The organism is Pseudomonas sp. W22_MBD1_FP4, from assembly GCF_052113765.1.
GTDB lineage: Bacteria > Pseudomonadota > Gammaproteobacteria > Pseudomonadales > Pseudomonadaceae > Aquipseudomonas > Aquipseudomonas sivasensis.
In genome coordinates, this window is record NZ_JBGQOI010000008.1 from 1 (window position 1) to 57036 (window position 57036).

Consider the following 57036-nt stretch of genomic DNA (forward strand, 5'->3'; position numbering starts at 1 on the left):
CGGGAGCCGGATTTGAACCGACGACCTTCGGGTTATGAGCCCGACGAGCTACCAGACTGCTCCATCCCGCGTCTGTGGGCGGCATTCTACAGCCAAGCGGCGAGGTGTCAACCGTTAATCAACCGATGGTGCAAATAAGTGTGAATTAACCGCCCGTGCAACCTAAGTTCTCGATTGAGAAGGCTTTTTGTGGTGAGCAGGCTTGCTCCGCGTTGGGCGCGAAGCGTTCGTAATGAAGTGCACGCGATCCAGGTTTGAAAAACACACGCGCACAAAAAAGGCCACTCTTTCGAGTAGCCTTTTTTGATGTTTGGTTGCGGGAGCCGGATTTGAACCGACGACCTTCGGGTTATGAGCCCGACGAGCTACCAGACTGCTCCATCCCGCGTCTGTGTGTCGGCATTCTACAGAGGATCACGAGTGTGTCAACCTGTGAGTTGAAGAAAAGCGCTTGTGCTTCAATCGGTTAGCTCTCCAGAAAGCCTTGTAGGGGCCGCGCGAGCCAGGCGGGCCAAGGGTTTCGGCTCTATCGGGATGCTGTTTTCGATTGAAAAAATAAATCCATTTGTGAAATTTCCTACCGCTTAGGCAGAAGATTCAAACTACTGGTGCTATATACAGGTGCGAGTGCGATACTGCCCACCCGTAGGATTTCACCCCTCTATATATGACGCAGCGCAAAATCATCCACGTCGACTGTGATTGCTTCTACGCCGCTATCGAGATGCGCGATAACCCGAGCCTGGCGCAAAAGCCTCTGGCTGTGGGTGGCTCGGCGGACCGAAGGGGCGTGATCGCTACGTGCAATTACGAAGCGCGGGCGTACGGGGTGCGCTCAGCCATGTCGTCGCGCCATGCCTTGAAGCTTTGCCCGGACCTGACCATCGTCAAGCCGCGCATGGATGCTTATAAAGAAGCGTCGAAGGAAATTCAGACGATCTTTCGCGACTACACCGACTTGATTGAGCCATTGTCCTTGGATGAAGCCTACTTGGACGTCTCGGACAGCCCGCATTTTGGCGGCAGTGCCACGCGTATTGCCCAAGACATTCGTCGGCGGGTCTCCAACCAATTGCACATCACCGTATCCGCCGGCGTGGCCCCGAATAAATTCCTGGCCAAGATCGCCAGCGACTGGAAAAAGCCCAACGGCCTGTTTGTGATCACCCCGGACCAGGTCGAAGACTTTGTCTCGCAGTTACGCGTGAGCAAGTTGCACGGCGTCGGCAAGGTCACGGCCGACAAGCTGGCTCGTTTGGGTATTGAAGACTGCCTGCAACTGCGCGAGTGGAGCAAACTGGCGTTGGTACGGGAATTCGGTAGTTTTGGCGAGCGACTCTGGAACCTGGCTCGTGGGATCGATGAACGCGCAGTGCAGAACGACAACCGTCGGCAATCGATCAGTGTGGAAAATACCTACGACGTGGACCTGCCGGATCTCTCAAGCTGCCTGGAAAAACTCCCTGAACTGATGGAGACGCTGGCCGGGCGCATGGCGCGCATCGACAGCAGTTACCGTGCGGGCAAACCGTTCGTTAAGGTGAAGTTTCACGACTTTACCCAGACCACCTTGGAGCAGGCGGGGGCAGGGCGGGATCTGGAGAGTTATCAACAGCTGATGACCCAGGCGTTTAATCGTGGTGATAAACCGGTGCGATTGTTGGGTATTGGCGTGCGGTTGCTGGACCTAAGCGGCGGCCACGAACAGTTAGAGTTCTCTTGGTAGAAACCGGGAAACAAAATGTGGGAGGGGGCTTGCTCCCGATAGCGGTGGGTCAGCTACGTATAAGCTGACTGATGCACCGCAATCGGGAGCAAGCCCCCTCCCACATTTGGATCTACAGTGTTTTCGAAGTCTCAGCGTGCTCCGGGATCTGCGACTAACCGCCCCGCGTCTTTGGTCAGCGCCTGCAGGAATTCCTGCTGTAGCTCCGGATCATTTCGGGTCAGCTCAATCAGGCTTTGTTCCAGTTCACTGGCTTCTTCTTCCAAGCCCAGCTCCGACAGACGCTTGACCCGGTGCACCCATTGGCTGACTTCGTCGTCTTCCAGGTCGTCGTAGATCAGGCCGTGGGCTTCCAGCAACTTGCCGCGCAAGGTACTGCTGATTGCCAGGGTCGAGTCCGAATGTACGTCGTCCTGGCCATCTTCCACGCTGATCTTCAGCGTCGTGATGCGATTCAGGTCTTGCTCGGCAAACGGGCTGTCCAACAGGTTCAGGCGCAGGACGCCGTTGCGGTCGGTGGTCAGCTCGTGGATCTTTTTGCCGGCGGTGACCTGCACCGGTCGTTCGCTCCAGGGCAGGCTTGAATACTCCACGCGCTTGTCACGCTGGACTTCATCGATACCTGCCAGATTCTGTTGCGCCCGGCCGTGGGATTGCACGTTCATGAACGGGTTGAGACCGTCCACGCCGTAAGTCAGCCAGTCGTGGGTCATGCTGGTAGGCAGGTTGCCGAGGGCGAAGATATTCGCCACGTTGGCACCCGCGCCCGCCACCAATGCCACCGCACCCAGGGGCAACTCATAGAGTTTGCGCCAGGGCTGGTAAGGCGTGTAACGGTCGTAGCGACGGGTGACTTCGAATTCGGTGACCTCGAAAGTCTTCTGCTCGTGAATGCGAACCCGGCGTTGCGGCAGTTCCAGCACTTTGGGATCGCCTACATCGATCTGCAGACTGTGGTCGAGCAACTTACGCTCGACCCGCTCCTCGTGCTCACTGCGTTGCGACATCTGGTTGGCGCAGCCGCTGACCAGCAGGGCGCCGCACAAGGCGGCACCCCCCAGGGCTCTGGTGTTTCGCTTGAACATGACTTCTCTTGATCTGGTTTTCAGCGACGAATACGCGCCTGAAGGAAAGACAGCACGTCAGCCACCGGCAATGGTTGGGCTTCGGCTTCGGTCCGGCTCTTGTATTCCAGATTGCCATCGGCCAGGCCGCGGTCGCTGACCACGATCCGGTGCGGGATGCCAATCAGTTCCATGTCGGCGAACTTGATGCCCGGGCTGGTTTTCTTGTCCCGGTCATCGAGCAGCACTTCAAAACCGGCGGCCGTCAGTTCGGCATACAGTTTGTCGGTGGCTTCGCGTACTTGCTCGGTTTCGTAACGCAGCGGTACCAGGGCGATCTGGAACGGCGCCAGTGTGTCGCTCCAGATGATGCCTTTCTCATCGTTGTTCTGCTCGATGGCAGCAGCAACCACGCGGGATACGCCAATGCCGTAGCAACCCATGTCCAGGGTGATCGGCTTGCCGTTCTCGCCCAGCACTTCGCACTTCATCGCCTTGCTGTACTTGTTGCCCAGCTGGAAGATGTGCCCGACTTCGATGCCGCGCTTGATTTCCAGGGTGCCCTTGCCATCCGGGCTTGGGTCGCCGGCGACGACGTTGCGCAGGTCCGCTACGGTCGGAACTGGCAGGTCACGTTCCCAGTTCACGCCGAAATAGTGCTTATCGTCGATGTTCGCGCCGATACCGAAGTCGCTCATCAACTCTACCGAACGGTCGATGATGATCGGCAGTGGCAGGTTCAGTGGGCCGAGGGAACCGGCGCCGGCGCCAATGGCGTTGCGCAGTTCGTCGTCGGTGGCCATGACCAGCGGGCTGGCCACGCCAGGCTGTTGGGCAGCCTTGATTTCGTTGAGTTCGTGGTCGCCACGGATCACCAGGGCGATCAGCTTGCCTTCTTCCTCGGCGCGCACGATCAGGGTCTTGATGGTCTTTTCAATCGGCAGATTGAATTTTTCCACCAGGGCCGCGATGGTCTTGGTTTCTGGCGTGTCCACCAAGCGCAGTTCTTCAGCCGGCGCTGGGCGCGAGGTTTCGCGCGGTACGGCTTCGGCTTTCTCGATGTTGGCCGCGTAGTCGGAACCGTTGCTGAACGCGATATCGTCTTCGCCGGATTCAGCCAGTACGTGGAACTCGTGGGAACCGGCACCGCCGATGGAGCCATTGTCCGCTTCAACTGCCCGGAACTTCAGGCCCAAGCGCGTGAACACATTGCAGTAAGCCTGGTGCATACGATCGTAGGTGACCTGAAGCGATGCCTGGTCAGCGTGGAACGAATAGGCGTCCTTCATGATGAATTCGCGGCCGCGCATCAAACCGAAGCGTGGGCGGATTTCATCACGGAATTTGGTCTGGATCTGATACAGGTTCAGCGGCAGCTGCTTATAGCTGCTCAGCTCGTTGCGCATCAGGTCGGTGATCACTTCTTCGTGGGTCGGGCCAGCGCAGAAGTCGCGGCCATGACGGTCTTTGAAGCGCAGCAACTCAGGGCCGTACTCTTCCCAGCGCCCGGATTCCTGCCACAACTCAGCCGGTTGGGTGCTCGGCATCAACACTTCGAGAGAGCCGGCGGCGTTCATTTCTTCACGAACGATGGCTTCGACCTTGCGCATCACCTTCAAGCCCATGGGCAGCCAGGTGTACAGGCCGGAGGCCAGTTTGCGGATCATGCCGGCGCGCAGCATCAGCTGATGGCTGATCACGACCGCGTCGGAAGGCGTTTCTTTCTGTGTGGCGAGCAAATATTGACTGGTACGCATGGTAGGCCGTTGTCGGTTGCTTGGACTTGAAATGACTTGGGATTGTACGGGCGCAAACTGCCGCCGTACAGGCATCAGAATATAGGGCTGTTTGTAGGAGCGAGGGGGACGCCTAGTTCTTGCTCGCGATGGTGGCGCCGCAGTCTGGCTTTTAAAGGGCCCCCAAAATCAGTCTTATGCCGGCGGATTCAACCGAATCCGCCGATTCTCCTGAAACCAGTGCAACGCAATCAGCAGCAGCGTCGGCACCCCCAGCATGCAGGTGATCAGGAAGAAGTTGTGATATCCGAACTTCTCCACCATCACCCCCGAATACCCACCGATCAGGCGCGGCAGCAGGAGCATGATCGAACTGAGCAAGGCATATTGAGTGGCGGAAAACTTGAGGTTGGTAAGGCTCGACAGGTAAGCCACAAATGCCGAGGTGGCCAGGCCGGAGCTGAAGTTGTCCAGGGAGATGGTGAAGATCAGCATCTGCAGGTCGGGGCCCATGTCTGCGAGCATCACGAATAGCAGGTTGGTGCCGGCCGACAGGACACCGCCGATAAACAGGATCGGCAGGATGCCGAACCGCACAATCAGCAAACCACCCATGCCGGCGCCGAGCAGGGTCATGATCAGGCCGAAGATCTTGCTGACCCCGGCGATCTGATCCTTGGTAAAGCCCTGGTCGATGTAGAACACGTTGGCCATCACGCCCATCACGGTGTCGGACATGCGATAGGTGGCGATTAGCCCGAGCAGCAGCAGTGCCTGCCAGCGGTAGCGCAGGATAAAGTCGTTGACCGGTGTCAGCACCGGCGCCAGGCCGCGACGGCCCATGGTCGAGAGGCACAGGGCGGTGAGGATGATATAGAGAATGGCGCGCAGGAACGCGCGGTCCTCCATCAGCAGGTCCCACACGCTGGTGTCGTGGAACACCACGCTTCCGAAGTCGGTGTTGTACAACTGGGTAAACATGGCGGGCACTGACACCAGCAGAACGATCAGCACAAACACCGACATCAGTTGGTGCATGAAACTGTAGCGCCCAGCCTGCAACTGGGTGCGCAATGGCACATTGGGTTCGCGCATGAACAGGGTGGTCAGCAGCGCCGGGATCATCAGCACGCCGAACAGCACATAGGTGCCGGTCCACGCCGAGTGTTTATAGTTGAAACCGGTGGAGCCGAAGCCTTCGGCAAAGAACAGTGCACCCGCCGTGGCCAGCAGGGCGGCTATGCGGTAGCCGGACATATAGCTGGCGGCCAGCGCGGCCTGGCGGCTGTCGTCGGCGATTTCCAGGCGATAGGCATCGACCGCGATGTCTTGGGTGGCGGACGCGAAGGCGACGACGACGGCAATAGCGATCAGCCAGGACAAATGTTTCTGCGGGTCGCAGAAACCCATGCCGATCAATCCAAGGATCACCAGCGACTGGGCCAATACCAGCCAGGAACGACGCCGTCCAAGTTTGCCGAGCAGCGGCAGGCGCCATTGGTCGAGCAGTGGTGACCAGACCCATTTGAAGGCGTACGCCAGACCGATCAGGCTCGCATAGCCGATGGTCTCGCGGGCCACACCGGCCTCGCGCAGCCACACCGAAAGCGTCGAGAACACCAACATGTAAGGCATGCCGGCGGCAAAGCCGAGCAACAACAGCACTAACGTCGAGGGGCTGGCATAGGCGGCGAGCGCGGCGCGCCAGGTTTTACGGGGCATGGGCTGGAGTCTGCCTCAGGTTTGCGGAAACAAAGCGCGCACTCTAACCGCTGTGCTCTACCGGGCGCCAGCCATGGCGCTGAATATCCACGCGATTATTACGGACAGTGACGCCTTCATCGCGCAAACGCGCGCGCTGCTCGTCGCCCGAGGCGCTGCCCACCGGCAGGCTTATCCGACCGCCGGCACCCAGCACGCGATGCCAGGGCAATGTGGTGCCTTCTGGGAGTTGGCTCAAGGTGCGCCCCACCCAGCGTGCAGCGCGGCCCAGCCCGGCCAGTTGCGCCAGCTCGCCGTAACTCACCACGCAGCCGGCGGGGACTTGCGCCAATGTCAGGTACAACGCGGTACGGCGCATCTCGGCCGCGTTTTGCGGGGTGTTGGCAGATTGATTCACTGAGGTGCTATCCGTTGAAAATGTCGGCATATCTGTAAGAAATATGCTGTAAGCAGGGTGTTGAGAATTGAACTCAATACAGATCCTTGAGTCAGTCCTTGCTAACACGTCATCTAAGACGATAATGCCCTCTTTTCGCCAAAACCGAGCCTCGAATCCGCATATGTTGTCCAGAACCCTGCTGTGCCTTGCTGTTTTCAGCGCCTCAACACCTTTGCTCGCCGATACCGTCTGGTTGAAGAACGGTGACCGCCTGACCGGCAAGATCAAGGTATTTGACGGTGGCAAGCTGCTGATCCAGACCGACTACGCGGGTGCAATCCCGGTGGACTGGAAGCAGGTTAAAACCCTGGAGAGCGACCAGGAGTTGTTGGTCAAGCAGGACGCCTACACTGGCGAGAAGGCTAAATCCCTCAAGGCTGCGGATGATGGCAAAGTGGTGCTGGCCAATGGCGAAGCGCCCAAGACTGTAGAACTGGCCAGCATCCAGCAGATCATCAAGCCCAAGCCTGTGATCGAAGACCTGGTGTGGAAGGGCAACGTCGACATGGCGCTGGACTACAAACGCGCCGAGAACGACACCAACGACTACGATATCGACTTCAAAACCACTGCCCGCCATGGTCAGTGGCGGCATACCGGTCAAGGTGAGTACAACCGCGAATTCCAGGACGACGTGACCACCACCGACAACTGGGCTTTGGAATACGACCTGGACCGGTTCATCACCGAGCATTGGTTCTGGCAAGGGCGTTTGACCTACAAGCGCGACAAAGTGGAAGATCTTGCGCGTCAACGCACGGTCGGTACCGGTCCGGGCTACCAGTTCTGGGACGACGAATTGGGTGCGTTCTCCCTGGGGTCGCTGGTCAACCGCACCGATTACGAATATGCCGATGGCGGTAAGGACAACTTCTATTCCCTGGCTATGAAGTGGAACTACAACCGCTATCTGGTGGGCAAGACCGTCGAGTTCTTCACCACTGGCGAACTGGGCAAGCCTATCGATGCGCCCGCGGATTACTCTCTGGATGCGGAAGTCGGCCTGCGCTACAAGGTCACCGAGTGGGCTTCCCTCAATCTCAAGGCCGAGCGCGACGTTATCAGTGGCGACTCGGAAAGCAGTTTGAGCAAGACCCGCTACACCGCAGGCTTCGGCGTGGCCTGGTAATAAGGCTGCATAAAACCTGCTTGGCAACCTGCGCGGATATTGATTACCTTGTGTTGCGATCCATTCCCATATGGGTTGGGCGGCTGAATACCCGAGGAGTCACACGTTGAGCGCGCACGTTGCCAAGAACGCCCGAGAGCTATTGCTCAAGGAATACCGTGGGGCTCTCGCCACACAGTCAAAAGCCATGCCGGGTTTTCCCTTTGGTTCGGTCGTGCCGTACTGCCTGGACGAACAGGGTCGCCCGCTGATCCTGATCAGCCGTATCGCCCAGCACACCCACAATCTGCAAAAAGACCCCAAGTGCTCGCTGCTGGTGGGCGAACGTGAGGCCGACGATGTGCAAGCCGTTGGGCGTCTGACCTACCTGGGTGAAGCCGAGAAGTTGGAGGAGGGCGCCGCCATTGAGGCTGCCGCCGAGCGCTATTACCGCTACTTCCCCGATTCCGCCAACTACCATAAAGCTCACGATTTCGACTTTTGGGTGCTCAAGCCGGTGCGCCACCGTTACATCGGCGGCTTTGGCGCGATTCACTGGGTCGACCAGTTGACCCTCGCCAACCCGTTCGCGGGCAAGGCTGAGCGCAGCATGATCGAGCACATGAACAGCGATCACACCAAGGCCATCGCCCATTACGTTCAGCTTGCCGGCCTGCCTGCCGTGGAGCCCGCGCAATTGGCCGGCATCGACAGCGAAGGCATGCACCTGCGTATCGGCCAAGCCCTGTACTGGCTGCCGTTTGCCGAGCCTTGCAACACGCCGACACAAGTACGCGAAGCCCTGGTTTCATTGGCCCACGCTCAAGCCTGGCCGAAAAAAGCCGCGGCTGACGCTTGAATTCACGAAACGGCGACGTCATCTAAGGTGGACTGGCAAGGCATTCTTGCGTTGAGGAACCATTTGATGCGCCCTTTTTTATTGCTCTTTCTGCTGTTCCCGGTGTTGGAGCTGTTCGTATTCGTTCAAGTCAGCAGTGCGATCGGGTTTTTCCCGGCCCTGTTGCTGATCATTCTCGGCTCGATGCTTGGCGTTCTGGTGCTGCGCGTCGCCGGCCTGGCAACGGCACTGCGTGCCCGTGAAAGCCTGAACCGTGGCGAACTACCGGCCCAGACCATGCTTGAAGGTCTGATGATGGCCCTGGCGGGTGGCCTGTTGATCCTGCCGGGTTTCGTCAGCGATGTTGTCGGGCTGTTCCTGCTGCTGCCGTTCACTCGCAAACTTCTGGCGGGCAAGATGCGCCAGCGCGCCGAAGAGGCGGCGATTCGCCAGCGTGCGTTCGCAGACGACCTGCAACCCCGTGGTGGCCCGGCTCCGCGCCAGCCTTTGGGGCGTGAAGGCGATGTGATCGAAGGTGAGTTCGAACACCGCGACAGCAAATAACCGCTTTATTGACACGGCACCTGCGGGTGCCGTGTTGCTTTTATCGCTCGGCAACTGCAAAAAAATTCCGCCGATCGCCCTTGTAATAAGCTTATGCGCCCTTATGTAACGGTCACCGCAAGGTTTCTGGTGGCGACACCAGACAGACTTCCGCGTCTTGCTTGGCGAGGCGCGACCGGCACAGCCGGATAACAACCTGCCGGTACTGACACCGGCCGATGAAAAACACAATTAGGAGAGATCGACAATGAGCAAGCTTCGTCCTCTGCACGACCGCGTCGTAATCCGTCGCAGCGAAGAAGAAAAGAAAACCGCTGGCGGTATCGTTCTGCCAGGTTCGGCTGCTGAAAAAGCCAACCACGGTGTGATCGTCGCTGCAGGCCCAGGCAAGACTCTGGAAAACGGTGACGTACGTGCGCTGGCCGTTAAAGTCGGTGACAAGGTTGTTTTTGGCCCTTACTCCGGCAGCAACACTGTGAAAGTCGACGGCGAAGACCTGCTGGTTATGGCTGAGAACGAGATTCTCGCTGTTCTGGAAGACTGATTTCCCCGCTCATTTTCCCGTTACTACAAAGTATTTAAGGAATATCGATCATGGCTGCTAAAGAAGTTAAATTCGGCGATTCCGCCCGTAAAAAAATGCTCACCGGTGTCAACATCCTGGCTGACGCAGTAAAAGCTACCCTGGGCCCGAAAGGTCGTAACGTGATCATCGAGAAGAGCTTCGGCGCTCCGACCATCACCAAGGACGGCGTTTCTGTAGCAAAAGAAATCGAACTGGAAGACCGTTTCGAAAACATGGGCGCGCAGCTGGTCAAAGACGTTGCCTCCCGTGCCAACGATGACGCAGGCGACGGTACTACCACCGCCACCGTTCTGGCTCAGTCGATCGTCAACGAAGGCCTGAAAGCCGTCGCTGCCGGCATGAACCCGATGGACCTCAAGCGCGGTATCGACAAGGCCACCATCGCCGTTGTTGCCGAGCTGAAAAACCTGTCCAAGCCATGCGCTGACACCAAGGCTATCGCTCAGGTAGGTACCATCTCCGCCAACTCCGACAGCTCCATCGGCGACATCATTGCCGAAGCCATGGAAAAAGTCGGTAAAGAAGGCGTGATCACCGTTGAAGAAGGCACTGGCCTGGAAAACGAACTGTCGGTTGTAGAAGGCATGCAGTTCGACCGTGGCTACCTGTCCCCGTACTTCGTCAACAAGCCAGAAACCATGGTTGCCGAGCTGGAAAGCCCGCTGATCCTGCTGGTCGACAAAAAGATCTCCAACATCCGCGAAATGCTGCCAGTGCTGGAAGCCGTTGCCAAAGCCGGCCGCCCACTGCTGATCGTTTCCGAAGACGTTGAAGGCGAAGCCCTGGCGACTCTGGTTGTGAACAACATGCGTGGCATCGTCAAGGTTGCAGCCGTCAAGGCTCCAGGCTTCGGCGACCGTCGCAAGGCCATGCTGCAGGACATCGCTGTTCTGACCGGCGGTACCGTAATCTCCGAAGAGATCGGCCTGAGCCTGGAAAGCGCCACCCTGGAAAACCTGGGTAGTGCCAAGCGCGTGACCATCTCCAAAGAAAACACCATCATCGTTGACGGTGCTGGCGTTGATGGCGACATCCAGTCCCGCATCAATCAGATCCGCGCCCAGGTTGCCGAGACTTCCTCGGACTACGACCGTGAAAAACTGCAAGAGCGTCTGGCCAAGCTGTCCGGCGGCGTTGCAGTGATCAAGGTTGGCGCCGGTTCCGAAGTCGAAATGAAAGAGAAGAAAGCCCGCGTTGAAGACGCCCTGCACGCAACCCGTGCAGCCGTTGAAGAAGGCGTGGTACCTGGCGGTGGCGTTGCGCTGATCCGTGCTCTGGAAGCCTTGGTTGACCTGAAAGGCGATAACGCTGACCAGAACGTCGGTATCGCTGTTCTGCGTCGCGCCGTTGAATCCCCACTGCGCCAGATCGCTTCCAACAGCGGCGACGAGCCAAGTGTTGTGGTCAACGAAGTGAAGAACGGTAAAGGTAACTACGGTTACAACGCTGCAACCAGCGAATACGGCGACATGGTTGAAATGGGTATCCTGGACCCAACCAAAGTCACCCGTTCGGCACTGCAAGCTGCCGCTTCGATTGCCGGTCTGCTGCTGACTACCGAAGTTGCCATTGCTGACAAGCCGAAGGCTGAAGGCGCTGGCGGTGGCGGTATGCCAGACATGGGCGGCATGGGTGGCATGGGCGGCATGATGTAAGCCAGCCTTACCCCTGTACTGAAAAAGCCCCGCCTGCAGTGATGCAGGCGGGGCTTTTTTGTGGGCGTTGCTTTGGGTTCAGGTGTGCGTTGCGCGCTTGGATGGCCGGTACAGCAATAGACAATACAGCCCCAGGCAGATCAGCCAGCAGAAAATCGCCGTCCACACGTTATGGGAAAAGAAGTGTGCGCCTTGCATCATACGGCTGACGGAAAAGACGCTGCCCAAGCCGACGGCGAAGATGAATGCGTAGCGAGCCATGCGCGGCTGCCTGTCCCGCAGTGCAAAAAACAGCGCGAACAAGGCGAATCCGGTGGCGGCATGACCGCCTGGCCAGCAGCGCCCGGGTTTATCGGTGGGCGGGCGAGGGCTCAGCAGTTTGCTGTAGGTTTCCTGACCGCCGAACTCCTGGACACTCCATGGACACTGGACGCCGGTGATGGTTTTCAGCGGAGAGACAAACGCCGTCGCCAGCCCGAGTGAGAGCACCAGGCAGCCCAGTTCGCGGCGATAGGGTTTGAGCCGTTGGAGGACAAACGTGCCGACAAATCCCAGGATCGCCAAGACCGAGAACAGGATGACCAACTCTTTGGCGCGGTCATGCAGGATGTCTTCGAGGAAGAAGCTGTAACGCCCGATGAAACCGCCCTCCGCGCCGTTGTAGAACAGCTTGGCGAGGTCCATGTCCAGCGAGGTTAGCTCCAGCAACAGCAATAGGAGCGCAGCGCCGCCAGGGATGCCGAGGCATAGCCATAAGTTGAGAGGTTTGGAAGCCGGTACGGCGGGGGTGGTTCGCATGGTGAACCCTGGTGAAACAGTCCCGTACTGACCTGTACGGGACGTTTTGGTTAGCGCGTGCTCAATGCCGGGGCCTCTTCCTTGGGCGCCCTCCAGCTCAGCAACTGTTGTTTGAAACCATAACTGGCAGCCTGGTAGTAGCTGATCGCCCGCTGGATCAACGGATCATCGCTGCCGACGCGCAGCTCTTTGCTTTCACCTAGGGCTTGGTCGTGGCGGCGTAGGCCCAGGCGCGGGCTGAGAATGGCCAGGTCCTTGCCGTCGAACAATCCCAGGTGCTGGTAGTTACCGACCACGACCCGAGGTGGCAGTGGGTTTTCCTGCAGCAGGTTACGGCCAAAGAACGTTGATTCGTAGCTCAGGTTGAGCAGGCCCAGCAGCGTAGGCGCCAAGTCGATCTGGCTGGCCAGTTGCGCGCTTTCTCGTGGGTCGATCAGCTTGGGCGCATAGATGAAGAGCGGAATCTGGTAGTTGGTGATGGGCAGATCTTCTTTACCTGCGCTGCCGGCGGTGTGGTCGGCGACGAAGATGAAGATCGTGTTATCGAACCAGGGTTTTTGACGGGCGGCTTCCAGGAATTGGCCGATGGCATGGTCGGTGTACTTCACGGCGCCGTCGCGGCCATTCCCTGATTTGATGTCGATACGCCCATCCGGGTAGGTGTAGGGGCGGTGGTTGGAAGTGGTCATCAACTGCAGCAAAAATGGCTGCTGCTTGGCGTAGTCGGTGTCGGCCAGTTTCAGGGTTTGTTTGTACAGGTCCTCGTCAGCCATACCCCAGGCGTTCTTGAACGAGATTTCCGACTCGGGCACGCTGCTCTGGTCCACGACGCGATAACCGTTACCGCTGAAAAACGCGTTCATGTTATCGAAGTACCCGCGCCCGCCGTACACAAACACGCTGTCGTAACCGACGGCCGTGAGTTGCTGCCCCAGGCTGGCGAAGCCGCTTTCACGACCAATGCGCTTGACGATCGAGCGCCCGGGCGTAGGGGGGATCGCCAGGGTAATTGCTTCCAGGCCACGGTCGGTGCGGGTGCCGGTGGCATAGAAGTTATTGAAATACAGGCTCTGTTTGCGCAGCGCATCGAGGTAAGGCGTGAGGTTGCGTTCGTCGCCGTTGCTGCCCATGTATTTGGCGCTGAAACTTTCGATAGTCACCAGCACGATATTGGGTTTGCGCGGCGTCCCCGGGTTGGTGATGGCGCGGCGAATATCCAGCGGGTCCTGACCGATAAAGCGGGCGTTGGGCTCGCTGAGTTCGGTGCGCATTTGCTGGGCAACGACGTCCGTTGGCAGGGTTTTGTAGAACTGCGGGTAATCCAACTCATTATTACGGAAGGCGGCAAAGAACTGATACGGGCCATTGCTGGCCAGTTCGTTCTTGTAAGCGTTACCGCCCTGGGCGCGTGGGCTGTCTTGGCTGATCAGTTGCAGGCTCAACCCGGTGACGATCAACAGGCCCAAGGCATTCGCCAGCCGGCCACGCATTGTCGGCAGCGGGGCGCTCATCGCCGCGTTGAACGGCTTGCGCAAGGCCAGGCTCAGCACAATGGCCAGCATGGCTAGCAGGCTCAGCAGTTTGCCGATCGGATAGGACTCCAACAGGTTGTTCAACACCTCATCGGAATACACCAGATAGTCAACGGCAATAAAGTTGAAGCGAACGCCGAACTCATCCCAGAACAGCCACTCGGCCACCGAGGTAAACAGCATGGCGAACAGGCTGACGGTGAGCACCGCCTGCAGGAACCAGCGGTGACCGCGACGGCGCCACAGCGCGGGTGGGCATAGCAGCAAATACAGCCCCAGCGGCAGTGCTGCATAGGCCAGGAAACCCAGGTCGTACAGCAGGCCCACGCCAAACACCGGCAGCAGGTTGCCGCCGACTTCATCCAGGTGGGTGATGAGCAGTACGCTGCGAGTGAGCAGGAAAATAACCAGCCAGGCACCGGTTACCAACAGCAAATAGCGCATTGGCGCCATTTTGAGAAAACCCATGTCAATGTTCCTTATATCAATGGGGGGCGATCTTCTGCCTGACACTGTAGTCAGTTTGTGAAGCTATAGTGAAAAACTTGTTCAACTCCTTACAAGGTTGAAAACCTTTATCGTCGTACCTCTCAGCTCTATCCCTTAGCCACACTTGGCCTTAAGCTGCGCGAGCCAACACGGCCGTTACCGCGTACGGAGACACTGCCCATGCGAATTCTATTGGTTGAAGACAACCGCGATATTCTGGCCAACCTGGCCGACTACCTGGGGCTAAAAGGCTACACCGTGGACTGTGCGCAGGACGGTTTGTCGGGCTTGCACCTGGCCGCAACCGAGCATTACGACTTGATCGTGCTCGACATCATGCTGCCTGGCATCGATGGCTACACCTTGTGCAAACGCCTGCGTGAAGACGCCCGCCGCGACACACCGGTGATCATGCTCACCGCTCGCGACCAGTTGGATGACCGGTTGCAGGGCTTCAAGTCCGGCGCCGACGATTATTTGCTCAAACCGTTTGCCCTGTCGGAATTGGCCGCGCGTATCGAAGCCGTGCTGCGCCGTGCCCAAGGTGGCGGCCGTCGCGCCCTGCAAGTGGCCGATCTTAATTACGACCTCGATACCCTGGAAGTTACCCGCGAAGGGCGCCTGCTCAAACTCAACCCGGTCGGCCTGAAGCTGCTCGCGGTCTTAATGCAGAAAAGTCCCCACGTACTGCGTCGGGAAGTCCTTGAAGAGGCGCTGTGGGGCGATGACTGCCCGGACAGCGACAGCCTGCGCAGCCATGTGCACCAGTTGCGGCAAGTGATCGATAAGCCGTTCGCCAAACCGCTGCTGCAAACGGTGCATGGTGTGGGTTACCGCTTGGCCGAGGGCCGTGATGGAGTTTAAGCAAAGCCTTGCCCAGCGGATCATCATCGCCTTTGCCTTGATGAGTGCGTTGGTGGCGGGCGCCTTCGCCATGGGCATCGTCGCGACCGTGCACCTGGTGGAAGAGAAGTTGATCTCGGCAGGCTTGGGCGGTGACTTGCAGCGCCTGCTGCTGATGGACACCGTTGAGGACTGGCGGCACCGGCCCGAGCCCGATCAGCTGTTTTACTTCAGCGGTGGCCCCGGCGATTTTGAATTGCCCAAGGACCTGCGCCATCTGGAGCCAGGGTTTCATGAGGTGTTTCGGGAGGCGCTGTCGTACCACGCTATGGTCGAAGTAGTCGACGGTCGGCGCTATGTGCTGCTGCAAGATCAAAGCGATTTCGAAGAGCGAGAGCGCGTGCTGTTTGCCGTGGTGTTGGTGGGCTTCGTGCTCAGCCTGGCGCTGGCGGTGTTCCTCGGCTGGGTGCTGGCCCGTAAGGTAATGGCGCCGGTAGTGCGACTGGCTCGTCAGGTGCGCCACCGTGACCAGTTGCTTGGCCTGGCGCCGCCCCTGGCGCCCGACTATGCCGCCGACGAAGTGGGGGAGTTGGCCGTGGCCTTCGACGCCACGCTGGGGCGCCTGCGTCAGGCATTGTCACGCGAGCAGTTGTTTACCAGCGATGTCAGCCACGAACTGCGCACGCCCCTGATGGTGCTGGCCAGTTCCTGCGAGCTGCTACTGGAAAACCCCGCGATCGATCAGCGTGGGCGTAACCAGGTCGAGCGAATCGCCCGTGCCTGTGAAGAAATGCGTGAACTGGTCCAAACCTTCCTGATGCTCGCCCGTGCCCAACATGACGATGGCAGCATGTCGCCCAAGGTCAACCTGTCGCAGGTGGCTGATGATCTGCTTGGCATTTGGCGCGAGCCCATTGAGCACAAGGGCCTGGAGTTGATCTACCAGCCGGGCAACCCTTTGGATACCCGCTACAACGCGACCTTCCTGCATGCCGTGATGGGCAACCTGTTGCGCAATGCGCTGCATTACACCGAACGCGGTTTTATCCGGCTGACCCTGGAGCCTACCGGGTTTGTGGTGGAAGACAGCGGCGTCGGCATTCCCGAAGATAAGCGCGAAGCGATGTTCGAGCCGTTTGTCCGCGGCAGTGAGAAGCGCGGTGAGGGCCTCGGATTGGGTTTGTCACTGGTCCAGCGCATCTGCGAGAACCAGGGCTGGAGCGTTACCCTCAGCACTATGGAACCCAATGGCTGTCGCTTTCATGTTCAGTTGAGTCAGGTCAACGCCTGACCGTTTCCCCTGCCGTTATCCTGCCAGAGATCGCCGTAATTCGGCGAAGATGGCCCCATGATATTGTTTGTATCTGTAAAGTCTTGAAATATATGAGATTGGACAGGACAAGTTTTTCACAATGGGTTGACCTGTTGATCACAGGACGCTGCTTAAGGTTGTAGGCATCAGCAACAGGAGATCCGTTGATGCCTACCCCGATCAAACTCGAATTTTCCGACAAGTACGACGACGAACACGCCCACGAATATTTGCTCAAGCATCAGGACAATTTGGCCCGCCGCTTGTCCCACAAGCGCGACGAGCAATTGGCCCGTGGTGCGTTGGCGATGGCGGGTGAGCCTAGCCTGGTGCTGGACTTGCCGTGTGGTGCGGGGCGCTTCTGGCCGTTGCTGGCGGAAAAACCCAACCGTGTGATTATTGGCGCCGACAATTCCGCGTCGATGTTGAAGGTCGCAACCGCCGCCCAACCGGCGGATGTGGTGAAACGGGTACGACCTTTGCAGACATCTGCCTTTGATATCGATTTGCCGGATAACTCGGTCGATAGCATTTTCTGTATGCGCCTGTTGCACCACATTGGTGATCCGGCGCACCGACTGGCGATATTGCGGGAGTTTCAGCGTGTTACCCGCGACAGCGTGATCATTTCGCTGTGGGTCGATGGCAATTTCAAAGCCTGGAAACGCAAACGCCTTGAAGGGCAGCGACGCAAGAACGGTGAGCAAGAAGGTTACCAAAACAGATTTGTGTTACCAGCTGCTACTGTTGAAGCAGAATTTGAGCAAGCGGGTTTCCGTGTTCAGGATTCTCTGGATTTCATCCCGCTGTACGCCATGTGGCGAGTGTATGTATTGCGCAAGAGGTAAGAGCATGGCAGTTGAGTGCGTAGCAGGCAGTCACGTAGCTCCCGAAGAAAGATTTGATTATTTCTGGCGCCAACAAGGCGAGTGGGTCGAAGAGCCCAATCGTCGTCGCGGCGGTGAAAGTGGTGTGCAGCGAGTGATGAGCGCCAATGGGCGTCTGCTCTACAGCAAGCGCCAGACTGGCCACATCTACCGCAGTTGGCTGCACCCCTTTGGGCGCCCCACGGTGCTGCGCGAGCGTGATGCCCTCAAGGGGCTGCGCTTGCTGGATGTGCGGGTGCCGGAGTTGGTGTTCTGCGAGGCGCGCCGCGATGCTGAGCACCAGTGGCAGGCGTTGCTGGTCACCGCGTCCCTAGACGGTTTTGACGAAATTGAAAACTGGTACTCCGCGGGTGGCCGTGAACGCTACGGCGAATTGGTCCACGAGCGCGTACTCAAGGAATTGGCCTGCACCCTGGCACGTATGCACAAGGGGCGTTGGCAGCACGGTTGCCTGTACATCAAGCATATCTTTGTAAGGGTGACGGGCGAGGGCGACGCGGCCAACGTGGAAGTGGCACTGCTGGATTTTGAGAAGTGCCGCCAGCGCATTACCGCTCATAAGGCAGCGTCCCACGACATGCTGCAACTGCGCCGCCATTCGTCGTGGAACGATAGCGACTGGGCAAAACTCAGCTACTTTTACGAGACGGCGTTTGGCAGCGCTATCAAGGGTTTAACCAAATGAAGCTAGAAATAGCACGAGGTGTGTTTCTGGTAGGGGCGTTAGGCGTTGCAGCCTTGGCCCTGGCCGCGTGGGAACAGCCTCGCACACAGGTACTCAGTGCGACGCAGGACGGGGCGCAATGCCTGTTGCCGCGCGTCGTCAAGGCGAGTGTGGCGGCCAAGCCTGATCACGAGTTGCTCCTGTTCATGTTTGGAATGTCTCAAGGGATGAGGCCGCAGAGTTGAAACGATTTAAACCACCCCGAAAGGGCCTTGCGATGCGAGGCCCTTTTTTTTGCTTCAAGCCTTATCCGGTTTGGCCAGGAGGATATAAACGCAGGGCAGTACAAACAGCGTAAACAACGTACCGATCGACATCCCCGTCGCAATCACCATCCCGATATCAAACCGGCTGACGGCACCTGCCCCGGTTGCGAAAATCAGCGGCACCATGCCGAACACCATGGCGGCTGTGGTCATCAGCACTGGTCGCAGGCGAATCGATGCGGCTTCCTCCACGGCTTGTCGGGGCGTGAGGCCCTTGTCCTTACGCAACTGGTTGGCAAATTCCACGATCAGAATGCCGTGCTTGCTGATCAAGCCGATCAGCGTTACCAACCCCACCTGGGTGTAGATGTTCATGCTCGACCAGCCCAGGAACAGCGGAATCAGCGCCCCACAGATCGACAACGGCACCGTCACCAGGATCACCAGCGGGTCACGGAAGCTTTCGAACTGCGCCGCCAACACCAGGAAGATAATCGCCAGGGCCAGGCCAAAGGTTACCCACAGCGCCGAGCCTTCCTGAATAAATTGTCGGGACGCACCGCTGTAGTCGAACGCATAGCCGGGCGGGGTTTCTTCAATGGCGATCTGGCGCACGGTGTCGATGGCCTCGCCCATGCTCACGATCGGAAAGCCTGATATCAGCGCCGAGTTGAGTTGCTGGAACTGATTCAACTGGCGCGGTCGGGCGCGGTCGGTGAGTGTGATCAGGGTCGACAGCGGCAACAATTCACCCTGGGTGTTTTTCACGTAGTAGTTGTTCAGCCAGTCGGGGTTATCGCGGTAGGCGCGTTCTACCTGAGCGATCACCTTGTAACTGCGCCCATCAAGGGTGAACCGGTTGATCTCCGCCTCCGCCAGCAGGGTTGCCAGGGTGCCGCCGAGGTCTTGCATCGACACACCCATCTGCGCCGCCTTGGCGCGGTCGATATCCACCACCACTTCGGGTTTGTCGAAGGCCAGGTCGATGTCGACAAAGGCAAACTTGCCCGACTCCATCGCGCGCTTTTTCACGCGGTTGGCCACTTCCAGCAACGACTCATAGTCATTGGCGGTGTTGATCACAAAGCCAAACGGCAGGCCCTCACCCGTGCCGGGCAGGGACGGCAGGTTGAAGCCGAACACTTGCAGGCCGGGAATCTGCTCGAGGCGATGCTGCACCTCGGGGAGGATTTGCATCTGGGTCCGGTCACGCTCGTTCCACGGCTTGAGCAGGAAACCGCCGATGCCCGATTGCACGCCGTTGAAGCCATTGATCTGGAACGACGAGTAGTACTCCGGAAACTCCTTGAAGATGTTGATGAACTCGTCGGTGTAGGTGTTGAGGTAGTCCAGGTTGGTGGGCTGCGGCGCGCTGGCAATCATGAAGATGATGCCCTGGTCTTCGTCCGGGGCCAGTTGCGACTGGGTGAACTTGAGGAACACCGGGATCAGGCACAGCACGATCAGCGCAAACACGATCACCACCGGCCGCGTATTCAGGGTGCCGTGGAGCATGCGTTGATAGCGCCGCTTGAGTCTGTCAAAAATCCGGTCGAGGCGATGAGCCAGGCCGCTCGGGTTTTCATCGTGGCGCAACAGCAGGGCGCACATCATCGGTGACAGGGTCAGGGCGACAATGCCGGAAATGATCACCGCCCCGGCCAGGGTCAGGGCGAACTCCTTGAACAGCGCCCCGGTGAGCCCTTCGAGAAAACCAATGGGCGCATACACCGCGGCCAACGTGATGGTCATGGACACCACCGGCAGGGCAATTTCCCGAGCGCCTTCCAGCGCCGCATCCAATGGCGTCTTGCCTTCCTCGATATGCCGGTGGATGTTTTCTACGACCACGATGGCATCGTCCACCACCAGGCCGATGGCCAATACCATCGCCAGCAGCGTCAGCAAGTTGATCGAATAGCCCATCAATTGCATGAAAAACAGCACGCCGATCATCGACAGCGGGATGGTGATCACCGGGATCACCACCGAGCGCAACGCGCCGAGGAACAGGAACACCACCACGATGACGATCAGTACCGCCTCAAACAGGGTCTTGACCACTTCGTTGATGGAGGCCTGGATAAATAGCGTGGCGTCGTAGGCAATTTCTGCCTTGAGGGTAGGCGGCAGCTGGGCTTCCAGCTCTGGCATGATCTTGCGCACTTCCTTGATCACCTCCAGCGGGTTGGCGCTGGGGGTAGCCTTGATGCCGATGTACACCGAGGGCGTGCCGCCAAACGAGCTGATGGCGTTGTAGTTTTCCGCGCCCATTTCTACGCGGGCCACGTCCCGCAGCAGCACACGGCTGTCACCGTCGGTTTTAACGGCGATGGCGCCAAAGGCTTCAGAGGACTTGAGGTCGGTGTTGGCGTTGATGCTGGTCACCACGAACTCACCCTTCACCTCGCCGGCGGCGGACAGGAAGTTGTAACGGCGCACGGCGTCGGTGATGTCGCTGGCGCTGAGGCCGAAACCGGCGAGCTTGACCGGGTCCAGCCAGATACGCATGGCGAACACCTGATTGCCGAGGATCTCCGCTTCTGCCATGCCCGGCAGGGTGGCGAGCTTGGGCTGGATGACGCGAGACAAGTAGTCGGTGATCTGCGGGTTGCTCAATTGCTGGCTGGAGAAACTGATGTACATCAGCGCCGAAGCGTCGGCCGCCTCTTTGCTCAACACCGGGTCTTCGGCGTCTTGTGGCAGTTTGTTTTTTACCTCATTGGCTTTGGCCAGTAACTCGGTAAACAAGCGGTCACTGTTGGCGCCGATGCGCGCGTAGATGGAAATCACCGAAAAGTTCTGGCGACTCACCGACGTCATGTAGTCGATGCCCTCAGCGCTGGCCAGGCTTTGCTGCAACGGCTGAGTGATATAGCCCTGGATGGTTTCGGCGTTTGCACCGGGGTAGGCGGTGGTCACCGTTATCAGGGCGTTTTCCATGGTCGGGTATTGGCGCAGCGGTAACTTGCTGTAGGCCTGCAAACCCAGCAGCACGATGAGCAGGCTGACCACCATGGCCAGCACCGGACGGCGGATAAAGGCATCTGTGAACTTCATGGCTCAGTGCCCTGCCGGCAGGTTTTTGTCCGGACTGATGGCGATGGGCGTGCCGTTATCCAGCTTGAGCTGACCGGCGCTGACCACCTGCTCTCCGGCGCTCAGGCCCTTGCTCACCAGCACCAGGCCGCCGCGTCGTTCGCCGGTCTCGACAAAGCGTCGCTCGGCGATCAGCAGCGGTTGGCCATTGGCGTCCTTTTCCAGCGCGCCGCTCTCGTTCTTCTTCTCGGCCACGGCGTACACCGAGTTGCCGTAGAGGGTGTAGGTAATTGCGCTTTCCGGCACCACGATCTGTGCGGTGGGGTTGGGCAGCAAGACGTCGAGGCTGGTGAACATGCCGGGCAGCAGTGTGTTGTCCGGGTTGGCCAGGGTGGCGCGCACCAGGACATTGCGTGTGCTGTCCTCGACCTTGGGGTTGATTGCGCTGATGCGACCGGGGAATTGCTGCCCGGGGTAGGCTGAGACCTGCACCTGCACGGTTTGGCCGATGGCGACCTTGGGCACCGCGTGCTCGGGGATATAGAAGTCGACATACAGGCTGCTGATGTCCTGCAAGGTGGCGATCACCGTGCCGCTGGCCAGGTAGTCGCCCACGTCCACCTGGCGAATGCCGATGGTGCCGCTGAACGGCGCGACAATATGCTTCTTCGCCAGCGAGGCCTTGAGCTGGTTGACCGTGGCTTTGTTCTTTTGCAGTTGCGCGGACAGGCGGTCGAACTCGCCTTTGGAAATCGCCTGGCTGCCCACCAACTGGCTGCCGCGTCCGTAGTCCAGCTGGGCCAGGCCCAAGTCGGCCTGGGCAGTTTCCAGCAGCGCGCTTTCTACGGCGCTGTCCAGTTGCACCAGGGGTTGCCCGGCCTTGACCTTCTGCCCGGATTCGAACTGCACGTCTTTGACCGTTCCCGCAATTTCCAGGCTCAGGTTGACGCCTTGCAAAGCCTTGAGCGTGCCCACCGACGGTAGGCGTTGCTGCCATGGCTGCTCGACAGCGGTGGCGACGGCGACACTCACGGGCGGCTTGGGTTTGGAAAAGACCTGGATCTGCTGATAGATGGAAAAGGCTTTATAGCCCGCCAGCAGCAGGACGATTAACAGGACGACACCCAACATGATCAGCATGCGACGGCGCAGCATATTCCGGTTCCTTGGAAAAACTGAGACAGACGAAAACAGACAAGCTCGAAACATTACTCCGAGTGTAGTGGGGATTCCAGACGGTATTTTTGACAGGTCAACGGCCCTGTAATAGCCCGACTTGCCGGCGATGGCGCCTTCAAGCCCTGCGGCGATTTGAAGTACACCATCGCCGGCAAATCGGGCGACTACAGGGGGATGTCAGATCAGGTGGAGATGGTTGTCCCAGAGCCCTGCTGGTAATTCCAGCGGTTTGGCGACCAACTGTTTCTGGCGGCAATCGTAGTAGCGGCAACGGCCTTGGCCGGAGGTGACGACAAACCCATCCTCTACTGCACCGACCCCTGCGCAATCGGGTAACGGACCATCAAGACGCAGTTCGCCGCTGTCCATGTCCCAGATAAAGAAGCGATTGCCACGTGGCGCCGTCAATGCCACCAGGCGCAACTCGCTGTGCACCGCGACGCTGGCGGTGTAATGCCCCATGGCCTGCAATTGCTCGTCTGCCACTGGAAACGCCACGAACGGTTGCCCCGGACGCTTGATCGCCAGCAACTCGGAACGCTCCTGGGACGGCCCCATGAACTGCTGCCCGGTAAGGATGGTGCCATCGCTGGCGATGCCCATATGGCGCACGCTGTTCATCTGCTGGGCCAGGGTTTCCTTGCTGATGAGCGTGCCATCGCGCTGCATCAACACCAGGCTCGGCTCCATGGCATTGAGGTTCATCTCCACGCGGCTTTCGGCTTCGGTGCGAATGCCGCCATTGGCCACGATCAACGTCTCGCCGTCGGGCATCCACGACACCTGGTGCGGGCCAATGCCGTGGGTGGAAAGTTCGCCGCTGTGCACCAGCCGCTCGCCTTCGAACTTATACACACCGAGCAAGCCACGGCCGGGGTCGGATGTATCGTTCTCGGTGGCGTACAGCCAGTCGCCGCTATTGTGAATCACCGCATGGCCGTAGAAGTGGCGATTGGTGTTCGAGGTGATGGTTTGCAGCAGCGCGCCATCACGCAGGTCGATCAGGTAACTTTCGGTGCCCGGGCGACGGGCGACGTACAGCGCAATCGGCAGTGTCGGGTGGTTGATGATGTCGTGGCAGCGCTGGCCGACCTGAGTTGCAAACACTTGCTTGCCGTCCAAGTGATAGCCCACGGCGTAGTGCTTGCCGTCTGCATCATCGCGCGCCGACAGCAGCAGCGGACCCTTGTCTTTCTGCTTGAACAACGTCCAACCACCCAGTGTGAGTGCGCTGAGCAGTACGCTGCCAACCGCCAAAGCCTGTCGCCTGAGCATCATCAGTCACCGTCGTTGGCGTTAAAGCCCAGTTGGATGCCCAGCGCCTTGGCCAGTTCGCCTTCGTGCAGGCGGTGGACGACGTTGAGGCTGTCATAGATGTCGTTGAGTTGCTGGCGACCGGCGTCATCGTTCAACAGTTCGTTGAGGGTGCGCTGGTTGCTGGCGAACAGTTTCAGGGACGCGGCGTAGGCGGCGTCGATTTTGTCGGCCAATGGTTTCTGATCCGACGGCAGCAGGCCACGCAGGCCTTTGTTGTCGACGCCGACCCATACGGTCTGGGCGGCAGCAAGGCTGGCCTCCAGGCTTTGCAGGGACGACTGGCTGCGCCAAGCGTCGGCCTGGAACGGCTGCGGGATGCCCTTGGTCTGGCGGCCCATGGGCGTGCCGAGTTTTTTCTTCAGGCTGTCCAGGGCGGTCACTTGGACGCGCAGCAGGTCGGCGATGGCTTCGTGGGAATCGGCGTAGCGCTGGTTCGGAAACTTGGTCATCTGCGCGAGCATGCCATCGGTGCTGTTCCAGCTGGCTAGGATCTCTTCGGCCAGGGTTTTCTGACGCTCGCCGATGGCCACCAACAGTGGGCAATAACGGGCTTTGTTCGCATCGTCGGCGATGTCGGTCTTGGCGTCGTAGAGGATGTATTCGTAGGCCGACAGGCCTTGCACGACTACGCTGGACTTGGCCAGGGCGGCGCCGTCGATCTGCGGCTGGCTGGTGACCAATTGCTCGACCTGGCGCCCGACCAGGTTTTTCTTGTCCGGCCAGAACTGTATTTGCCATGCACGGTTGCCCTCGGCCAGCGGGCCGATCAGCAGCGGTTGCAACTCGGCCCAGGCTTTTTGCGCATGGATGAAGTCGGCGCGGGCGGTGTCCAGGCTTTCCTTGCCCTGGCAGTAGGCGAGGGCGCTGACGGCCAACTGACGGTCGGCTTCGACCCAGCGGCTGTAGGTCGGCAGGATCACTTGTTTGGCGATCGCTGCAGAGGTCACAGCTTGCGGGTCTTGTGGCGAGCAGGCGCCCAGGGCGAGGGCGGCCAGGCTGGTGAACAACAACTTGGGACGGAACATGTCGAGCTCCCTTCTGTAAGTGGGGCGAAGCTTATAAAGAATTCAGGAACGCCAGCAACGCAGCGCGCTGTTCGGCATTAAAGGACAACACATGCTGCTGCGCCGCTTGTGCCTCACCGCCGTGCCAGAGCACGGCTTCCAGCAGGTTGCGGGCGCGACCGTCATGCAGAAACTGGGTATGGCCACTTACGGTGTGTGTCAGGCCAATGCCCCACAACGGCGGCGTGCGCCAGTCGCGGCCACCGGCCTTGAATTCGCTGCGGTTGTCGGCCAGGCCATCGCCCATGTCGTGCAGCAGCAAATCGCTATAGGGACGGATCACTTGGTTGGCCAATTCAGGCTCGGCGGCATTGGCTGAGGTGGTGAACGTCGGCTTGTGGCACCCCTGGCAACCGGCCTGGAAGAACAGGTTTTTCCCGGCCAGGACTTGCGGATCGTTGACCTGGCGGCGCACGGGCACGGCAAGGTTACGGGTGTAGAACAGCACCAGGCGCAGAATGTTATCGCTGACTTCCGGCTCGCCATCGGCGCCATTGCCGTTGGGCGCCTGTTTGCAGGCCACTTGGGCGTCGGTGCAGTCATCGAAGGGTCTCAGGGACGTAGTGAGGCCCATATCACCAGAAAACGCGTGAACATTTTGTTGATTGAGGTTGGGTTGTCCGGCTTTCCAGCCAAAACGCCCGAGCACGGTTTTTTGCTGGGCGTCATCCCACACCTGATTGGCCCGGCCGACGATGGCTTCTTTATCGGCGGTTTTGGGGTCGGTATTGCGCAGGATGTCCGCGTCGCTGATGGCTTCAAGCAGGCCAAGGCCGATCATCGGCGGGGCGATGCGCGCCGAAAAACGGGTGTCGGGGTGCATTGGGCCATAGCCGAGTTGGGTGATCTGCAGGTCCGGCTTGCGCAGCTCGACGACGGTGCCGTCCTTGAAGGTGACGTTGACCGGTGTGTAGTCGACCCGCACCTTGCCTTCCGGGGTGACGCCGGGCACGGCCATGTCCTGCAATTGCCCGCCGTATATCGGCTCTGGCACCACGCCTGCTTGCTCGATGAGTTTGGCGTAGGGTTGCTGATCCTGAGTTGGCAGGGCGATCGACAGGCGCACCAGCATCGAGACCGCATTGGCTGCGTCGGGCAACGGCGGGTGGCCACGGCCGTCCTTGATGTGGCAGTTCTGGCAAGCGTTGGTGTTGAACAACGGGCCCAGGCCATCACGGGCGGTGGTGGTGGACGGCGCGATCACCCAAGGACTGCGAAAGAAACTGTTGCCGACGCTGAAGTCCAAGCGGCGCGTCGGCGACAAGTTGGCCGACGGCAGGGAAAACGCGTTCTGGTCGCGCTTATTCACCGTCGTCGCGCCGCCTGCCCGCGATTCACCCGGCTCGGCCTTGGTGAACCTGGGGGCGTCATCGCACGCAGTCAGGCCCAAGGCCATGCATACGACGGACAGACGAAGAAGCGAACGGAACATCGAGTTTCCTGAACGAGCGTGAAAAATATGGTCGCAAAGTCTAACAGGGCCGGGGGGAATGAATAAGAGCAATTATCGTTTGGTGGTCGCCGGTTTATTCCCGCTAGAATGACCGCACATTTTTTCTGGAGGTGGCCAATGCAGGCTCTCGACGCTTTGCTCAACCGTGTTTCCGTGCCGCGTTTGCTGGAGCCGGCACCGACCCAGGAGCAGCGCGACGTGCTGTTCGCCGCTGCCATGCGTGCACCCGACCACGGTCAATTGCGCCCTTGGCGTTTCCTCACCGTAGAAGGCGCCGCCCGTGAGCAGATGGGGACGCTGCTGGCCGAGGCTGCACGCCTGCAAGACGCCGACGCCCCGCAAGCCGCCATCGACAAGGCCCAGAACGGCCCATTGCGCGCACCGTTGGTGGTGGTGGTGATCGCCCGTTTGCAGGAGCACTTCAAGGTACCCAAGTCTGAGCAACTGCTGGCGGCGGCCTGTGCGGCCCACGGCATTCTGTTGGCGGCCTATGCCCAAGGGATTGGTGCGGTGTGGCGTACGGGTGAGTTGTCCTACTCGGCCCACGTTGCCAAAGGCCTGGGGCTGACGGCGGATGAGGAAGTGATTGGCTTCCTCTATTTGGGTACCCCGCAGAACCCGCCGCGTACGGCGCCGAAGGAAGATGTGGCGGCGTTTGTGCAGGCTTGGACGGGTCTCTAAGCAGTACGCGATCAAAATGTGGGAGGGGGCTTGCCCCCGATAGCGGTGTCTCAGTCAATGAATCTGCTGACTGACACACTGCTATCGGGGGCAAGCGCCCTCCCACATTTCACCTGTGGTGTTTCTTAAACCTTGAACTGATCCATGAGTTTCATCTGCTGGCTGGCCAACGCATTGAGTTGGCTGCTGATAGCCGCCGATTCGGTGGCCTGGCCGGTGAGGGTTTCGGTCACGGTGCGGATCGCCGAGACGTTACGGTTGACCTCTTCGGCCACCGCGCTCTGTTGTTCGGCGGCGCTGGCGATTTGCAGGTTCATGTCGCTGATCACCGTCACGGCGTCGCTGATCTTGCCCAAGGCCTGCACGGCCTGATGGATCTGCCCGGCATTGCTCTGGGCCTGGCTTTGGCTTGAGTGCATCGTCGCGACCACGCCACGGGTGCCGCTCTGGATGCGTTCGATCACCAGGCGGATCTCCTCCACGGAATCCTGGGTGCGCTTGGCCAAGTTACGGACTTCGTCGGCCACCACCGCAAAGCCGCGGCCGCTTTCGCCCGCGCGTGCCGCTTCAATCGCTGCGTTCAGCGCCAGCAGGTTGGTCTGTTCGGCAATGCTGCGGATCACTTCCAGCACCGAACCGATTTGCTCGCTGTTGACTGCCAGGGCTTCGACTTCGCCCACGGCCCTGCTGACTTCTTCGGCGAGGATCGTGATATCCCGCGTACTCTTTTCAATGATCTGCATGCCTTCGCGCGCCGACTGATCGGCACCGCGTGCCGCGCTGGCGGCATTCGAGGCGCTGTTGGCGACGTCATGGGCGGTGGCGCTCATTTCGTTGGACGCCGTGGCCACTTGGTCGATTTCACGGAACTGCACCTGCATGCCTTCGCTGGTCTGGCGGGCGATGGCCGAGGACTGGTCCGCCGTGCCGCGGGCCTCGGTGATGCTTTGCTTGATCTGGGCGATAGTCGGTTGCAGCTTGTCGAGGAAGCGGTTGAACCAGTTCACCAGTTCGCCCAGTTCATCCTTTTTGCTGTAGGCCAAGCGTTGGGTGAGGTCGCCGTCGCCGCTGGCGATGTCCTTGAGCATCGCGGCCACGCTGTTGATCGGGCGGGTTACGCCGGTGGCGGTCAGCCAGATCAACAGCAGGCCGAGCAACGCGGCGGCAGCCGCTACCAGTAAGGCTTTGAGCGTACCAGCCGCCTGCGCATCATCGAGCACGGCTTGCAGCTTGACGTTATCAGCCAGCATCACGGCTTTTGGCAGCTTGATCACCACGCCCCAGGATTTGGCATCGCTAATCGGCTTGACCGGGTACACGGCGCGAATGGTATCGCCCTGTTCTCGGATCACGTGATTGTCACTGGCCAGCAGTTGCACGATCTCTTTGCCTTCGGCGCCGAGGGTATCGATAAGATTCTTGCCGACCTTGGCTGGTTCGCCGCTGTACGCAGCAATCAGGCCGGTGCTGGAGAGAATCTCCAGGTGCGCCGCGCCATTGAACAAGTCTTTCTGTGCGGCATCGGTGGACGCTTGCAGGGCGGTAAGGGCGATATCGACACCAACGATACCGATGACTTTGCCTTCCACGATCAGCGGCATCGAAATGGTGGTCATCAGCACGGGTTTGCCGGCCACTGTGTCTTCATACGGGTCCAACAGGCATGTACTGCGGGTGTCGCGCGGGCAGGTGTACCAGATGTTGTAGGGCGTACCACTGAGGTTGAGGGTAGTCTTGGTCAGGTCGTCCTCGACCATGATGGTGTTCAGGCCTGCGCCACCGGCTCGGCTCCAGTAGCTGGAGAAGCGGCCTTTTTCGTTGGACACGCGAGCCTTGTCGTCGACGAATTCGCTGTCCTTGCCATCCAACCCGTTGGGCTCGAATGACAGCCAGATGCCCAGCACCTTGTTGTTGCGCTCGAATGCGGTTTTTACGCTCTGGTTGAGTTCTTCGCGCAGGGCGCCGGCTTCAAGGGCACGCTTGGTCCCCAAGTTACGCAGGTCTTTGATCTGGTCGGCAAGGGCAGTCAACGCTACCTGACTGTCACCGAAAGTTTTCTGCAGTTGCACGGCCTGCTCCGCAGCCTTGGCTTGCAGCAACTGTTCCACGCCAGCGGTGAGCATGCGTGAGCTTGAATCACTGACTAACTGATCGTTCTGGTTAGTGGTGTAGATATTGATGCCGACCACCAGTGCAATCACGCCCAATAGGCAAAGCCCGGACAGCAGCACGATTTTCAAGCGGATAGAGAGGGTGTCGAACATAGGCTCACTCACGAATGGACTTGTTGGAATGCACAGCACGGCCAAGTCCATTCAGCGCTATATCCGGAGCATCGGCGCGGTAGGGGCTTTCATGAGCAGAAGGCGATGGGCGGTAGGAAAACGCCTACAGGTAGGGTTATACGGGCTGTGCGAGCCGTTCGGGGCGTGACCAGATCCACAGATTGCCCAGGCTCATCCCGGCAATCGCCAGGTAGATGGGCCAGCCATGGTCGAGCATCACCAGCATCAGGATCGCGCACAACAGCATGCTCACGGTGGCACTGACTTTGGCCCGGCGCGCGATGATCTTGCCGTTGCGCCAGTTGAACAGGATCGGCCCAAACAGGCGGTGGTTTTCCAGCCAGGCGCTGAGGCGTGGCGAGCTTTTGGTCGCGGCCCAGGCGGCCAGCAGGATGAACTCGGTGGTGGGCAAACCGGGTATCACAATCGCCACCAGCCCGATGCCCAGGCTGACATAGGCCAGCAGGCCGAACAGGATCTGTGCGATTTTCGAGGTGGATTGGGTTTTGCCGGTCATGGTGAAGCTTTTCTTGGGGAAGGTTTACAAAAAAGTCCGAACTTAAATGCGATCAAAATGTGGGAGGGGGCTTGCCCCCGATGGCGGTGGGTCAGTTACCTATTTGTTGGCTGATGCACCGCTATCGGGGGCAAGCCCCCTCCCACATTGGGTTGCATTTCAATTTGCGGGATCAGGCCAGTTCAGGGGCGCTAGCGTACGCCTGTTCCAGCAACACGGTGAAGCGCACAAACGCATCCACCGCGCCTTTTTCTACCGCGGCCTCTTCCTCGGGGCTGAATTGCAGGCCGTCGAGGGTGCGGGTGAAGCGCTTCCAGCCTTCGGCACGACCGCCGGCTGGCTCACCCAAGTGGCGGGCCCCAAAGGTTTCGCTCAAGCCGAGGCCTACGGCGCGCTTGATCAGGAACGCGGCGCCCAACTTGGAGCCTTCCGAGACGAACAGCCAGCCCAGGGCTTCTGCTTTGCTCGGGTTGCTCACTGCACCGGCCACCGCAGCCGGCACTTCGGTGTCCAGGTCGGCGAGGTCCAGCTTGGCGGCTTCGGCGCGGCAGCGTGCGGCGAGGTCAGGCACGATCTTGATCAGTTCGGCATCGTTGTACAGGGCCACCAGTTCCGACTGGAACAGGTACTGCGCCACCACGAAACGGGCAAAGTTGGCCTGGGTTTCGAACGGGGCATGGGCCTTTACCAGTGCATCCAGCTTGGTGTGCGGCTCGTTGGTGATCTGGTTCAGGCGCTGGGAGCGCAGGCTTGGACGTTCTGCGTTAGGAGAAGCGGTCATGAAAAAGTCCTTGAGAAGGGGAGCGCCTTGGTGCCCGAAAGAGAGCGGTTATCAACTAGACGAACAAGAAGACGCGGCACAGTAAAAAATCCTCACCTCGTCGTTGATATTTCGACGAGGTGAGAAGGGCTTGGTCAGATATCCCAGATCACGTTAATCGCAAAGTTGCGGCCGGGCTGTGTCAGGCGGTCGAGGTTGGCCGGGCCGGTTACCGCGGCTTCGCCGACGCTGTCGTAGCTGCGTACGTCATCCCAGTTCCAGTACTTCTTGTCGGTGAGGTTGTAGAGGCCGCCGTTGATGGTCACGTCGCTGGTGACTTTGTAGTAGGCGGTCAGGTCGACAACGCCGAAGCCGGGCGTCTTGAATGGGCCGCTGGTGTCGCCGTCCGGCGCGTGGAAGGTGGAGCTGTCTACGCGATTCTGCTTCTTCACCAGGGTCCAGCTCAGCAGGCCACCGTAATTTTCCTGGTCGTAGCCCAGGCCGAACACGCCCTTGAGCGGGTTGACGCTGTTCAGCGGTTCGCCGTTTTGGTCGTTGCGACCGTAGGCATAGGAGACCGCACCCTGGGTGTATAGGCCTTGTGGGGCACCGAATGCATCCAGGTTCAGGCGGCCCTTGGCTTCGGCGCCCTTGACGCTGGCGCGCTTGATATTGACGGCTTGGAACTGCTCGGCAGTGCCGCCGACCACGACGTTGTCTTCGTCGATAAAGTCGCGGTATTTGTTATAGAACACCGCCACCTCAAAGGAACCCTCGTCGAACTTGCCGCGAATCCCGGTTTCGATGCCTTTGCTGGTCTCCGGCTTGAGGTCCGGATTGGGTTCGACGGTGTAGCCCAGGTTCAAGTTTTCAAAGCGGCCGTACAGCGACTTGGCGGACGGCGTGCGGAAACCTTCGGCGTATTGGCCGAACCAGGTGTATTGGTCCGTCAGCGCGTAGGTCAGGCCAAACTTGGGCGTCACGCGGTGCCAGGTTTTCTTCTTGTCGCTCACCGTTTCCGCACCTGTCGGGTTGACGGTGTTGAGGAATGCCTGGGTCAGCTTGGGTTTGAGCTGGGTGTAGTCATAGCGCACGGCGGGGAGGAAGGTCCATTTGTCCCAAGTGATCTGGTCCTGTGCGAACAGCGAATAGGTGTTGATGGTCGGGTCGGGGAAGTCGCTGGCCTTCTTCACGCTATCGGAGGCCATCGGGCTGGGCGCGCCGATGGCGGTGCAACCGCTGCCGACGGCCACGCAGGTGGCGCTGCCCTCGCGCGAGCCGGTGACTTTCTGCTGCTTGAGGGTGGTGCCGTAGGTCACTTGGTGATCGGTTTCACCAAGGCTGAACGCTTTGTCCAACTGTGCATCGAAGACCCACTGTTTTTCCTGGTAGAGCGTGTCGCGTGTGCGCAGGACGCGACGACCGGATTGATAGATTTCGGCGGTGGTCTGGTCGGTCTTGGCGATCTGGTAATTGACGCTGGTCTTGATGCGGTCGGCAATCGGCGACTCAAGGGCGAAGCTGTTTTCCAGGCCGAAACGTTCACGGGTGATGGTGTCGTTACCACGACGATCACGGTAGAGGTTGAAGCCTCGGCCGCCGATGAACGGGCCGCCCACCGCGTTCTTCAGGTTGACGTCGCGATCATCCTTGTACTTCTCGTACGTCAGACCCAGGCGGTTGTCATCGCCATAGTTCCAGCCGAGCTTCGCAAGGATGTTAGTGGTGCGCGCTTCTTCCGGGTTGGCGCCTGTGCGATCCAGGCCGGTGGCGTTGTTGCCGTCGTAGGACTCAGTTTCGTGACCGTTGCGCTGGCTCAGGTGCAGCAAACCGTCGAAGTCTTGAACGCGGCCGGCGAAGGTGCCAGAGGTCAGCCAACTTTCGTCGGCGGAGCTGTAGCCGGTCTTCAGGCGGGCGCCGAAGTCTTGGCCTGGCTTGATGATGTCAACCGGGTCGAGGGTGAAGTAACTGACGGCGCCGCCGATGGCGCTGCTGCCGTAGAGGGCCGACGCCGGCCCGCGCAGGATTTCCACGCGCTTTACGATTTCCGGGTCGACGTAGTTGCGGCGGGTCTTGGCGTAGGGGCCGTTGAAGAAGTTGCCCGGCACTTCCACACCGTCCACTTGAGTAAGGATACGGTCGCCATCGATGCCGCGAATGTTGAAGCCGGCATTACCTGCTCGTGTACCAGCGCCGCCTACCGAGACGCCGGGCTCGTAGCGCACCAGTTCCCGGATGTTGTTGACGTTCTGGCGGTCCAGTTCCTCACGCTCATGCACACTGACGGTACTCGGCACGCTGTTCACATCCTGCACGTTACGGGTTGCGCTGATGGTCACCTGTTGCAGATTGAGGGTGCTGCCCGCTGCGCGCTTTTCCAGCACGATGTTGTTATTGCCCAGTTTGCGGTAGCTCAGGTTGGTCCCCACCAACAGCCGGTCCAACGCTTTTTCTGGCGACAATGGGCCGCGTGCGCCAGGAGACGACACGCCCTGGCCCAGCTCTGCGGGCAGGCCGACTTGCCAGCCGGTCACGGCGGTAAAGGCGTTGAGCGCCGAGACCAGCGGCTGCTGTTCGATGCTGAAGGTGTAGTTGCCCTGGCTGCGCGAAACCGGTTCGGCAGCGGTGGCGGCCATGGCCGGCGCGCCGGCCAGCAGGATGGCGGCAGTCAACAAGGATAGGACGGGCGAAGAAGACCGGCGGTTGAAACGAGAGGACATCGAAAGCGCTCCGGGGGACGAATCTTATAGTTGCGAACCGATTCAAATAGGAATCAGTTGCATTGGCTAAGACGAGACGTATCGCCGAAGGTTATCGAGTAAAAATAATTCTCATTTAGTTCAGGATGACCAGCGCCGGGTATTCCGAGAGCTTGGCAGAGGTGATGTGCGCCAGTGAACGCACGACGTCCAGGGGTTGATCGAGCCGGTAATTGCCGGTGACCGCGACGCTGGCGAGTTGGTCGTTGGTGTTGACGATCCAGCCGGGGTAATAGCGGCGCAACTCGGCGAGCACTTCGCTCATCGGGCAGTTTTCAAAAATCAGCCGGCCTTGCACCCAGGCCAGGTCCTTATTGGCGTCCAGCTTGGCCGGTTGGCCGAAGCCTTTGGGGCCGATGCGGATACTTTCGCCGGCGCGCAGGCGTACGCGGGCATCGTCGAAAGTGTTGCTGAGGTCGACATCACCGCGCTGCACTTGCACCTGGGCCTCCCCATTGAGGTAGCGCACGGCGAAGGCGGTGTCGCGCACGCTGGCGCGCACCGGGCCGGCGTCGATTTCCAGGGGCTGGCCATGGTTGGGCACAACCTCGAAAAAAGCCTCGCCCTGGTACAGGCGGGCGATGCGCTGGTGGTCCTTGATGCTGCTGGAGAACGCCGAGTTGGTGTTCAGCAATACTTTCGAGCCGTCGTCCAATTGCAGACGTTGTCGTTCGCCCACCACGGTCAGGTGGTCGGCCTGCAGGCGCACCGGCAGGTTGCTGAAGCTGAACAGCCCGATCAGCAACACTGCGGCGGTGGCGAGCGGTTTCCAATGGGGTTTGATTCGGCGCCAGGCGCTGGGCTTGCGCGGCGCGGCCAGGGCCACCGCGGCGCTGTGAACCGGCGCGCCACCCCAGGCGGCCTGGGCCTTGGCGAAGGCGTTGACGTGGGCCGGGTCGCGGGCCAGCCAGGCTTCAAACTCGGCCTGCTGCCCAGCTTGCGGGCACTGCAAGGCAATCAGCCAATCCAGGGCCTGGTCCATAGCCGTGTCTTGCAGCACCTCATGAGCCAGCTCATGAGGGCGCAGTTTATTGGGGTCCGTCACGGTGTTCCTCGGGTCTTCGCCACGTTCTATTCATTATTCCTACAGCTCGGGTCGACATTTCTGTCGCGTGCAGCTTAAGGCCGATCCAGCCGGTCGGCCACACCTACGCAGATGGCCATGATCAATTTCAGTTCCTTTTGCACGGTGCTCAGGGACACGTCCAACTGATCGGCAATCTCCTGATAGCTGCACCCGTGCAGGCGGCTGAGGATGAAAATCTGCTGCTGGCGGGCGCTCAATTGGCCCAGGCTGACGCTCAGGTGTTCAAGCAGTTGCTCGGCCTGAGTCGCATCTTCGGGGGTGCTGATAGGGGCGGCGACGCTTTGCAGGATGTCCAGCGGGACATCTTCCTGCAGCGTGCGGGCCTGGATTCTGCGTGAGCGCAGGTGATCCAACGCGAGGTTACGTGCGGTTTGATAAACGAAGGGTTCAAGGTGATCGATCGGCCGCTCGCTGAGGGCCCGTGTGACGCGCAGGTAGGTTTCCTGCAGCAGGTCCTCGGCGGTGCTGTGGTTATTCACCATCCGCTGCAAGGTGCGTAGCAGAATCACCCGTTGGGTGAGAAAGACTTGGTTGAAGCGAGATTGGCTCACAGTGATACCAGACCGATTTGCAGCAAATGATAATGCTTATCATCAACTCAAATGGCAAGTGGCTATTTCTCTGGGCCTACTTAGAACAATGTGGGAGGGGGCTTGCCCCCGATAGCGGTGTGTCAGTCAACACATTCCTGACTGATACACCACCATCGGGAGCACGTCGAATCGCCCCTCCCAAAGGATCGCTTTATTCGGCGTTACACAGTGCCAGGCAGTTATCCAGCATACGGTTGGAGAAGCCCCACTCGTTGTCGTACCAGGCCAATACTTTGAGCAACTTGCCGCTGACCTTGGTGTGATTGGCGTCGAAGATCGACGACAGCGGGTTGTGGTTAAAGTCACTGGAAACCAGGGGCAGGGTGTTGTAACCGAGGATCTTCGAGTGCTGGCTGGCTTCCTTGAGCAGCGCGTTGACCTCTTCGGCAGTGGCTTCTTTCTTCAGCGTTACGGTGAGGTCTACCAGGGACACGTTGATTACCGGCACGCGCACGGCCATGCCGGTCAGCTTGCCCGCCAGTTCCGGCAGCACCAGGCCCACCGCTTCGGCAGCGCCGGTTTTGCTTGGGATCATGTTCTGGGTGGCGGAGCGCGCGCGGTACGGGTCGGTGTGGTAGACGTCGGTCAGGTTCTGGTCGTTGGTGTAGGCGTGGATGGTGGTCATCAGGCCACTCTCGATGCCCAGCTCGCGGTGCAGCACCTGGGCGACCGGCGCCAGGCAGTTGGTGGTGCACGAGGCGTTGGAGATGATCTGGTGGGACTGACGCAGAATGTCGTGGTTCACGCCATACACCACAGTGGCGTCCGCGCCTTTGGCCGGTGCCGAGATGATCACCTTGCGCGCGCCGGCGGTAATATGGGCGGCGGCCTTGTCACGGTCGGTGAACAGACCGGTGCATTCGAATACCACGTCAATCTTGTGTGCAGCCCATGGCAGGTCAGCCGGGTTGCGAATGGCACTCACGGCAATCCGGTCACCGTTGACGGTCAGGCTTTCCTGATCGTGGGCGACCTCTGCGTCGAATGTGCCATGTACGGTGTCGTATTTGAGCAGGTGGGCATTGATCGAGCTGTCGCCCAGATCGTTGATGGCGACGATCTGCAAATCCTGGCGGTAGCCTTGGGTATACAGTGCGCGCAGGACATTACGGCCAATACGGCCAAAACCATTGATTGCGATACGAAGAGTCATTGGAGAGTGCCTGTCGTCGATTTGTTGTAAGAATTACAAGATTATTCGCATAAAAATAGAAAACAAGCCTTTTTAGTGGCAATATTTTGTTCAATCTACAACGAGTGACCTGAATCAACTGGTCCGATGATTCAAACGACACCCTGCCATCCCATGCGCTGCGGGCGTTTGATCAGCATAGACACTCAGGTCGCCACATCCGTTAGCCTGGAGTTCTACACATGCATCCCCGCGTTCTTGAGGTCACCGAACGGCTTATCGCCCGCAGCCGCGCCACTCGCGAGGCTTACCTTGCGCTCATTCGCGGCGCCGCCAGCGACGGTCCGATGCGCGGCAAGCTGCAATGCGCCAACTTTGCCCACGGCGTGGCCGGTTGCGGCACCGAAGACAAAAACAGCCTGCGCATGATGAATGCCGCCAACGTGGCAATTGTTTCCTCATATAACGACATGCTGTCGGCGCACCAGCCGTACGAACATTTCCCTGAACAAATAAAGAAAGCTCTGCGTGAAGTCGGCTCGGTCGGCCAGTTCGCTGGTGGTACGCCTGCAATGTGCGACGGTGTGACCCAGGGCGAGCCGGGGATGGAGCTGAGCCTGCTCAGCCGTGAAGTCATTGCTATGTCCACGGCGGTGGCGCTGTCCCACAACATGTTCGACGCCGCATTGATGCTGGGCATCTGCGACAAGATCGTCCCCGGCCTGATGATGGGCGCGCTGCGCTATGGTCACCTGCCGATGATCTTCGTACCGGGCGGCCCAATGCCGTCGGGTATCTCCAACAAGCAGAAAGCCGACGTGCGCCAGCGCTACGCCGAAGGCAAGGCCACTCGCGAAGAGCTGCTGGAATCGGAGATGAAGTCCTACCACAGCCCCGGCACCTGCACCTTCTACGGCACTGCCAACACCAATCAACTGTTGATGGAAGTGATGGGCCTGCACTTGCCGGGCGCTTCATTCGTCAACCCGTACACGCCGCTGCGTGACGCGCTGACCCGTGAAGCCGCGCATCAGGTTACGCGCCTGACCAAGGCCAACGGCAACTTCACGCCGATCGGCGAGATCGTCGACGAGAAATCCATCGTCAACTCCATCGTCGCCCTCAACGCGACCGGCGGGTCCACCAACCACACCCTGCACATGCCGGCCATCGCCATGTCGGCAGGCATCATCCTCACCTGGGACGATATGGCTGACCTCTCCGAGGTGGTGCCGACCCTGTCCCACGTGTATCCAAACGGCAAGGCCGATATCAATCACTTCCAGGCGGCGGGCGGCATGTCGTTCCTGATCCGTGAGCTGCTGGAAGCGGGCCTGCTCCACGAAGACGTCAACACCGTGGCCGGCAAGGGCCTGAGCCGATACATCCAGGAACCATTCCTGGTCGACGGCGAGCTGGTTTGGCGTGACGGTCCTATCGAAAGCCTCGACGAAACCATCCTGCGGCCCGTGGCCCGTGCGTTCTCGCCGGAAGGTGGTCTGCGCGTGATGGAAGGCAACCTCGGCCGCGGTGTGATGAAAGTCTCTGCGGTAGCCCCAGAGCACCAGATCGTCGAAGCGCCGGCGGTGGTGTTCCAGGATCAGCAGGATCTGGCCGATGCGTTCAAGGCTGGTCAGTTGGAAAAAGATTTCGTCGCGGTGATGCGCTTCCAGGGCCCGCGCTCCAACGGCATGCCCGAGCTGCACAAGATGACGCCGTTCCTGGGTGTGCTGCAGGACCGTGGTTTCAAGGTGGCATTGGTGACAGACGGGCGTATGTCCGGCGCGTCGGGTAAGATTCCCGCCGCGATTCACGTCAACCCCGAAGCCCAGAGCGGCGGGCCGCTGGCGCGAGTGCGCGATGGCGATATCATTCGTGTGGATGGCGTTACCGGCACCTTGGAGCTTAAGGTGGACGCCGAAGAATTTGCAGCGCGCACGCCTGCCACGGGCCTTCTGGGCAATAACGTGGGGGCCGGCCGCGAGCTGTTTGGATTTATGCGCTTGGCCGCAAGCTCCGCAGAGCAGGGCGCCAGCGCCTTTACCTCTGCCTTGGAGACGCTTAAGTGAAGTTAGCGCTGGTCGGTGATATCGGGGGTACCAACGCCCGTTTTGCAGTGTGGCGGGATTCGGCACTGCATTCGATTCGCGTGCATGCCACGGCGGATTACCCAACCCCTGAAGAGGCGATCAAGGTCTATCTGAAGGAAGAGGGCCTGGAAATCGGGGACATCGGCGCGGTGTGCCTGTCGGTGGCCGGGCCGGTGAGTGGCGATGAATTCAAATTCACCAACAATCACTGGCGCCTGAGCAAGACGGCGTTCTGCAAGACCTTGCAGGTGGATGAACTGCTGCTGGTCAATGACTTCTCCGCCATGGCCCTGGGGATGACCCGCCTGCAACCCGACGAATTTCGCGTGGTTTGTGAGGGCACGCCGGAGCCGTTGCGCCCGGCGGTGGTGATCGGGCCTGGCACTGGCCTGGGCGTCGGCACACTGCTGGATCTCGGCGCAGGTCGTTACGCGGCGTTGCCGGGGGAGGGCGGCCACGTCGACCTGCCCCTGAGCAGCCCTCGGGAAACCCAGTTGTGGCAACACATTTACAACGAGATTGGCCACGTCAGCGCTGAAACGGCGTTGAGCGGTGGCGGCTTGCCGCGTCTGTACCGCGCGATTTGTGCGGTGGACGGTCACGCGCCTGTGCTCGACACGCCCGAGGCCATCACGGCTGCAGGCTTGGCCGGCGACCCGGTGGCGATGGAAGTGTTGGAGCAGTTCAGCGTCTGGCTGGGCCGAGTGGCGGGCAACAATGTGCTGACCACCGGTGGACGCGGTGGTGTGTATATCGTGGGTGGGGTGATTCCGCGGTTTGCCGACTTTTTCATCAAGAGCGGCTTTGCCAAGAGTTTCAGCGACAAAGGCTGCATGAGCGACTACTTCAAAGGTATTCCGGTGTGGTTGGTGACCGCGCCGTATTCCGGGTTGACCGGGGCGGGTGTGGCGTTAGAGCAGGCATTTGCTTAGGCAGTGACCTGCCCCCGATGAGGCCATCAAGAACACCCCATAACAACAAGGAGGACCCCGTGAGCGTAATCAGTAAATCGATTCTCCTCGTCGACGACGACCAGGAAATCCGCGAATTGCTGCAAACCTACCTCAGTCGCGCCGGCTTCCAGGTGCGTGGCGTGCCGGATGGCGCGGGGTTCCGCCAGGCGATGAACGAGGCGCCGTGCGACCTGGTCATCCTCGATGTGATGTTGCCAGACGAAGATGGCTTCAGCCTCTGCCGTTGGATCCGCCAGCACCCGCGCCAGGCGCAGGTGCCGATCATTATGCTTACCGCCAGTTCTGACGAAGCCGACCGCGTGATCGGCCTGGAACTGGGCGCCGATGACTATATCGGCAAGCCGTTCAGCCCTCGCGAGTTGCAGGCGCGGATCAAGGCTCTGTTGCGGCGCTGCCAGTTTGGCCAGGAGCGCAGTGGGAGTGGCGATGTGCTGGTGTTCGATGAATGGCGCCTGGACATGATCAGCCATCGGCTGTTCCACGTGGACGGCGAGGAAGTGATTCTCTCCGGTGCCGACTTCGCACTGCTCAAGTTGTTTCTCGACCATCCGCAACAAATTCTCGATCGCGACACTATCGGCAACGCCACCCGTGGCCGCGACCTGATGCCGCTGGACCGCATCGTCGACATGGCGGTCAGCCGCCTGCGCCAACGCCTGCGCGACACCGAAAAGCCCCCGAGGCTGATCCGCACCGTACGTGGCAGCGGTTATCAACTGGCAGCCAGCGTGGTTGCCGGCAATGTCCACTGAGCCGGTGACCGAACGCCGGCGCCGCTTCCCGGTACCGCGCTCGCTGCTGGGACGCATGCTGCTGCTGACCTTGCTTGCGGTGTTGTTCGCCCAGGCGTTGTCCAGCGTGATTTGGGTTTCGCAGTTGCGTGCTACCCAGCTTGAGGGCCTGGTCACCAGCGCTCGCAGCCTGGCCCATTCGATGACCGCCAGTGTGAGTTACTTCCGTTCGTTGCCGGTGGCCTATCGTCCGCTGGTTCTCGACCAATTGCGTAGCATGGGCGGCACCCGGTTTGTAGTCACCCTTAATGACCGTCCGCTGGACATGCAGGTATTGCCCGAAACCCCACGCAAGCAGGCGGTGCTGGTGGCCGTGGACGAAGTACTTCGCCAGACCCTGGGCGCCGACGTGCACATCTCGGTGGAATTCGTCAGCGCCGAAGACCTGCGCATCTTTAATGCCGGCCTCAAGCTTGATGAGTTGCCGCGCTCTTGGGCCCATTACGCGCTGACCCTGGAACCGGTAAACCCGCCGGTGCTGGTGACCCAGATCCAACTCGCCCCCGGCGAATGGCTGTACATCGCCTCGTTGCTGCCTGAGCCCTACACCAGCCTTGAAGAACAGGGCCTACCGTCGCAGCAGGTGTGGTTTATCGTGTTGACCAGCGGTTTTCTTCTGTTGTTCATTGGCCTGCTGGTGCACTGGCAAAGCCGCCCCCTCAAGCGCTTGGCGCGGGCAGCGCGAGACATGTCTCTCGGCGCCGATGTGGAGCCGGTGGCCGAAGGCGGCGGCAGTGAAGTGGTGGAAGTGGGCCGCGCGTTTAATGCCATGCGCGAGCGCATCAGCCGCTATTTGACCGAGCGCAGCCAACTGTTCAGCGCGATTTCCCACGACCTGCGCACACCGATCACCCGCCTGCGTCTGCGTGTGGAACTGCTCGAAGACGAAAACCTGCAAACCAAATTTGGCCGTGACCTGGATGAATTGGAGTTGCTGGTGAAGGGCGCGCTGCAATGTGTGAAAGACACCGATATCCACGAGAACATCCAGCCGGTCGACCTCAACCATGTGCTCGAATGCCTGGTAGAGCCTTATGTGGCGCCAAACGGTAACGGCCGTGTGACCCTGGATGGCGCTGCATTGGCGACCTATCCGGGCAAGCCGCTGGCGCTCAAGCGGTGTATCGGCAACCTGATCGATAACGCGTTGAAGTACGGGCAGAACGCGCATTTGCATATCGAAGATGATGGTGCGCAGTTTGTCCTGCACGTCGACGATGAAGGTCCCGGCGTTCCGGAGCAGCGTTTGGAACAGGTATTCGAGCCGCACTTCCGCCTGTCCGGGCAGCAGCAGGGCTATGGGTTGGGCCTGGGGATTGCGCGCAATATTGCCCACAGCCATGGCGGTGAAGTGAGTTTGCAGAATTTGCGGGAGGGGGGCTTACGGGTGACCCTGCAACTACCGCGCACCCTGGATTGAATGCTCGCGGCCCCATGTGAGAGGGGGCTTTCCCCCGATGGCAGTGTCTCAGTCTGGTATCTAAAGCAGACCCACCGCTATCGGGAGCAAGCCCCCTCCCACATTTTGATCTTCATTCGGTCAGATGCTTTGGCGCAGGCGGGCCAGATCCCGCAGCGGCGGCGCCCCAAACAATCGGCTGTATTCCCGACTGAACTGCGACGGGCTTTCATACCCCACCCGATAGCCCGCCGCTGATGCTTCCAGCCCTTCGGCGATCATCAATCTGCGTGCTTCCTGCAAGCGCAACTGCTTCTGGTACTGCAAGGGGCTCATGGCGGTGATTGCCTTGAAGCGGTGGTGCAATGTCGAAACGCTCAGGTTCACTTCCTTGGCCAGATCATCAATGCGAAGCGGTTGTTCGTAGTTGCCATTGAGCCACTTGATCGCTTGGCTCACCCGATGGCTCTGGCTGTTGGCCACGGCAATTTCATACAGGCGATAACCCTGCGGCCCACGTAGCAAGCGGTAAAGAATTTCCCGGTTGATCAGTGGGGCCAGCATGGCGATGTCTTTGGGCGTATCCAGCAAGCGCGCCAGGCGCAGCACCGCGTCGAGCAATTGGTTGTCAATCCGGTCCACGTACATGCCGCGTGATGTCGGGCGTGTGGGTACGCCCATGGGACCGGCTTCAGCGATCAGGGCGGTGAGCTGCGCCGGGTCGATATTGATCCGCACCGACAGGTTCGGATCGTCGGGCGTGGCGTCGATGATCCGCCCGGCCACCGGCATCGCCACCGAGAACACCAGGTAATTGAGCGGGTCGTAGGCAAAGATTTCATCCGCCAGGCGCACTTCCTTGCTGCCGTTGGCAAGGATGCACAGCGCGGGTTCCACCAGCACCGGCATAAAGTCGCGTGGCGTGTTGTGGCGGTTCAGGTAGAGCGACGTGATCGCGGTACCGTAGGAGCCATCTTCCCAAGTATGCCTGTGCACGATACTGGCCAGTTCGGCACGCTGCTTTTCCATCTCGGCATCGAGAGGAATGGACTGATATTCGGGCGACGACATGAAGCGTCCTCTGCAGGCGGCTTTGATGGGGTCAGCTTAGCGGCGGCTTTTCAAATAGTGTTAGGTCGATTCTGCACAATCCTTGCCTGATCCTGCGGCGTATCGCCAATCAGGCAAGCGTGAGGCCTGTCATCTCCCTGAAATACTGCGTTTGTGCATGGCGCAAAACCAGTGAGCCGAGTACCCGGTTTACGCTTCTCGCAGGATTGTGCAATAAGCCGGCAGGAATCGACTAACCGCGCCTACCCGCGCGCCGTTATCTTTGATCCTGTGGCAGCACACCCTCACCGTGTTTGCCGAGCATCACTTCTCAACGGGAGAGTCGAACATGTCCACCCCCATTCCCGCGAGCCATATGGCCTTTATCCGCGCCCGCACCGGGTGCAGCACCGAACTCGGTGCACGCTTGAGCAGTTTGATCGAACCGGGTCGCCAGGCTCAGGGTTGTCTGCAATTCTCGTTGCAGCATTCCCAGGTCGATCCCGATGTGTGGTTGGTCTCGGGTTTCTGGAGCAGCGAGCAGGCGATGAGTGCCTACTTCAGCTCGCCGGCCCTGATGATCTTTACCGAGCTGTTGAACGACATGGTGGTGCGCAGCATGGACTTCCAAACCTTCACCGACGCATCCGCCACCAACGCCTATGGCGAGTACCTGCAACTCGCTGGGTGAACAGGTTTAGAATGGCCGCCTTTCCATTGGCCAGGACCTGCAACATGGCACGTAAACAATTTGCCCACCACGAAGCCGTATCCGCCGTAGTACCGGGTGAAGGGGGCTACAGCGCCGCCGTCGCCGTCAAGGCACTGGATGGTATGGGGGCACCGAAGTTTCACAAGATCCTGGATGGACAGACGTTCAAGACCGCCTCCGACGCCGATGATGCAGCCACCGTGCAGCTTGAGCGGTTGATCGGTGTGGATGAAGAGGGGCAGCTGACCTGGGCGAGCGCCGCCATCTGAACAACGCCGACAATCTAATGTGGGAGGGGGCTTGCCCCCGATAGCAGTGTGTCAGTCAACAAAGATGTTGAATGTGCCATTGCCATCGGGGGCACGCCCCCTCCCACATTTTTGTTGTATTTCAGTCAGGGTTTGCTGGCGCCTGGGCGATACATCTTGAACAGCGCCTCCGGCCCCAGCTGGAAGTAATCCGCCGGGCCGCCACCACGCAGGATCGGCTCGGCGGCGGCGGTGTCGTAGATGCCATCCTTGAGCAGCCACTTGGCAATGTGCACCGCGACCACCTCGCCCAGCACCAGCCAGCTCGGCACCAACCCTTTGTCGGCGCGTTGCAGCTGGATGATCTGCGTCACCTTGCATTCAAATGACACCGGGCTCTCGCCCACCCGTGGCACGGCGACGATTTTCGAGGCCACCGGCGTCAGGCCGGACAACTCGAACTCATTCACCTCCGGCGAGACCGCCGCGCAACTCTGGTTCATCTGCTCGGCCAGCGGGCGGGTAGCCAGGTTCCATACGAACTCGCCGGTCTGTTCGATATTGTTCAGGCTGTCTTTGCGCCCGACACTGGAAAACCCAATGATCGGCGGAATGTAGTTGAACGCATTGAAGAAGCTGTAGGGCGCCAGGTTCAGGCGGCCTTCGCTGTCGTGCGACGAGATCCAGCCGATTGGCCGTGGACCAACGATGGCGTTGAACGGGTCATGTGGCAGGCCGTGGCCGTTGGCGGGTTCGTAGAAATGGATATCGTCAGACATGAGCCGGGGTTCCTGCTACGCAATTCTGGGAGGCGGTCATAGTGCAACCCGTGGCAGCGAATTTCCATCAAGCCATGGAATTTTCATTCATCGCCCACCTATTTTTCACAGCGGCCCGTTCAGTCTGCGCACAAGGTCGACACCCCTATAAGTCGGCCATCGAAAGACTGAGCTTCGGAGCCTTCTACCTTATGAATAAACTTCCTCAGATCACCCTGGCGTTCTGGGTCATGAAAATCTGCGCAACCACCTTGGGCGAAACCGCCGGGGACTTGTTGTCGATGACCCTGAATGTCGGTTATGCGATCAGTTCGATGATTTTGATCAGCGTGTTCCTGGTCACCCTGGTGACGCAACTTTGGTCCAAAACCTACAACCCGGTGCTGTACTGGATCGTGATTTTGTCCACCAGCACTGCGGGTACCACGATGTCCGACTTCATGGACCGTACCCTGGGGCTGGGTTACGCCACGGGGTCGATGATCCTGATTGTGATCCTCATGATCATTTTTGCGCTGTGGCACCTCAGCGGTGACTCGCTGAACGTGAACAAGGTGCAGACCTTCCGGGGTGAGTTGTTCTATTGGATGGCGATCCTGTTCTCCAACACACTGGGCACCGCATTGGGCGACTTCCTGGCGGATGATTCGGGTCTCGGCTTCGCCGGTGGTGCCTTGTTGATTGGCTCGACCATCGCTGCGGTGGTGGCGCTCAAGTACTTCACCCAAATCTCGTCGGTGTTGTTGTTCTGGGTGGCGTTTGTGTTGACCCGGCCGTTTGGTGCAACCCTGGGCGACTTCCTGACCAAGCCCCATGAAAAGGGCGGATTGGATTTCGGCACCATTGGATCATCGGCGGTATTGGCGGCGGTGCTGGTGGTGATGATTGCCGGAGCGTCGTATGCGCAGCGGCGGTATGGGCGCAACGAGGTGGCGGAACTGTCCTGATTAACCCAGCGATGTAAAACCAGTGTGGGAGGGGGCTTGCCCCCTCCCACATGTTTAGTCCGTAGTAATCCGCGAATGTTTGCGGGTGTCTTTCATGGTCACGTAGACCATCAGCGACACCGCGATACACGCAGTCACGTACCAGTAGTAGCCGGTTTCCATCCCGATGCTCTTGAACCACAGCGCGATGTATTCAGCTGTACCGCCGAAGATCGACACGGTCAGTGCATACGGCAGGCCCACGCCCAGGGCACGGATTTCGGTCGGGAACAGTTCGGCCTTCACCACCGCGTTGATCGAGGTGTAGCCACTGACGATGATCAGCGCGGCCATGATCAGGAAGAACGCACCCCACCAGGACTGGATGGTGTGCAGGGTGGTGAGGATAGGCACGGTGAACAGGGTGCCGAGGATGCCGAAGGCGATCAGGATCGGACGACGGCCGACCTTGTCGGACAGCCCGCCGATGATGGGCTGCAGGCACATGAACAGAAACAGCGTTGCCGCCGAGATGGTGGTGGAGTCGGAGATGCTCATCCCGACGGTGTTCACCAGATATTTCTGCATGTAGGTGGTGTAGGTGTAGAACGCCAGGGTGCCGCCCATGGTCAGGCCGACCACGGTCATCAGTTCTTTGGGGTGACGCATCAAGGTGCGCATTGCGCTTTCCTTGGCTTTTTCTTTCTTGGTGAAGGACTCGGTTTCTTCCATGCCACGACGCAGGTACAGCGCGACGACTGCGCACAGGGCGCCGATGGCGAACGGGATACGCCAGCCCCACGCGTACAGTTGCTCGGTGGTGAGTACCTGTTGCAGCACGATCAGCACCGCCAGCGCGATGAGCTGGCCGGAGATCAGGGTTACGTACTGGAAACTGGAGTAGAAGCCGCGACGTTCCTTGGTCGCCATCTCGCTGAGGTAGGTGGCGGAGGTGCCGTATTCGCCGCCGACTGATAGCCCCTGCAGCAAACGGGCAAACACCAGCAGGATGGGCGCACCGATACCAATGGATTCATAGCCCGGGCTCAGGGCAATCAGCAGCGAGCCGAAGCACATCAGGTAGACCGAGGCCATCAGGGCTTTTTTACGCCCGACCTTGTCGGCGTACAGGCCCATCAGCCAGCCACCGATCGGGCGCATCAGGAAGCCCACGGCGAAGATCGCGGCGGTGTTGAGCAGTTGGGCGGTGGTGTCGCCTTTCGGGAAGAAGGCTTTGGCGAAGTACAGCGAGAAAGCGGCGTAGACGTACCAGTCGTACCACTCGACCATGTTGCCGACCGATCCGCTGAAGATCGATTTGATGCGGCTGGAGGTGGTGCGTTCTTTTGCCGGCGCTGCCGCCGACCCCAGAGGCAGGGAGTTGGAGTTATCCATTGAAGGATCCTTCATCTAGTTGTTTTTATGGAGCGGCGCGAGCGCTGCCTGGCTGGGCTATAGCAGGAGCTGTGCCAGGTAGATGAAGGCCCGATCTAGAAGGGGTTGCAGATTTTTTTGAGCGGAAACTTGCTGAAGATTCGGGGCCAATGAGCGGAAATCCGCTCATTCGTCCTTGAGGAACATGTCCCGTGCAAGGCCATGGCGCTGCATCTTTTCATTGAACGTCCGGCGGGGCAGTTGCAGCTCCGTCAATACCGCCTTGATATCGCCCTTGTGCCGGGTCAAGGCGGCCTTCAGGCAATGGGCTTCGAAGGCTTCCTGCTGCGCAGCCAGTGATTGCCCGGCCTCGATGCCCTCCGGCTCCGGCTCGCCAAGGCCTAATACCTGGCGCTCGGCGACGTTGGCCAGTTCACGCACATTGCCGGGCCAGTCGTGGCTGAGCAGGCGCCCCAAGGCTGGGCCGCTCAACGGCTCGGGCGTGCGGCCTAAGCGTTCGGCAGCGCTGTGGGCAAAGTGCTCGTACAGCAGCGGAATATCTTCACGACGCTCGCGCAAGGGCGGCAGGCGCAATTGTGCAACGGTGAGGCGATAGGCCAAGTCTTCGCGAAAGCGTCCGGCGCGGGCCTCTTCAAGCAGGTCAGGCTTGGTCGCGGCAATGATGCGCAAGTCCACATGGATGCTCTGGTTGGAGCCCAGTCGTTCCAGTTTCTGCTCTTGCAATACCCGCAACAGTTTCACTTGTTGGGCCAAGGGCATGCTTTCGATTTCATCCAGGAACAGCGTGCCGCCGTGAGCGTACTCCAGCTTGCCGATGCGCTTGCCCTGGGCGCCGGTGAACGCGCCGCTTTCGTGGCCAAACAACTCGGCTTCAAACAACTGCTCGGGAATTGCCGCGCAATTGAGCGCCACAAACGGCTTCTTGGCCCGCGGGCCGAAATCATGCAGGCAGCGCGCGACCAGTTCTTTACCGCTGCCGGTCTCGCCACGGATCAACACGTTGACCGGCAAGCTGGCCAAGTCGAGCACCTGGCGGCGCAGGTTCTGCAACCCGCGGGACACGCCGAGCAGGCTGGATTCAAGCTGCGAGCGGTGATCGGCCTGTTGATGCAGGCGACGGTTTTCCAGGATCAGCCCGCGTTTGTCCAATGCACGTCGCAGGCTGTTGAGCAGGGCCTCGGGGCTGAAGGGTTTTTCCAGAAAATCGTAGGCGCCGTCGCGCATGGCTTCGACGGCCATCGGCACGTCGCCGTGACCAGTGAGCAATATCACCGGCAAGTCGGCGTCGCGGCGCTGTACTTCGGCGAGCAATTCCAGGCCGCTGAGACCAGGCATGCGCACGTCGCTCAGGATCACACCGGGAAAGTCTTTGGGCAGGTGCGCCAGGCATTCCTCGGCGCGGCTGAACAACTGCACCTCAAACCCTGAGAGGCTCAACCACTGCTCCACGGCCGTGCGAATGCTGGCTTCGTCATCGACTACAATCACCGCATTCAGCATAGGTCCGGCGTCTCCAGCGCGATGGGCAAGGTCAGGGTGAAAGTAGCGCCGTCGCCCTGGTTATCGGCGATCAGGCGTCCGCCCAGTTCGTGCACGATAGCGAAGGACACCGCCAGCCCTAAACCGAGGCCGTCACCCACCGGCTTGGTGGTGAAGAACGGATCGAACACGTTGTTCAGGTGTTCTTCGGGGATCCCGCCGCCGCTGTCGCTGACGGTCAAAAGCCAAAGCTGTTGGTCGGCGTGCAGGCGGATCTCAAGGCGCTTGCGCGGTTTGTCGGCCATGGCGTCGAGGGCGTTGCGCAGCAGGTTGATCAGTACTTGTTCCAGGCGGATGGCATCGCCGCGCACCCAAGCCGGGCGTGTCAGGTCCAGCACGACGCCAATGGCTTCATCGCGCAGGCGCGCGTCGAGCAGATGCAGGGACTGGTCGACCACCGTGGCCAGGTCCAGGCGTTCGCGCAGGCCACTAGGACTTTTGCGCGCGAAGGTCTTGAGATGGCCGGTGAGTGCGGCCATGCGCGTGAGCATGTCGTCCAGCGGCGTGAGCGCCTTGTAGGCGTCGTCCACACGGCCGTGATCCAGCAACAGGCGCAGGGTAGCAAGCTGCATGCGCTGGGCCGTGAGTGGCTGGTTGATTTCGTGGGCGAGGGCGGCGGACATCTGCCCCAGCGCCGCCAGCTTGGCTGATTGCACCAAACCATCCTGGGCGGTGCGCAGGGCCTGGGTGCGTTCTTCCACCAGTTGCTCCAGCTCTTCACGGCTGCGCTGGCGCAAGCGGGCCAGGCGCCAGCGTTGGCTCAGGAACAGCGCGAGGAACACCAGCGCCAGCCAGGAACCGGCGGCGGCCAGTCCCGCGTTGCGTTGGTCTTCAAAAGGAAATTGCGGTTTGCGCAGCAGGTGCAGGGTCCAGCCTTCTGCCTTCAATGGCAGGGATTCCCAGATGTATTGGGCGCTGCCGTCGGGGCCGTTGACGCGCATCAGGTGACTGTTTTCGTCGAAGCGCTGCAGGGTGTCGGTTTCCAGCGCCAGCAGTTGTTTCTTGTCGTACTGGCGGGTGGCCTTGAGCTCAGCGAGGTCATTGGCCGATAGCGGCCGCAGGTTCCGATAGCGCCAGCCAGGCTGGTTGGCAATGAACACGATGCCACGCGCATCGCTGACCAGCAGCAAGTCATTCCCCTGGGCCCATTCTTGCTCAAGCTCAGGGAACTCCAGCTTCACCACCATGGCGCCAAGGAACTGCTCGTGTTCATCGAGCACCGCGCTGGAAAGGAAGTAACCCGGAATCCCGGTGGTCACTCCCACCGCGTAAAAGCGCCCGGTGCCCTGGCTTTTGGTCTGGCTGAAATACGGCCGAAATGCATAGTTGTGCCCGACGTAACTGCTCGGCAGCGCCCAGTTGCTGGCAGCCACGGCCAGGCCGGTGCGGTCCATCAATTCCAGGGTGGACGACTGCGCGGCGCCGTTGATGCGTTCGAGCTTGCGGTTAAGCGCGTCCTGGGTAGCGGTGTCCAACGGGCCTTTTAACGCGCTGATCATTTCCGAGTCCAGTGCGAGCACGGCGGGCAGGGCGCGGTAGCGTTCGATCAGGGTGTGCAGCGAGTTGGCATATAACGCGAGCTGTTGGTTGGCGCGGGCGGCCTCATCCACGAGGGCCTGGCGTTCGGCCTGGCGCGTGGCCAATGCGGCGGCCAGCACCGCACCAGCGATGATCAACAGGGCGTAGAAGGTCAGGCGCAGGGGGCGAGGGATCGCGATCATACGGTGATGAGTAGGCACGGTAAGGGGCAAGCACCATACCACGCGCCATAAAAAAGGCGACTGGGCCATGGGGCCGCAGTCGCCTTTATCCTTGAGGGAAAGTGCTTACTGCACTTCTACCGCCAGGCTTTCACTGATCTTTTGCTGCCAGATGGCAGGACCGGTGATGTGCACGGATTCGCCTTTGCTATCGACTGCAACGGTGACCGGCATGTCTTTGACGTCGAACTCGTAGATCGCTTCCATACCCAGTTCCGCGAACGCGACAACCCGCGACTTCTTGATAGCTTGCGCCACCAGGTAAGCGGCGCCGCCCACGGCCATCAGGTACACGGCCTTGTGGTCCTTGATCGCGTCGATGGCGGTCGGGCCGCGCTCGGATTTGCCGATCATGCCCAAAAGGCCGGTTTGCTCAAGGATCTGACGGGTGAACTTGTCCATCCGCGTCGCGGTGGTCGGGCCAGCCGGGCCAACCACTTCTTCGCGCACCGGATCAACCGGGCCGACGTAGTAGATGAAGCGACCCTTGAGGTCTACCGGCAGGGTTTCGCCCTTGTTCAGCATCTCGACCATGCGCTTGTGCGCAGCGTCGCGGCCAGTGAGCATCTTGCCGTTGAGCAACACGGTTTCGCCCGGTTTCCAGCTCTGGACTTCTTCCGGGGTCAGGGTGTCGAGGTTGACGCGACGAGCCGACGGGCCGGCTTCCCAGACGATTTCCGGGTAGGCGTCCAGCGGTGGCGCTTCCAGCGACGCCGGGCCCGAGCCGTCGAGCACAAAGTGCGCGTGACGGGTGGCGGCGCAGTTGGGGATCATGCACACCGGCAGGGAGGCGGCGTGGGTCGGGTAGTCCATGATCTTCACGTCGAGCACGGTGGTCAGGCCACCCAGGCCCTGAGCGCCAATGCCCAGTTGGTTGACCTTCTCGAACAGCTCCAGGCGCATCTCTTCGATACGGTTGGACGGGCCGCGCTTTTTCAGCTCGTGGATGTCGATGGACTCCATCAACACTTCTTTGGCCATCACTGCGGCTTTCTCGGCGGTGCCGCCGATGCCGATGCCGAGCATCCCCGGTGGGCACCAGCCGGCGCCCATGGTCGGAACAGTCTTGAGCACCCAGTCGACGATCGAGTCGGACGGGTTGAGCATGGCCATTTTTGATTTGTTCTCGGAACCACCACCTTTGGCCGCCACGTCCACTTCCACGGTGTTACCCGGGACGATGGAGTAGTGGATCACGGCCGGGGTGTTGTCCTTGGTGTTTTTACGTGCACCGGCCGGGTCGGCCAGGATGGATGCGCGCAGGACGTTTTCCGGCAGATTGTAGGCGCGACGCACGCCTTCGTTGATCATGTCGTCCAGGCCCATGGTGGCGCCATCCCAACGTACGTCCATGCCCACGCGCACGAACACGGTGACGATACCGGTGTCCTGGCAGATCGGGCGATGGCCGGTGGCGCACATGCGCGAGTTGATCAGGATCTGCGCCATGGAGTCACGGGCTGCCGGCGATTCTTCGCGCAGGTAGGCCTCGTGCATCGCCTGGATGAAGTCAACGGGGTGGTAGTAGGAAATGAATTGCAGGGCGTCGGCAACGCTCTGAATCAGGTCGTCTTGCTTGATCACGGTCATGAGTCGCGCTCCTCTATAAGGGAACATTCAATAAAGGTGAACTCAGTGGGGTACATCGGTCGGCTGAGCCCACCTTTCCAAGGCACGCCAAAGTGGTGCAGGCGCGACGCTAAAAAGGCGCGGCAGTATAACCCGACGCGGTGGCCGATACACCCGACTATGGTCAAACTGTCGCAGGCATGATTCCCTGTGCGCGTCCCCTGTAATTGAGTCCTTATATGCCTGAACTGTACGTCGGCGAACGCCATTGGTCGGTAACTGCCGGCAGCAATCTGCTGGATGCCTTGAACCAGGCGGGTGTGGCCGTGCCCTACAGTTGCCGGGCGGGCAGTTGCCATGCGTGTTTGGTGCGCTGCCGGGGCGAGGTCGAGGACAAGCAGCCCGATGCCCTGAGCCCCGCGCAACGCCAGGACGGTTGGCGGTTGGCCTGCCAGTGCCAAGTGACGGGCGATCTGCAGGTCGAGGCGTTTGACCCGCTGCGTGACGGTTTGGCCGCCCTGGTGGTGGGTGCTGATTGGCTGAACTCGAATGTAGTGCGCCTGCGCCTGCAACCTGAGCGCGGTCTCCGTTATCGGGCTGGACAGCACCTGGTGCTGTGGGCAGGGCACGTCGCGCGGCCTTACTCCTTGGCGAGCCTGCCCCAGGAAGATGCATTTCTGGAGTTTCATATCGATTGCCGGCAGCCCGGTGAATTCAGTGATCTTGCCCGGCAGTTGAAGGTCGGCGATCACCTGCGCCTGGGCGAGCTACGCGGCGGCGCTTTGCAATACGATCCCGACTGGCAATCCCGGCCGCTTTGGCTGCTTGCCTCCGGCACTGGCCTCGGCCCGTTGTGGGGCGTATTGCGCGAGGCTTTGCGCCAGGATCACCAAGGCGCCATTCGTGTGATTCACCTGGCCCATGATGCCGACGGCCATTATCTGGCTGAACCCCTGATAGCGCTGGGTGCACGTCATCCGAACCTTACGGTGGAACTGTGGACCGCGGCCGAGTCGGCCCAGGCATTGGCGCAACTGCGGCTTGTTTCCCGGCAAACGCTCGCCTTACTCTGCGGACACCCCGCCAGTGTCGAGGCGTTTTCCAAGCGCCTGTTTCTGGCGGGACTGCCGCGTAATCAACTGCTGGCCGATGTGTTCCTGCCCCGTGGTTGAGCGCTGAACTCTACAGCCGCGAGACTCACCATGACCGACGCCATCCTGCTGCACCGCGAGCGCGGGTTGCTGACCCTGCAGCTCAACCGCCCGGATAAGAGAAACGCCCTGACCCGCGCCATGTACACGCAACTGGCCGAGGCGCTGGAGCAGGCGGATGCCGACTCAGCGATCAACGCCGTGCTGATCCAGGGCAGCAGCGAGTGTTTTACCGCCGGTAATGACATCGGCGATTTTCTTGAACAGCCGCCCAGTGATCTCGACAGCCCAGCGTTTCATTTTATGAAAAGCCTACTCAACTGCCGTAAGCCGGTGATCGCGGCAGTGGCGGGAGTCGCGGTGGGGATTGGCACAACCCTCCTGCTGCACTGTGACCTTGTTTACATCAGTCGTGATGCGCGCTTGCGTATGCCGTTCGTCAACCTGGGGCTGTGCCCGGAGTTTGGTTCGAGCCTGATCCTGCCGCGTTTGCTTGGGCATGCGAAGGCAGCTGAACTTTTGCTGTTGGGCGAGGGATTTACCGGGGAGCAGGCTGCCGCCTGGGGCATCGCCACTGAGGCGTTGGGCAGTGGTGAAGCGGCGTTGGCCAAGGCGCGGGAAATGGCTGAGCGTTTTGAAATCCTGGCGCCGGGGGCGGTGCAGGTGACCAAGCAATTGATGAAAAGTGTGGACCGTGATCAGTTACGCCAGGTCATCGAGGAGGAGGGCGCGTTGTTCGTCCAGCGCTTGAAGTCACCGGAGGCGATTGCGGCGTTATCGGGGTTTATCGCAAAACGCTAACCCACATGAAAAGCAAAAAAACCCGCCATTCGCATGGCAGGGTTTTTGTTTTCAGCGTGTCACTTAGACCATTGGGTCGCCAACGTGCAGGATCTTCATGCCGTTGGTGCCGCCGATGGTGTGGTAGCTGTCGCCCTTGGTCAGGATGACCCAGTCGCCTTTTTCCACGACGCCACGCTTGATCAGTTCGTCGATGGCCGCTTGGCTGACTTCATGGGGCGGCAACGACGCCGGGTCGAACGGAACGGTGTACACGCCACGGAACATGGCCGCGCGGGCCTGGGTTTCGCGGTGAGGGGAGAACGCGTAGATCGGAACCGAGGAACGAATGCGCGACATGATCAACGGCGTGTAGCCACTTTCGGTCAAGGCGATGATCGCTTTGACGCCCGGGAAGTGGTTGGCGGTGTACATGGCTGCCAGGGCGATGCTCTGGTCGCAGCTTTCGAAGACCTTGCCGATACGATGGCTGGAGGTCTTGCTGGTCGGGTGCTTTTCGGCGCCGACACAGATGCGCGCCATGGCCTGCACAGCTTCCAGCGGGTACGGGCCGGCGGCACTTTCAGCCGAGAGCATCACGGCGTCGGTGTAGTCGAGCACGGCGTTGGCCACGTCGGATACTTCGGCGCGGGTCGGCATCGGGTTTTGGATCATCGACTCCATCATCTGGGTCGCGACGATCACCGCTTTGTTGTGGCGGCGTGCGTGCAGGATGATCTTCTTCTGGATACCGATCAGCTCGGCGTCACCGATTTCCACACCCAGGTCACCACGGGCAACCATCACGGCGTCGGACGCTTTGATCAGACCGTCGAGAGTTTCGTCGTCGGCCACGGCTTCGGCGCGTTCGATCTTCGCCACCAACCAGGCAGTACCGCCGGCTTCGTCGCGCAGTTTGCGGGCGTATTCCATATCAGCGGCGTCGCGCGGAAAGGACACGGCCAGGTAGTCCACTTCCATTTCAGCAGCGAGCTTGATATCGGCCTTGTCTTTTTCAGTCAGGGCCGGGGCAGTCAGGCCACCGCCGCGACGATTGATGCCTTTGTGATCGGACAGCGGACCGCCAATGATCACGGTGCAGTTCAGTTCGGTCGGGGTGGCGGTGTCGACACGCATTACCACGCGGCCGTCATCCAGCAGCAACTCGTCACCGACGCCGCAGTCCTTGACGAGGTCCGGGTAGTCGATACCCACGACGTCCTGGTTACCTTCGGTCAGCGGGTGGCTGGTGGAGAAGGTGAATTTGTCACCGATCTTCAGCTCGATACGCTTGTTGGTGAACTTGGCAATACGGATTTTCGGGCCTTGCAGGTCACCCAGCAGTGCGACGAAGCGGCCGTGCTTGGCGGCCAGGTCACGCACCAGCTTGGCGCGAGCCTTGTGCTCGTCCGGGGTGCCGTGGGAGAAGTTCAGACGGGCAACGTCCAAACCAGCCAGAATCAGCTGTTCGAGGACTTCCGGCGAGTTACTGGCCGGGCCAAGGGTGGCGACGATTTTGGTACGACGGACGGACATGCACAGACTCCTGAGTTCAAGCGCTGAGGAAGGCTACTATGCTCTTTGGTTGTAGTCATTGTTCGTTTGCACTACTTATCGCCGATTCACTTGTTTTCGCGCCGATTGAATAGATGAACATCTTTGAAGATTTTGGACGAGGGGTCGATACACTGCACAAGACAGGAGAACCTTCATGCGAATTTTGCTCATTGCTGCCCTGGCCGTCAGTGTTGTCGGCTGCACCCGCTGGTCGATGGACCACCATTTGAACAACGCCTACCGCGCTTACAAGGTCGGTGACTGCGAGCGTGTCACCTTGGAATTGTCCCAGGTCGACCGCGAGAGCCGCACCCGGCGTTATGTACAGCCAGAGGTCTCGATGTTGCGCGGGCAATGTCTGGAACGACAGAAACTGTTTGTCGACGCGGTGCAAACCTACCAATTCATCATTAATCAGTACCCGTCGAGCGAATACGCCTACCGAGCACGCGCAAGGTTGGACACCCTGCAACAACTGGGTCACTACCGCGGCGTGAGTGTTGCACAGCCGCGTCCAGCCTCACTGTGATGAGATTCGCCACTTTATAACTGGCCTCTTGCCAGTCTTGGGCTATTCTTTGGATGTCCGTTTGTATAGGTTTCTATTCAAATGGAGGCAGGGCCCGGATTCGGCAGCTGTCTAGTGACAGAGCGTTGTCTTTTGTCATACCGAGATCCAGGGAGAGCGAGCAATTACGCTCGTTCCGAATCACTGGACCGGCCACAACCATGGCCACTGCATGGCGATCTCACCATGTTTACCGACCGACGGATTGAGCGGCATCAACTACGTTATTTCCTCCAGGTGTTTAACCGTGTTACCGACAAGCCCATCGGCTATTTGGGCAACGTCTCTTGCGACGGGCTGATGTTGATCAGCGAGTTGCCCATGATGGTCGATGCTGATTTCGAGCTGCGCCTGAAAATTCCCGGGGCTGACGACACCTTCCATGCCGTTGACCTCACGGCAACCTGCCTGTGGAGCCGTGAAGATATCAACCCGCAGCGTTACGACTCCGGGTTCAGCGTGCTTCAGGCTCCAGCGGAATATGGGCAACTGATCAAGTTGTTGTTGCGGTATTTCAGCTTTGACTCATTGCAGGCTTCAGCCTAAGAAGCAGCGAGTGGTCGACGCGGCTGGGGTGTTGCTGTCCAGCCGTAGTCGTACGCTTTTTTCAGAACACTCCCGCTTTCTTCCAATCCAGATAGCGTGTCACCAAGGCTGCTCCCATGTCTGATGGCAACGTATCCAACACCGACAGGCCGTGGGCGTTCAAGCGGTCGTGCAGTTCATTCCGGGTATTGAGGTAGTCGACAGTGCCGCTGTAGGCCAGGGCTTCGGGCAAGGTTTGCACAGGGGACTGGCGCAGTAGATCGAGCACTTCCTCTCGCATGCTGGCTACCATTACCCGATGTTGGCGACTGATGCGCTTGACGGCGCAGAGTAGCGCTTCATCGTCCTCGTCTCGCAGATTACTGACCACAATCACCAATGCCCGACGCTTTTGCCTAGAGAGCAGTTGACTGGCCGCCGCCTCGTAGTCGGCAGTTCGACGAGTGGTGTCCAGGTCATATACCGCATTGAGCAGCAGGTTCAACTGACTGCTCCCTTTGACAGGCGCCAAGTAGCGTGGCTGGTCAGAAGCAAAGGTGCACAACCCCACGGCATCGCCCTGGCGCAAGGCCACGTAACTGAGCAGCAGGCAGGCATTGAGTGCGTGGTCGAAATGGGACAGCTCATCATCCTGGCTGCGCATGCGTCGGCCGCAATCGAGCATGAACACGATCTGCTGGTCGCGCTCGTCCTGATACTCCCTTGCGATGGGGATACGTTGCCGCGCCGTGGCTTTCCAGTCGATCTGCCGCAGGCTGTCGCCCTCACGAAACTCGCGCAGCTGATGAAACTCCAGCCCCAAACCGCGACGCTGACGTTGACGCACTCCCAGTTGACTCAACCAGTTATCCACCCCCAGCAGTTGTGCCCCGTACAGGCGAGCGAAGTCTGGGTAGACGCGGGTGGCATCCTCGACTTCGATGAAGCGCCTGGCGGACCAGAGCCCCAATGGGCTGGGCAGATGGATTTCGCAGCGGCTGAACGTAAAATGCCCTCGCCGCAGGGGCCGCAGGCGATAGCCCAGTTCACTGCGTGCACCGGGGCGCAACTCAATGGATTGGGGCATGTTCTCCATGCTCAACCCATCGGGGACGTGATCGAACACCT

Annotated in this window: 49 protein-coding genes and 1 tRNA gene (1 of these 50 only partly in view); 23 read left to right on the forward strand and 27 right to left on the reverse strand. The window is 60.0% G+C overall.

The annotated features are described in order from the left end of the window. Positions 1-311: 311 nt before the first annotated feature. A tRNA-Met gene (locus ACEN2T_RS12195) sits at positions 312-388 on the reverse strand. Positions 389-667: 279 nt separating this feature from the next. Between ACEN2T_RS12195 and dinB the strand changes: the two genes are divergently transcribed. Continuing rightward, positions 668-1726, forward strand: coding sequence for a DNA polymerase IV (dinB, locus tag ACEN2T_RS12200; RefSeq protein ID WP_032890809.1), 1059 nt, complete (start codon positions 668-670; stop codon positions 1724-1726). Between the two features lie 131 nt (positions 1727-1857). Here dinB and ACEN2T_RS12205 read toward each other — a convergent pair whose 3' ends face one another. The 4 genes from ACEN2T_RS12205 to ACEN2T_RS12220 all read right to left on the reverse strand — a co-directional run bounded on the left by ACEN2T_RS12205 (position 1858) and on the right by ACEN2T_RS12220 (position 6606). Continuing rightward, entirely contained in the window at positions 1858-2811 is a 954-nt protein-coding gene (locus tag ACEN2T_RS12205) for a hypothetical protein (RefSeq protein ID WP_032890811.1), read from the reverse strand. Positions 2812-2831: 20 nt separating this feature from the next. Next, entirely contained in the window at positions 2832-4547 is a 1716-nt protein-coding gene (locus tag ACEN2T_RS12210; protein ID WP_095185795.1) for a proline--tRNA ligase, read from the reverse strand. Between the two features lie 174 nt (positions 4548-4721). Further along, on the reverse strand, positions 4722-6248 hold the full coding sequence (locus tag ACEN2T_RS12215; protein WP_442116800.1) for an AmpG family muropeptide MFS transporter: 1527 nt from the start codon (positions 6246-6248) through the stop codon (positions 4722-4724). Between the two features lie 43 nt (positions 6249-6291). Next, positions 6292-6606 carry an MGMT family protein gene (locus ACEN2T_RS12220; protein ID WP_375803693.1) on the reverse strand — a complete coding sequence of 105 codons (315 nt, stop codon included), beginning with the start codon at positions 6604-6606 and terminating at the stop codon, positions 6292-6294. A gap of 202 nt (positions 6607-6808) precedes the next feature. Between ACEN2T_RS12220 and ACEN2T_RS12225 the strand changes: the two genes are divergently transcribed. The 5 genes from ACEN2T_RS12225 to groL all read left to right on the forward strand — a co-directional run bounded on the left by ACEN2T_RS12225 (position 6809) and on the right by groL (position 11438). Next, positions 6809-7816, forward strand: a complete 1008-nt coding sequence (locus ACEN2T_RS12225) for a DUF481 domain-containing protein (protein WP_032890819.1) — start codon at positions 6809-6811, stop codon at positions 7814-7816. A 106-nt stretch (positions 7817-7922) separates the two neighbouring features. Next, on the forward strand, positions 7923-8654 hold the full coding sequence (locus ACEN2T_RS12230) for a HugZ family pyridoxamine 5'-phosphate oxidase (protein ID WP_122763813.1): 732 nt from the start codon (positions 7923-7925) through the stop codon (positions 8652-8654). A 66-nt stretch (positions 8655-8720) separates the two neighbouring features. Next, positions 8721-9197, forward strand: coding sequence for an FxsA family protein (locus ACEN2T_RS12235; protein WP_032890823.1), 477 nt, complete (start codon positions 8721-8723; stop codon positions 9195-9197). A 247-nt stretch (positions 9198-9444) separates the two neighbouring features. Further along, positions 9445-9741 (forward strand): co-chaperone GroES, encoded by a 297-nt coding sequence (locus ACEN2T_RS12240; protein ID WP_003175874.1) that lies wholly within the window; start codon positions 9445-9447, stop codon positions 9739-9741. A 50-nt stretch (positions 9742-9791) separates the two neighbouring features. Continuing rightward, complete coding sequence (groL, locus tag ACEN2T_RS12245) at positions 9792-11438, forward strand: chaperonin GroEL (RefSeq protein ID WP_032890825.1); 1647 nt, start codon at positions 9792-9794, stop codon at positions 11436-11438. A gap of 78 nt (positions 11439-11516) precedes the next feature. On the opposite strand, the gene ACEN2T_RS12250 is transcribed toward groL, so the two are convergent. After that, positions 11517-12236 carry a phosphatase PAP2 family protein gene (locus tag ACEN2T_RS12250; RefSeq protein ID WP_122756113.1) on the reverse strand — a complete coding sequence of 240 codons (720 nt, stop codon included), beginning with the start codon at positions 12234-12236 and terminating at the stop codon, positions 11517-11519. A gap of 50 nt (positions 12237-12286) precedes the next feature. Further along, the gene (locus ACEN2T_RS12255; RefSeq protein WP_095185792.1) at positions 12287-14236 is read right to left on the reverse strand and encodes an LTA synthase family protein; all 1950 of its coding nucleotides are present in this window, start codon (positions 14234-14236) and stop codon (positions 12287-12289) included. Positions 14237-14437: 201 nt separating this feature from the next. Between ACEN2T_RS12255 and colR the strand changes: the two genes are divergently transcribed. The 5 genes from colR to ACEN2T_RS12280 all read left to right on the forward strand — a co-directional run bounded on the left by colR (position 14438) and on the right by ACEN2T_RS12280 (position 18208). Then, the gene (gene colR, locus ACEN2T_RS12260) at positions 14438-15121 is read left to right on the forward strand and encodes a two-component system response regulator ColR (protein ID WP_027605482.1); all 684 of its coding nucleotides are present in this window, start codon (positions 14438-14440) and stop codon (positions 15119-15121) included. Continuing rightward, a complete protein-coding gene (locus tag ACEN2T_RS12265) occupies positions 15111-16391 on the forward strand; it encodes a sensor histidine kinase (RefSeq protein WP_032890831.1) in 1281 nt (426 codons plus the stop codon). Before colR ends, ACEN2T_RS12265 begins: the two co-directional genes overlap by 11 nt. A gap of 188 nt (positions 16392-16579) precedes the next feature. Continuing rightward, on the forward strand, positions 16580-17260 hold the full coding sequence (locus ACEN2T_RS12270; RefSeq protein ID WP_032890833.1) for a class I SAM-dependent methyltransferase: 681 nt from the start codon (positions 16580-16582) through the stop codon (positions 17258-17260). Positions 17261-17264: 4 nt separating this feature from the next. Next, the gene (locus ACEN2T_RS12275; protein ID WP_032890835.1) at positions 17265-17984 is read left to right on the forward strand and encodes a lipopolysaccharide kinase InaA family protein; all 720 of its coding nucleotides are present in this window, start codon (positions 17265-17267) and stop codon (positions 17982-17984) included. Next, a complete protein-coding gene (locus tag ACEN2T_RS12280) occupies positions 17981-18208 on the forward strand; it encodes a hypothetical protein (RefSeq protein WP_032890836.1) in 228 nt (75 codons plus the stop codon). The genes ACEN2T_RS12275 and ACEN2T_RS12280 overlap by 4 nt, the downstream gene beginning before the upstream one ends. 54 nt (positions 18209-18262) lie before the next feature. On the opposite strand, the gene ACEN2T_RS12285 is transcribed toward ACEN2T_RS12280, so the two are convergent. The 5 genes from ACEN2T_RS12285 to ACEN2T_RS12305 form a co-directional block, all read right to left on the reverse strand. Further along, the gene (locus ACEN2T_RS12285) at positions 18263-21289 is read right to left on the reverse strand and encodes a multidrug efflux RND transporter permease subunit (protein ID WP_442116801.1); all 3027 of its coding nucleotides are present in this window, start codon (positions 21287-21289) and stop codon (positions 18263-18265) included. Between the two features lie 3 nt (positions 21290-21292). Then, a complete protein-coding gene (locus tag ACEN2T_RS12290; RefSeq protein ID WP_442116802.1) occupies positions 21293-22423 on the reverse strand; it encodes an efflux RND transporter periplasmic adaptor subunit in 1131 nt (376 codons plus the stop codon). A 201-nt stretch (positions 22424-22624) separates the two neighbouring features. Beyond that, complete coding sequence (locus ACEN2T_RS12295) at positions 22625-23722, reverse strand: DUF1513 domain-containing protein (protein ID WP_442116838.1); 1098 nt, start codon at positions 23720-23722, stop codon at positions 22625-22627. Between the two features lie 2 nt (positions 23723-23724). Then, positions 23725-24789, reverse strand: a complete 1065-nt coding sequence (locus ACEN2T_RS12300) for an imelysin family protein (RefSeq protein ID WP_032890843.1) — start codon at positions 24787-24789, stop codon at positions 23725-23727. A 31-nt stretch (positions 24790-24820) separates the two neighbouring features. Then, complete coding sequence (locus ACEN2T_RS12305) at positions 24821-26260, reverse strand: di-heme oxidoredictase family protein (RefSeq protein ID WP_122763808.1); 1440 nt, start codon at positions 26258-26260, stop codon at positions 24821-24823. A gap of 138 nt (positions 26261-26398) precedes the next feature. On the opposite strand from ACEN2T_RS12305, the gene ACEN2T_RS12310 reads away from it, so the two are divergent. Further along, positions 26399-26962, forward strand: coding sequence for an NAD(P)H nitroreductase (locus tag ACEN2T_RS12310; protein ID WP_032890847.1), 564 nt, complete (start codon positions 26399-26401; stop codon positions 26960-26962). Between the two features lie 125 nt (positions 26963-27087). On the opposite strand, the gene ACEN2T_RS12315 is transcribed toward ACEN2T_RS12310, so the two are convergent. The 7 genes from ACEN2T_RS12315 to gap form a co-directional block, all read right to left on the reverse strand. Beyond that, entirely contained in the window at positions 27088-29226 is a 2139-nt protein-coding gene (locus tag ACEN2T_RS12315) for a methyl-accepting chemotaxis protein (RefSeq protein WP_122680788.1), read from the reverse strand. Between the two features lie 136 nt (positions 29227-29362). Beyond that, a complete protein-coding gene (locus tag ACEN2T_RS12320; protein ID WP_032890851.1) occupies positions 29363-29764 on the reverse strand; it encodes a YbaN family protein in 402 nt (133 codons plus the stop codon). Between the two features lie 172 nt (positions 29765-29936). Beyond that, on the reverse strand, positions 29937-30545 hold the full coding sequence (locus ACEN2T_RS12325; RefSeq protein WP_095185783.1) for a biliverdin-producing heme oxygenase: 609 nt from the start codon (positions 30543-30545) through the stop codon (positions 29937-29939). 134 nt (positions 30546-30679) lie between these two features. Then, positions 30680-33244, reverse strand: a complete 2565-nt coding sequence (locus ACEN2T_RS12330) for a TonB-dependent receptor (protein WP_442116803.1) — start codon at positions 33242-33244, stop codon at positions 30680-30682. 115 nt (positions 33245-33359) lie between these two features. After that, the gene (locus tag ACEN2T_RS12335; protein WP_122680786.1) at positions 33360-34328 is read right to left on the reverse strand and encodes a FecR family protein; all 969 of its coding nucleotides are present in this window, start codon (positions 34326-34328) and stop codon (positions 33360-33362) included. A 74-nt stretch (positions 34329-34402) separates the two neighbouring features. Beyond that, complete coding sequence (locus ACEN2T_RS12340; protein ID WP_032890856.1) at positions 34403-34921, reverse strand: RNA polymerase sigma factor; 519 nt, start codon at positions 34919-34921, stop codon at positions 34403-34405. A 193-nt stretch (positions 34922-35114) separates the two neighbouring features. Then, complete coding sequence (gene gap / locus ACEN2T_RS12345) at positions 35115-36116, reverse strand: type I glyceraldehyde-3-phosphate dehydrogenase (RefSeq protein WP_032890857.1); 1002 nt, start codon at positions 36114-36116, stop codon at positions 35115-35117. 221 nt (positions 36117-36337) lie between these two features. Here gap and edd point away from each other — a divergent pair, with 221 nt between their 5' ends. Genes edd through ACEN2T_RS12365 form a run of 4 tightly spaced genes read left to right on the forward strand, consistent with a single transcriptional unit; the run spans position 36338 to position 41370 of the window. Then, positions 36338-38164, forward strand: a complete 1827-nt coding sequence (gene edd / locus ACEN2T_RS12350) for a phosphogluconate dehydratase (protein ID WP_032890858.1) — start codon at positions 36338-36340, stop codon at positions 38162-38164. Beyond that, positions 38161-39117 (forward strand): glucokinase, encoded by a 957-nt coding sequence (locus ACEN2T_RS12355; protein ID WP_095185780.1) that lies wholly within the window; start codon positions 38161-38163, stop codon positions 39115-39117. The genes edd and ACEN2T_RS12355 overlap by 4 nt, the downstream gene beginning before the upstream one ends. 17 nt (positions 39118-39134) lie before the next feature. Beyond that, a complete protein-coding gene (locus tag ACEN2T_RS12360; protein WP_185168276.1) occupies positions 39135-39911 on the forward strand; it encodes a response regulator in 777 nt (258 codons plus the stop codon). Beyond that, the gene (locus tag ACEN2T_RS12365) at positions 39901-41370 is read left to right on the forward strand and encodes an ATP-binding protein (protein WP_032890861.1); all 1470 of its coding nucleotides are present in this window, start codon (positions 39901-39903) and stop codon (positions 41368-41370) included. Before ACEN2T_RS12360 ends, ACEN2T_RS12365 begins: the two co-directional genes overlap by 11 nt. Before the next feature lie 120 nt (positions 41371-41490). Here ACEN2T_RS12365 and ACEN2T_RS12370 read toward each other — a convergent pair whose 3' ends face one another. Then, on the reverse strand, positions 41491-42420 hold the full coding sequence (locus ACEN2T_RS12370) for an AraC family transcriptional regulator (protein WP_032890862.1): 930 nt from the start codon (positions 42418-42420) through the stop codon (positions 41491-41493). Positions 42421-42748: 328 nt separating this feature from the next. Between ACEN2T_RS12370 and ACEN2T_RS12375 the strand changes: the two genes are divergently transcribed. Then, on the forward strand, positions 42749-43090 hold the full coding sequence (locus tag ACEN2T_RS12375) for an antibiotic biosynthesis monooxygenase family protein (RefSeq protein ID WP_032890863.1): 342 nt from the start codon (positions 42749-42751) through the stop codon (positions 43088-43090). 44 nt (positions 43091-43134) lie between these two features. Further along, a complete protein-coding gene (locus ACEN2T_RS12380) occupies positions 43135-43380 on the forward strand; it encodes a hypothetical protein (RefSeq protein ID WP_032890864.1) in 246 nt (81 codons plus the stop codon). Between the two features lie 125 nt (positions 43381-43505). Here the strand turns inward: ACEN2T_RS12380 and ACEN2T_RS12385 are convergent, their stop codons facing one another. Continuing rightward, positions 43506-44138 carry a flavin reductase family protein gene (locus tag ACEN2T_RS12385; protein ID WP_339483638.1) on the reverse strand — a complete coding sequence of 211 codons (633 nt, stop codon included), beginning with the start codon at positions 44136-44138 and terminating at the stop codon, positions 43506-43508. Positions 44139-44329: 191 nt separating this feature from the next. Between ACEN2T_RS12385 and ACEN2T_RS12390 the strand changes: the two genes are divergently transcribed. Then, a complete protein-coding gene (locus tag ACEN2T_RS12390) occupies positions 44330-45085 on the forward strand; it encodes a COG4705 family protein (protein WP_032890866.1) in 756 nt (251 codons plus the stop codon). Positions 45086-45139: 54 nt separating this feature from the next. On the opposite strand, the gene ACEN2T_RS12395 is transcribed toward ACEN2T_RS12390, so the two are convergent. From ACEN2T_RS12395 to ACEN2T_RS12410, 4 genes are all read right to left on the reverse strand, one after another. Continuing rightward, positions 45140-46459 carry an MFS transporter gene (locus ACEN2T_RS12395; RefSeq protein ID WP_032890867.1) on the reverse strand — a complete coding sequence of 440 codons (1320 nt, stop codon included), beginning with the start codon at positions 46457-46459 and terminating at the stop codon, positions 45140-45142. A gap of 165 nt (positions 46460-46624) precedes the next feature. Then, complete coding sequence (locus ACEN2T_RS12400; protein WP_095185777.1) at positions 46625-47959, reverse strand: sigma-54-dependent transcriptional regulator; 1335 nt, start codon at positions 47957-47959, stop codon at positions 46625-46627. After that, on the reverse strand, positions 47953-49719 hold the full coding sequence (locus ACEN2T_RS12405; RefSeq protein ID WP_032890869.1) for a sensor histidine kinase: 1767 nt from the start codon (positions 49717-49719) through the stop codon (positions 47953-47955). The genes ACEN2T_RS12400 and ACEN2T_RS12405 overlap by 7 nt, the downstream gene beginning before the upstream one ends. 105 nt (positions 49720-49824) lie before the next feature. Further along, on the reverse strand, positions 49825-51348 hold the full coding sequence (locus tag ACEN2T_RS12410; RefSeq protein WP_032890870.1) for a fumarate hydratase: 1524 nt from the start codon (positions 51346-51348) through the stop codon (positions 49825-49827). A gap of 218 nt (positions 51349-51566) precedes the next feature. On the opposite strand from ACEN2T_RS12410, the gene ACEN2T_RS12415 reads away from it, so the two are divergent. Both ACEN2T_RS12415 and ACEN2T_RS12420 read left to right on the forward strand, forming a co-directional pair. Next, positions 51567-52499 carry an iron-sulfur-binding ferredoxin reductase gene (locus ACEN2T_RS12415; RefSeq protein ID WP_442116804.1) on the forward strand — a complete coding sequence of 311 codons (933 nt, stop codon included), beginning with the start codon at positions 51567-51569 and terminating at the stop codon, positions 52497-52499. Positions 52500-52529: 30 nt separating this feature from the next. Next, a complete protein-coding gene (locus tag ACEN2T_RS12420; protein ID WP_286819493.1) occupies positions 52530-53279 on the forward strand; it encodes an enoyl-CoA hydratase-related protein in 750 nt (249 codons plus the stop codon). A gap of 63 nt (positions 53280-53342) precedes the next feature. Here the strand turns inward: ACEN2T_RS12420 and pyk are convergent, their stop codons facing one another. Further along, the gene (gene pyk / locus ACEN2T_RS12425; RefSeq protein WP_032890873.1) at positions 53343-54794 is read right to left on the reverse strand and encodes a pyruvate kinase; all 1452 of its coding nucleotides are present in this window, start codon (positions 54792-54794) and stop codon (positions 53343-53345) included. Positions 54795-54969: 175 nt separating this feature from the next. On the opposite strand from pyk, the gene ACEN2T_RS12430 reads away from it, so the two are divergent. Both ACEN2T_RS12430 and ACEN2T_RS12435 read left to right on the forward strand, forming a co-directional pair. Then, entirely contained in the window at positions 54970-55344 is a 375-nt protein-coding gene (locus tag ACEN2T_RS12430) for a hypothetical protein (protein WP_032890874.1), read from the forward strand. A 225-nt stretch (positions 55345-55569) separates the two neighbouring features. Then, positions 55570-55929 (forward strand): PilZ domain-containing protein, encoded by a 360-nt coding sequence (locus ACEN2T_RS12435; protein WP_095185774.1) that lies wholly within the window; start codon positions 55570-55572, stop codon positions 55927-55929. Positions 55930-55990: 61 nt separating this feature from the next. On the opposite strand, the gene ACEN2T_RS12440 is transcribed toward ACEN2T_RS12435, so the two are convergent. Then, positions 55991-57036: the 3' portion of a DUF58 domain-containing protein gene (locus ACEN2T_RS12440; RefSeq protein ID WP_442116805.1), read on the reverse strand. It continues 286 nt past the right edge of the window; only the last 1046 of its 1332 coding nucleotides appear in the window; the start codon falls outside the window, past its right edge; it ends in the stop codon at positions 55991-55993.

Excerpts from the sequence above, each read along its gene's own strand:
- ACEN2T_RS12420 (WP_286819493.1), top strand. The coding sequence starts at position 52,530 with ATGACCGACGCCATCCTGCTGCACCGCGAGCGCGGGTTGCTGACCCTG.
- ACEN2T_RS12305 (WP_122763808.1), bottom strand. The coding sequence starts at position 26,260 with ATGTTCCGTTCGCTTCTTCGTCTGTCCGTCGTATGCATGGCCTTGGGC.
- ACEN2T_RS12290 (WP_442116802.1), bottom strand. The coding sequence starts at position 22,423 with ATGCTGCGCCGTCGCATGCTGATCATGTTGGGTGTCGTCCTGTTAATC.
- ACEN2T_RS12435 (WP_095185774.1), top strand. The coding sequence starts at position 55,570 with ATGTTTACCGACCGACGGATTGAGCGGCATCAACTACGTTATTTCCTC.
- ACEN2T_RS12285 (WP_442116801.1), bottom strand. The coding sequence starts at position 21,289 with ATGAAGTTCACAGATGCCTTTATCCGCCGTCCGGTGCTGGCCATGGTG.
- ACEN2T_RS12295 (WP_442116838.1), bottom strand. The coding sequence starts at position 23,722 with ATGCTCAGGCGACAGGCTTTGGCGGTTGGCAGCGTACTGCTCAGCGCA.
- ACEN2T_RS12320 (WP_032890851.1), bottom strand. The coding sequence starts at position 29,764 with ATGACCGGCAAAACCCAATCCACCTCGAAAATCGCACAGATCCTGTTC.
- ACEN2T_RS12385 (WP_339483638.1), bottom strand. The coding sequence starts at position 44,138 with ATGTCTGACGATATCCATTTCTACGAACCCGCCAACGGCCACGGCCTG.
- ACEN2T_RS12255 (WP_095185792.1), bottom strand. The coding sequence starts at position 14,236 with ATGGGTTTTCTCAAAATGGCGCCAATGCGCTATTTGCTGTTGGTAACC.
- ACEN2T_RS12390 (WP_032890866.1), top strand. The coding sequence starts at position 44,330 with ATGAATAAACTTCCTCAGATCACCCTGGCGTTCTGGGTCATGAAAATC.
- ACEN2T_RS12395 (WP_032890867.1), bottom strand. The coding sequence starts at position 46,459 with ATGGATAACTCCAACTCCCTGCCTCTGGGGTCGGCGGCAGCGCCGGCA.
- ACEN2T_RS12365 (WP_032890861.1), top strand. The coding sequence starts at position 39,901 with ATGTCCACTGAGCCGGTGACCGAACGCCGGCGCCGCTTCCCGGTACCG.
- ACEN2T_RS12430 (WP_032890874.1), top strand. The coding sequence starts at position 54,970 with ATGCGAATTTTGCTCATTGCTGCCCTGGCCGTCAGTGTTGTCGGCTGC.
- ACEN2T_RS12265 (WP_032890831.1), top strand. The coding sequence starts at position 15,111 with ATGGAGTTTAAGCAAAGCCTTGCCCAGCGGATCATCATCGCCTTTGCC.
- ACEN2T_RS12300 (WP_032890843.1), bottom strand. The coding sequence starts at position 24,789 with ATGTTCCGTCCCAAGTTGTTGTTCACCAGCCTGGCCGCCCTCGCCCTG.
- ACEN2T_RS12240 (WP_003175874.1), top strand. The coding sequence starts at position 9,445 with ATGAGCAAGCTTCGTCCTCTGCACGACCGCGTCGTAATCCGTCGCAGC.
- ACEN2T_RS12235 (WP_032890823.1), top strand. The coding sequence starts at position 8,721 with ATGCGCCCTTTTTTATTGCTCTTTCTGCTGTTCCCGGTGTTGGAGCTG.
- ACEN2T_RS12315 (WP_122680788.1), bottom strand. The coding sequence starts at position 29,226 with ATGTTCGACACCCTCTCTATCCGCTTGAAAATCGTGCTGCTGTCCGGG.
- ACEN2T_RS12215 (WP_442116800.1), bottom strand. The coding sequence starts at position 6,248 with ATGCCCCGTAAAACCTGGCGCGCCGCGCTCGCCGCCTATGCCAGCCCC.
- ACEN2T_RS12270 (WP_032890833.1), top strand. The coding sequence starts at position 16,580 with ATGCCTACCCCGATCAAACTCGAATTTTCCGACAAGTACGACGACGAA.
- ACEN2T_RS12375 (WP_032890863.1), top strand. The coding sequence starts at position 42,749 with ATGTCCACCCCCATTCCCGCGAGCCATATGGCCTTTATCCGCGCCCGC.
- dinB (WP_032890809.1), top strand. The coding sequence starts at position 668 with ATGACGCAGCGCAAAATCATCCACGTCGACTGTGATTGCTTCTACGCC.
- ACEN2T_RS12330 (WP_442116803.1), bottom strand. The coding sequence starts at position 33,244 with ATGTCCTCTCGTTTCAACCGCCGGTCTTCTTCGCCCGTCCTATCCTTG.
- ACEN2T_RS12205 (WP_032890811.1), bottom strand. The coding sequence starts at position 2,811 with ATGTTCAAGCGAAACACCAGAGCCCTGGGGGGTGCCGCCTTGTGCGGC.
- ACEN2T_RS12280 (WP_032890836.1), top strand. The coding sequence starts at position 17,981 with ATGAAGCTAGAAATAGCACGAGGTGTGTTTCTGGTAGGGGCGTTAGGC.
- ACEN2T_RS12415 (WP_442116804.1), top strand. The coding sequence starts at position 51,567 with ATGCCTGAACTGTACGTCGGCGAACGCCATTGGTCGGTAACTGCCGGC.
- ACEN2T_RS12225 (WP_032890819.1), top strand. The coding sequence starts at position 6,809 with ATGTTGTCCAGAACCCTGCTGTGCCTTGCTGTTTTCAGCGCCTCAACA.
- ACEN2T_RS12405 (WP_032890869.1), bottom strand. The coding sequence starts at position 49,719 with ATGATCGCGATCCCTCGCCCCCTGCGCCTGACCTTCTACGCCCTGTTG.
- ACEN2T_RS12400 (WP_095185777.1), bottom strand. The coding sequence starts at position 47,959 with ATGCTGAATGCGGTGATTGTAGTCGATGACGAAGCCAGCATTCGCACG.
- ACEN2T_RS12370 (WP_032890862.1), bottom strand. The coding sequence starts at position 42,420 with ATGTCGTCGCCCGAATATCAGTCCATTCCTCTCGATGCCGAGATGGAA.
- ACEN2T_RS12325 (WP_095185783.1), bottom strand. The coding sequence starts at position 30,545 with ATGACCGCTTCTCCTAACGCAGAACGTCCAAGCCTGCGCTCCCAGCGC.
- ACEN2T_RS12310 (WP_032890847.1), top strand. The coding sequence starts at position 26,399 with ATGCAGGCTCTCGACGCTTTGCTCAACCGTGTTTCCGTGCCGCGTTTG.
- ACEN2T_RS12380 (WP_032890864.1), top strand. The coding sequence starts at position 43,135 with ATGGCACGTAAACAATTTGCCCACCACGAAGCCGTATCCGCCGTAGTA.
- ACEN2T_RS12250 (WP_122756113.1), bottom strand. The coding sequence starts at position 12,236 with ATGCGAACCACCCCCGCCGTACCGGCTTCCAAACCTCTCAACTTATGG.
- ACEN2T_RS12220 (WP_375803693.1), bottom strand. The coding sequence starts at position 6,606 with ATGCGCCGTACCGCGTTGTACCTGACATTGGCGCAAGTCCCCGCCGGC.
- colR (WP_027605482.1), top strand. The coding sequence starts at position 14,438 with ATGCGAATTCTATTGGTTGAAGACAACCGCGATATTCTGGCCAACCTG.
- ACEN2T_RS12410 (WP_032890870.1), bottom strand. The coding sequence starts at position 51,348 with ATGACCGTGATCAAGCAAGACGACCTGATTCAGAGCGTTGCCGACGCC.
- pyk (WP_032890873.1), bottom strand. The coding sequence starts at position 54,794 with ATGTCCGTCCGTCGTACCAAAATCGTCGCCACCCTTGGCCCGGCCAGT.
- ACEN2T_RS12360 (WP_185168276.1), top strand. The coding sequence starts at position 39,135 with ATGAGGCCATCAAGAACACCCCATAACAACAAGGAGGACCCCGTGAGC.
- ACEN2T_RS12210 (WP_095185795.1), bottom strand. The coding sequence starts at position 4,547 with ATGCGTACCAGTCAATATTTGCTCGCCACACAGAAAGAAACGCCTTCC.
- ACEN2T_RS12275 (WP_032890835.1), top strand. The coding sequence starts at position 17,265 with ATGGCAGTTGAGTGCGTAGCAGGCAGTCACGTAGCTCCCGAAGAAAGA.
- groL (WP_032890825.1), top strand. The coding sequence starts at position 9,792 with ATGGCTGCTAAAGAAGTTAAATTCGGCGATTCCGCCCGTAAAAAAATG.
- edd (WP_032890858.1), top strand. The coding sequence starts at position 36,338 with ATGCATCCCCGCGTTCTTGAGGTCACCGAACGGCTTATCGCCCGCAGC.
- gap (WP_032890857.1), bottom strand. The coding sequence starts at position 36,116 with ATGACTCTTCGTATCGCAATCAATGGTTTTGGCCGTATTGGCCGTAAT.